Origin of the sequence: Cochleicola gelatinilyticus (genome assembly GCF_001637325.1) — a bacterium.
GTDB lineage: Bacteria > Bacteroidota > Bacteroidia > Flavobacteriales > Flavobacteriaceae > Cochleicola > Cochleicola gelatinilyticus.
This window is the reverse complement of record NZ_LRXL01000052.1, coordinates 1-57,671: the sequence shown is the minus strand read 5'-3', so window position 1 is coordinate 57,671 and position 57,671 is coordinate 1. Positions and strand designations below refer to the sequence as shown.

59 protein-coding genes and 1 pseudogene are annotated in these 57,671 nt (G+C 36.3%); 33 read left to right on the top strand and 27 right to left on the bottom strand.

Going from position 1 to position 57,671, the window contains the following annotated elements; genetic code table 11:
• Positions 1-51: 51 nt before the first annotated feature.
• From ULVI_RS13190 to ULVI_RS13165, 6 genes are all read left to right on the top strand, one after another.
• Positions 52-1,029, top strand: coding sequence for a M23 family metallopeptidase (locus ULVI_RS13190; protein ID WP_068593269.1), 978 nt, complete (start codon positions 52-54; stop codon positions 1,027-1,029).
• A gap of 92 nt (positions 1,030-1,121) precedes the next feature.
• A complete protein-coding gene (locus tag ULVI_RS13185; RefSeq protein ID WP_068593268.1) occupies positions 1,122-1,451 on the top strand; it encodes a MerR family transcriptional regulator in 330 nt (109 codons plus the stop codon).
• Between the two features lie 10 nt (positions 1,452-1,461).
• The gene (locus tag ULVI_RS13180; RefSeq protein WP_068593267.1) at positions 1,462-2,070 is read left to right on the top strand and encodes a LemA family protein; all 609 of its coding nucleotides are present in this window, start codon (positions 1,462-1,464) and stop codon (positions 2,068-2,070) included.
• A 2-nt stretch (positions 2,071-2,072) separates the two neighbouring features.
• Positions 2,073-2,534 (top strand): TPM domain-containing protein, encoded by a 462-nt coding sequence (locus ULVI_RS13175; protein ID WP_068593266.1) that lies wholly within the window; start codon positions 2,073-2,075, stop codon positions 2,532-2,534.
• 32 nt (positions 2,535-2,566) lie between these two features.
• A complete protein-coding gene (fabV, locus tag ULVI_RS13170; RefSeq protein WP_068593265.1) occupies positions 2,567-3,757 on the top strand; it encodes an enoyl-ACP reductase FabV in 1,191 nt (396 codons plus the stop codon).
• 30 nt (positions 3,758-3,787) lie between these two features.
• Positions 3,788-4,603, top strand: coding sequence for a TPM domain-containing protein (locus ULVI_RS13165; protein WP_068593264.1), 816 nt, complete (start codon positions 3,788-3,790; stop codon positions 4,601-4,603).
• Between the two features lie 7 nt (positions 4,604-4,610).
• On the opposite strand, the gene arsB is transcribed toward ULVI_RS13165, so the two are convergent.
• The 9 genes from arsB to era all read right to left on the bottom strand — a co-directional run bounded on the left by arsB (position 4,611) and on the right by era (position 13,612).
• Complete coding sequence (arsB, locus tag ULVI_RS13160; protein WP_068593263.1) at positions 4,611-5,660, bottom strand: ACR3 family arsenite efflux transporter; 1,050 nt, start codon at positions 5,658-5,660, stop codon at positions 4,611-4,613.
• Positions 5,660-6,280 carry an arsenate-mycothiol transferase ArsC gene (locus ULVI_RS13155; RefSeq protein WP_068593262.1) on the bottom strand — a complete coding sequence of 207 codons (621 nt, stop codon included), beginning with the start codon at positions 6,278-6,280 and terminating at the stop codon, positions 5,660-5,662. The genes arsB and ULVI_RS13155 overlap by 1 nt, the downstream gene beginning before the upstream one ends.
• A 16-nt stretch (positions 6,281-6,296) precedes the next feature.
• The gene (locus ULVI_RS13150; protein WP_068593261.1) at positions 6,297-6,764 is read right to left on the bottom strand and encodes a DUF6428 family protein; all 468 of its coding nucleotides are present in this window, start codon (positions 6,762-6,764) and stop codon (positions 6,297-6,299) included.
• A gap of 46 nt (positions 6,765-6,810) precedes the next feature.
• Complete coding sequence (locus tag ULVI_RS13145) at positions 6,811-7,143, bottom strand: ArsR/SmtB family transcription factor (RefSeq protein ID WP_068593260.1); 333 nt, start codon at positions 7,141-7,143, stop codon at positions 6,811-6,813.
• Positions 7,144-7,301: 158 nt separating this feature from the next.
• On the bottom strand, positions 7,302-8,612 hold the full coding sequence (der, locus tag ULVI_RS13140) for a ribosome biogenesis GTPase Der (protein WP_068593259.1): 1,311 nt from the start codon (positions 8,610-8,612) through the stop codon (positions 7,302-7,304).
• Between the two features lie 85 nt (positions 8,613-8,697).
• Complete coding sequence (locus tag ULVI_RS13135; RefSeq protein WP_068593258.1) at positions 8,698-10,644, bottom strand: M1 family metallopeptidase; 1,947 nt, start codon at positions 10,642-10,644, stop codon at positions 8,698-8,700.
• A gap of 276 nt (positions 10,645-10,920) precedes the next feature.
• Positions 10,921-11,679 (bottom strand): DUF6090 family protein, encoded by a 759-nt coding sequence (locus ULVI_RS13130; protein ID WP_082830875.1) that lies wholly within the window; start codon positions 11,677-11,679, stop codon positions 10,921-10,923.
• A 215-nt stretch (positions 11,680-11,894) separates the two neighbouring features.
• Positions 11,895-12,671, bottom strand: coding sequence for a M90 family metallopeptidase (locus ULVI_RS13125; protein WP_068593256.1), 777 nt, complete (start codon positions 12,669-12,671; stop codon positions 11,895-11,897).
• Positions 12,672-12,727: 56 nt separating this feature from the next.
• Positions 12,728-13,612: a GTPase Era gene (gene era / locus ULVI_RS13120; protein WP_068593255.1), complete on the bottom strand. Its 885-nt coding sequence runs from the start codon at positions 13,610-13,612 to the stop codon at positions 12,728-12,730.
• Between the two features lie 299 nt (positions 13,613-13,911).
• Here era and ULVI_RS13115 point away from each other — a divergent pair, with 299 nt between their 5' ends.
• On the top strand, positions 13,912-15,774 hold the full coding sequence (locus ULVI_RS13115; protein ID WP_197463515.1) for a PAS domain-containing protein: 1,863 nt from the start codon (positions 13,912-13,914) through the stop codon (positions 15,772-15,774).
• Positions 15,767-16,159 carry a response regulator gene (locus ULVI_RS13110; RefSeq protein WP_068593253.1) on the top strand — a complete coding sequence of 131 codons (393 nt, stop codon included), beginning with the start codon at positions 15,767-15,769 and terminating at the stop codon, positions 16,157-16,159. Before ULVI_RS13115 ends, ULVI_RS13110 begins: the two co-directional genes overlap by 8 nt.
• On the opposite strand, the gene ULVI_RS13105 is transcribed toward ULVI_RS13110, so the two are convergent.
• The 5 genes from ULVI_RS13105 to ULVI_RS13085 all read right to left on the bottom strand — a co-directional run bounded on the left by ULVI_RS13105 (position 16,150) and on the right by ULVI_RS13085 (position 23,132).
• Positions 16,150-17,397, bottom strand: a complete 1,248-nt coding sequence (locus ULVI_RS13105; protein WP_068593479.1) for a cation:proton antiporter — start codon at positions 17,395-17,397, stop codon at positions 16,150-16,152. The genes ULVI_RS13110 and ULVI_RS13105 overlap by 10 nt on opposite strands.
• Before the next feature lie 263 nt (positions 17,398-17,660).
• The gene (locus tag ULVI_RS13100) at positions 17,661-18,122 is read right to left on the bottom strand and encodes an RNA methyltransferase (protein ID WP_068593252.1); all 462 of its coding nucleotides are present in this window, start codon (positions 18,120-18,122) and stop codon (positions 17,661-17,663) included.
• Positions 18,123-18,209: 87 nt separating this feature from the next.
• A complete protein-coding gene (locus tag ULVI_RS13095) occupies positions 18,210-19,226 on the bottom strand; it encodes an App1 family protein (RefSeq protein ID WP_068593251.1) in 1,017 nt (338 codons plus the stop codon).
• 60 nt (positions 19,227-19,286) lie between these two features.
• Entirely contained in the window at positions 19,287-20,555 is a 1,269-nt protein-coding gene (locus tag ULVI_RS13090; RefSeq protein ID WP_241780995.1) for an MgtC/SapB family protein, read from the bottom strand.
• Between the two features lie 72 nt (positions 20,556-20,627).
• A complete protein-coding gene (locus tag ULVI_RS13085) occupies positions 20,628-23,132 on the bottom strand; it encodes a sodium-translocating pyrophosphatase (RefSeq protein WP_068593250.1) in 2,505 nt (834 codons plus the stop codon).
• 163 nt (positions 23,133-23,295) lie between these two features.
• Between ULVI_RS13085 and ULVI_RS13080 the strand changes: the two genes are divergently transcribed.
• Complete coding sequence (locus tag ULVI_RS13080; RefSeq protein WP_068593249.1) at positions 23,296-23,526, top strand: Kazal-type serine protease inhibitor domain-containing protein; 231 nt, start codon at positions 23,296-23,298, stop codon at positions 23,524-23,526.
• Between the two features lie 179 nt (positions 23,527-23,705).
• Here the strand turns inward: ULVI_RS13080 and ULVI_RS13075 are convergent, their stop codons facing one another.
• From ULVI_RS13075 to ULVI_RS13060, 4 genes are all read right to left on the bottom strand, one after another.
• Positions 23,706-24,233 (bottom strand): inorganic diphosphatase, encoded by a 528-nt coding sequence (locus ULVI_RS13075; RefSeq protein WP_068593248.1) that lies wholly within the window; start codon positions 24,231-24,233, stop codon positions 23,706-23,708.
• 206 nt (positions 24,234-24,439) lie between these two features.
• Entirely contained in the window at positions 24,440-25,249 is an 810-nt protein-coding gene (locus ULVI_RS13070; protein ID WP_068593247.1) for a M23 family metallopeptidase, read from the bottom strand.
• A gap of 114 nt (positions 25,250-25,363) precedes the next feature.
• Entirely contained in the window at positions 25,364-27,829 is a 2,466-nt protein-coding gene (locus ULVI_RS13065; protein ID WP_068593477.1) for a DUF5686 and carboxypeptidase-like regulatory domain-containing protein, read from the bottom strand.
• Between the two features lie 176 nt (positions 27,830-28,005).
• On the bottom strand, positions 28,006-29,004 hold the full coding sequence (locus ULVI_RS13060) for a pyruvate dehydrogenase complex E1 component subunit beta (protein WP_262485584.1): 999 nt from the start codon (positions 29,002-29,004) through the stop codon (positions 28,006-28,008).
• A gap of 181 nt (positions 29,005-29,185) precedes the next feature.
• On the opposite strand from ULVI_RS13060, the gene ULVI_RS13055 reads away from it, so the two are divergent.
• The 4 genes from ULVI_RS13055 (at position 29,186) to ULVI_RS13040 (ending at position 33,618) form a co-directional block, all read left to right on the top strand.
• Positions 29,186-29,926 (top strand): electron transfer flavoprotein subunit beta/FixA family protein, encoded by a 741-nt coding sequence (locus ULVI_RS13055; protein WP_068593245.1) that lies wholly within the window; start codon positions 29,186-29,188, stop codon positions 29,924-29,926.
• Positions 29,927-30,004: 78 nt separating this feature from the next.
• Entirely contained in the window at positions 30,005-30,973 is a 969-nt protein-coding gene (locus ULVI_RS13050) for an electron transfer flavoprotein subunit alpha/FixB family protein (protein WP_068593244.1), read from the top strand.
• A 217-nt stretch (positions 30,974-31,190) separates the two neighbouring features.
• A complete protein-coding gene (locus tag ULVI_RS13045) occupies positions 31,191-31,820 on the top strand; it encodes a bifunctional nuclease family protein (protein ID WP_068593243.1) in 630 nt (209 codons plus the stop codon).
• Between the two features lie 67 nt (positions 31,821-31,887).
• Complete coding sequence (locus ULVI_RS13040; protein ID WP_068593476.1) at positions 31,888-33,618, top strand: nucleoside transporter C-terminal domain-containing protein; 1,731 nt, start codon at positions 31,888-31,890, stop codon at positions 33,616-33,618.
• Here ULVI_RS13040 and ULVI_RS13035 read toward each other — a convergent pair.
• A complete protein-coding gene (locus tag ULVI_RS13035) occupies positions 33,615-33,980 on the bottom strand; it encodes a hypothetical protein (protein ID WP_068593242.1) in 366 nt (121 codons plus the stop codon). The two genes, ULVI_RS13040 and ULVI_RS13035, sit on opposite strands and share 4 nt — an antisense overlap.
• Before the next feature lie 141 nt (positions 33,981-34,121).
• Here ULVI_RS13035 and ULVI_RS13030 point away from each other — a divergent pair, with 141 nt between their 5' ends.
• The 6 genes from ULVI_RS13030 (at position 34,122) to ULVI_RS13005 (ending at position 38,534) form a co-directional block, all read left to right on the top strand.
• The gene (locus ULVI_RS13030; RefSeq protein ID WP_068593241.1) at positions 34,122-34,946 is read left to right on the top strand and encodes a thymidylate synthase; all 825 of its coding nucleotides are present in this window, start codon (positions 34,122-34,124) and stop codon (positions 34,944-34,946) included.
• Positions 34,947-34,970: 24 nt separating this feature from the next.
• A complete protein-coding gene (locus tag ULVI_RS13025) occupies positions 34,971-35,399 on the top strand; it encodes an energy transducer TonB (protein WP_068593240.1) in 429 nt (142 codons plus the stop codon).
• 98 nt (positions 35,400-35,497) lie between these two features.
• Positions 35,498-36,661: an ergothioneine biosynthesis protein EgtB gene (egtB, locus tag ULVI_RS13020; RefSeq protein WP_068593475.1), complete on the top strand. Its 1,164-nt coding sequence runs from the start codon at positions 35,498-35,500 to the stop codon at positions 36,659-36,661.
• A gap of 10 nt (positions 36,662-36,671) precedes the next feature.
• Positions 36,672-37,643 carry an L-histidine N(alpha)-methyltransferase gene (locus ULVI_RS13015; protein WP_068593239.1) on the top strand — a complete coding sequence of 324 codons (972 nt, stop codon included), beginning with the start codon at positions 36,672-36,674 and terminating at the stop codon, positions 37,641-37,643.
• Between the two features lie 28 nt (positions 37,644-37,671).
• Positions 37,672-38,232, top strand: a complete 561-nt coding sequence (locus tag ULVI_RS13010; RefSeq protein WP_068593238.1) for a DUF3124 domain-containing protein — start codon at positions 37,672-37,674, stop codon at positions 38,230-38,232.
• A gap of 20 nt (positions 38,233-38,252) precedes the next feature.
• Positions 38,253-38,534 (top strand): DUF427 domain-containing protein, encoded by a 282-nt coding sequence (locus ULVI_RS13005; RefSeq protein ID WP_068593237.1) that lies wholly within the window; start codon positions 38,253-38,255, stop codon positions 38,532-38,534.
• On the opposite strand, the gene ULVI_RS13000 is transcribed toward ULVI_RS13005, so the two are convergent.
• On the bottom strand, positions 38,535-39,614 hold the full coding sequence (locus tag ULVI_RS13000; protein WP_068593236.1) for an aminotransferase class V-fold PLP-dependent enzyme: 1,080 nt from the start codon (positions 39,612-39,614) through the stop codon (positions 38,535-38,537).
• A gap of 92 nt (positions 39,615-39,706) precedes the next feature.
• Between ULVI_RS13000 and ULVI_RS12995 the strand changes: the two genes are divergently transcribed.
• The 5 genes from ULVI_RS12995 (at position 39,707) to fabD (ending at position 43,092) form a co-directional block, all read left to right on the top strand.
• On the top strand, positions 39,707-40,138 hold the full coding sequence (locus ULVI_RS12995; protein ID WP_068593235.1) for a 2TM domain-containing protein: 432 nt from the start codon (positions 39,707-39,709) through the stop codon (positions 40,136-40,138).
• A complete protein-coding gene (locus ULVI_RS12990) occupies positions 40,135-40,617 on the top strand; it encodes a dihydrofolate reductase (protein WP_068593234.1) in 483 nt (160 codons plus the stop codon). Before ULVI_RS12995 ends, ULVI_RS12990 begins: the two co-directional genes overlap by 4 nt.
• 73 nt (positions 40,618-40,690) lie before the next feature.
• Positions 40,691-41,542 (top strand): fructosamine kinase family protein, encoded by an 852-nt coding sequence (locus tag ULVI_RS12985; RefSeq protein ID WP_068593233.1) that lies wholly within the window; start codon positions 40,691-40,693, stop codon positions 41,540-41,542.
• A 77-nt stretch (positions 41,543-41,619) separates the two neighbouring features.
• Positions 41,620-42,123, top strand: coding sequence for a pyridoxamine 5'-phosphate oxidase family protein (locus ULVI_RS12980; protein ID WP_068593232.1), 504 nt, complete (start codon positions 41,620-41,622; stop codon positions 42,121-42,123).
• 87 nt (positions 42,124-42,210) lie between these two features.
• Positions 42,211-43,092 carry an ACP S-malonyltransferase gene (fabD, locus tag ULVI_RS12975; RefSeq protein ID WP_068593231.1) on the top strand — a complete coding sequence of 294 codons (882 nt, stop codon included), beginning with the start codon at positions 42,211-42,213 and terminating at the stop codon, positions 43,090-43,092.
• A 71-nt stretch (positions 43,093-43,163) separates the two neighbouring features.
• Here the strand turns inward: fabD and ULVI_RS12970 are convergent, their stop codons facing one another.
• The 5 genes from ULVI_RS12970 to ULVI_RS12950 form a co-directional block, all read right to left on the bottom strand.
• Positions 43,164-43,355 (bottom strand): hypothetical protein, encoded by a 192-nt coding sequence (locus ULVI_RS12970; RefSeq protein ID WP_068593230.1) that lies wholly within the window; start codon positions 43,353-43,355, stop codon positions 43,164-43,166.
• A 111-nt stretch (positions 43,356-43,466) separates the two neighbouring features.
• Entirely contained in the window at positions 43,467-44,681 is a 1,215-nt protein-coding gene (locus tag ULVI_RS12965) for an outer membrane beta-barrel protein (RefSeq protein ID WP_068593229.1), read from the bottom strand.
• A gap of 63 nt (positions 44,682-44,744) precedes the next feature.
• The gene (locus ULVI_RS12960; protein ID WP_068593228.1) at positions 44,745-46,022 is read right to left on the bottom strand and encodes a metal-dependent hydrolase family protein; all 1,278 of its coding nucleotides are present in this window, start codon (positions 46,020-46,022) and stop codon (positions 44,745-44,747) included.
• A gap of 43 nt (positions 46,023-46,065) precedes the next feature.
• Entirely contained in the window at positions 46,066-47,085 is a 1,020-nt protein-coding gene (galE, locus tag ULVI_RS12955) for a UDP-glucose 4-epimerase GalE (RefSeq protein WP_068593227.1), read from the bottom strand.
• 77 nt (positions 47,086-47,162) lie between these two features.
• The gene (locus ULVI_RS12950; protein ID WP_068593226.1) at positions 47,163-48,320 is read right to left on the bottom strand and encodes a DegT/DnrJ/EryC1/StrS family aminotransferase; all 1,158 of its coding nucleotides are present in this window, start codon (positions 48,318-48,320) and stop codon (positions 47,163-47,165) included.
• Positions 48,321-48,522: 202 nt separating this feature from the next.
• Here ULVI_RS12950 and ULVI_RS12945 point away from each other — a divergent pair, with 202 nt between their 5' ends.
• Complete coding sequence (locus tag ULVI_RS12945) at positions 48,523-49,773, top strand: 3-deoxy-D-manno-octulosonic acid transferase (RefSeq protein ID WP_068593225.1); 1,251 nt, start codon at positions 48,523-48,525, stop codon at positions 49,771-49,773.
• Between the two features lie 4 nt (positions 49,774-49,777).
• Here ULVI_RS12945 and ULVI_RS12940 read toward each other — a convergent pair whose 3' ends face one another.
• Positions 49,778-50,431, bottom strand: coding sequence for a DUF2461 domain-containing protein (locus tag ULVI_RS12940; RefSeq protein WP_068593224.1), 654 nt, complete (start codon positions 50,429-50,431; stop codon positions 49,778-49,780).
• Positions 50,432-50,550: 119 nt separating this feature from the next.
• Here ULVI_RS12940 and ULVI_RS12935 point away from each other — a divergent pair, with 119 nt between their 5' ends.
• From ULVI_RS12935 to ULVI_RS12925, 3 genes are read left to right on the top strand one after another with little or no spacing between them, the layout of a single operon-like run.
• Positions 50,551-50,778 carry a hypothetical protein gene (locus ULVI_RS12935; RefSeq protein WP_068593223.1) on the top strand — a complete coding sequence of 76 codons (228 nt, stop codon included), beginning with the start codon at positions 50,551-50,553 and terminating at the stop codon, positions 50,776-50,778.
• Positions 50,779-50,810: 32 nt separating this feature from the next.
• Positions 50,811-51,032, top strand: coding sequence for a hypothetical protein (locus tag ULVI_RS12930; protein WP_068593222.1), 222 nt, complete (start codon positions 50,811-50,813; stop codon positions 51,030-51,032).
• Between the two features lie 27 nt (positions 51,033-51,059).
• Positions 51,060-51,296 carry a hypothetical protein gene (locus ULVI_RS12925; RefSeq protein WP_068593221.1) on the top strand — a complete coding sequence of 79 codons (237 nt, stop codon included), beginning with the start codon at positions 51,060-51,062 and terminating at the stop codon, positions 51,294-51,296.
• 51 nt (positions 51,297-51,347) lie between these two features.
• Here ULVI_RS12925 and ULVI_RS12920 read toward each other — a convergent pair whose 3' ends face one another.
• Positions 51,348-52,118, bottom strand: coding sequence for an XRE family transcriptional regulator (locus tag ULVI_RS12920; RefSeq protein WP_068593220.1), 771 nt, complete (start codon positions 52,116-52,118; stop codon positions 51,348-51,350).
• A gap of 107 nt (positions 52,119-52,225) precedes the next feature.
• On the opposite strand from ULVI_RS12920, the gene ULVI_RS12915 reads away from it, so the two are divergent.
• The 5 genes and pseudogenes from ULVI_RS12915 to ULVI_RS12895 form a co-directional block, all read left to right on the top strand.
• Positions 52,226-53,509 (top strand): putative DNA modification/repair radical SAM protein, encoded by a 1,284-nt coding sequence (locus ULVI_RS12915; RefSeq protein ID WP_068593219.1) that lies wholly within the window; start codon positions 52,226-52,228, stop codon positions 53,507-53,509.
• Positions 53,506-54,276 (top strand): TIGR03915 family putative DNA repair protein, encoded by a 771-nt coding sequence (locus tag ULVI_RS12910; RefSeq protein WP_068593218.1) that lies wholly within the window; start codon positions 53,506-53,508, stop codon positions 54,274-54,276. Before ULVI_RS12915 ends, ULVI_RS12910 begins: the two co-directional genes overlap by 4 nt.
• 45 nt (positions 54,277-54,321) lie before the next feature.
• Complete coding sequence (locus ULVI_RS12905) at positions 54,322-54,558, top strand: hypothetical protein (protein WP_068593217.1); 237 nt, start codon at positions 54,322-54,324, stop codon at positions 54,556-54,558.
• Positions 54,559-55,158: 600 nt separating this feature from the next.
• A complete protein-coding gene (locus ULVI_RS12900) occupies positions 55,159-56,856 on the top strand; it encodes a hypothetical protein (protein ID WP_068593216.1) in 1,698 nt (565 codons plus the stop codon).
• Positions 56,857-56,973: 117 nt separating this feature from the next.
• Positions 56,974-57,671, top strand: a pseudogene (locus ULVI_RS12895) (hypothetical protein); the annotation flags it as partial.

Genomic DNA, 57,671 nt, shown 5'->3' with positions numbered 1-57,671 from the left:
TTCTTAGCATAACACGACCCATCAACGAGCAAAAATAAGATTTTTTAACGTATGTCTAAGGTTAAATATTATTACGATAGCGAAACCCTTTCCTATCGAAAAATTGAAAAGAAAAAAGGCCGCAAGCTTAGTATTGCGTTGCTTTCTTTTCTGGGTATTGTATTGAGCGGATTTTTATTTTTCGTAATCTTTATCAATTTACCCTATGTAGAAACTCCTAAAGAGAAAAGTTTGGAGCGTGAATTAGCGAACATGGAGTTTCAATTCGATCTATTAAATAAAAAAATGGAGCAAGCAGAAGAAGTGCTTGCAGAAGTAGCCGATCGTGATAACAATTTATATCGCGTTTATTTTGAAGCGAATCCAATTCCAGAAACGCAACGAAAAGCAGGTTTTGGAGGGATTAACCGGTATAAAGACCTCGAAGGATTTGATAATTCAAGGCTAATTATCTCTTCAAGTAAGCGACTCGATATTCTTACCAAGCAAATTGTTGTACAATCACGTTCTCTCGATGAAGTCGCTAAATTAGCCGAAGAAAAAGAAAAATTATTAGAAGCAATTCCAGCCATACAACCTGTTAAAAATGAAGATCTAACACGAATGGCATCTGGTTACGGATTTAGAACCGATCCTTTTACAAAAGCAAGAAAGATGCACTTCGGAATGGATTTTACGGCACCTCGCGGAACACCTGTATATGCTTCTGGCGATGGGAGAGTTACCCGTGCCGATAATAATTCTTCAGGCTACGGAAACCACATTCGGATCGATCATGGGTTTGGGTATCAAAGTCTATACGCGCACTTGTACAAATACAACGTTCGCCAAGGACAAAAGGTAAAAAGAGGAGACCTTATTGGCTTTGTTGGAAGCACTGGTCGGTCTGAAGCACCTCACCTGCACTATGAAATCTTTAAAGATAACGAACGTATTAATCCGATTAATTTTTACTACGGAAACCTTTCTCCAGAAGAATTTGCAGACATGTTAAAAAGTGCTCAACAGGAAAATCAGTCGTTGGATTAAACACCTAACAGCTATTTTCTTTTTTCAATTCTGAAAGCTGAATTTTATCCGGATTGTCTGTTATCTTTGTTCACATTAATAAATGAAAGGAAATGCACATTGATCTTCCTGAAAAACGATATTATGGAATTGGCGAAGTGGCGAAAGCTTTCGACGTTAATACCTCATTGATTCGTTTCTGGGAAAAAGAATTCGATGTACTGAAGCCAAAGAAAAATGCTAAAGGCAACCGAAAGTTTACGCCCGAAGACATAAAAAACCTCGAACTCATCTATTACCTTGTAAAAGAACGCGGTTTTACCCTAGAGGGTGCTAAAATTCATTTAAAAGAAAACAAACAGAATACCCTCGGCCGATTCGAGATTATTCGTAAATTAGAAACAATAAAGTCTGAATTACTTAAAATTAAAGAACACCTATAACCTTTCCATCATGAAAAAAATACTCATTCCTCTAATTATCATTGTCGGTCTTGTCGTAATTATTGGCGCCTGGTTTGCTTCTGTAAATAACAAATTGGTTCCTCTAGAAGAAAATGTCGCTGGACAATGGGGTAATGTAGAGAGCGCCTACCAACGTCGTGCCGATCTTATTCCTAACATTGTTAATACCGCAAAGGGATATGCCGAGTTTGAGCAAGAAACTTTACTAAAAGTTACCGAGGCACGAAGCAAAGCAACTTCAATTAATATAGATCCTTCTAATATAACTCCGCAACAATTAGCACAATTTCAGCAAGCACAATCGGGTCTTACCTCAGCCCTTTCCAGGTTGCTCGCTGTTTTCGAACGGTATCCAGACCTCAAAGCGAACGAGAATTTCAAAGAATTAATCAACGAATTAGAACGCACAGAGAATCGTATTAACGTAGAAAGAAACCGTTTTAATGAAACAGCAAAACAATTTAATACTGAAATTAGATTGTTTCCTACCAATATGATTGCAGGAATGTTAGGCTTCGAAAAGAAAACCTATTTTGAAGCAGATGCAGGAAGTGAAAATGCACCTGATGTTGAATTCGACTTCGGAAAAGACTCATAAGTATGGCATCTAAAGTAGAAGATTTTTTAACAGCTGAAGATGAATCACAGATTATTGAAGCCATCCGCGTTGCTGAAAAAAATACCAGCGGTGAAATTCGGGTACATCTCGAATCCACTTGCATAAACCCTGAAACAGGAGATGCAATGGATGCGTTCGATCGTGCCGCTATGGTATTCGATTTTCTTCATATGGACAACACCAAGCAAAGTAATGGAGTTCTTATCTATGTTGCCGTAGAAGACCGCACACTAGTGATTCTAGGCGATAGTGGTATTAACGATGTGGTCGCTCCCGATTTCTGGGAAAGTACTAAAGACACCATTATTACTCATTTTAAATCTGGAAATACCAAACAAGGATTGGTCGATGGAATTTTAAAAGCCGGACTTCAATTAAAGAAACATTTTCCGTATCAAAAAGGAGATCAAAACGAATTACCCGATACTATTTCTATTGGTTAATTCGAAGTTAATAACAAATTCAACCTTTCATAATGATTATTGAACCAAGAACCCGCGGATTTATTTGTCTTACTGCGCACCCAAAAGGATGTGAACAAAACGTGATCGATCAAATCGAATATGTGCAATCGAAAGGTAACATCGACGGACCAAAAAAAGTTTTGGTCATTGGTGCTTCTACGGGTTTCGGACTCGCATCGAGAATTACAAGTGCTTTTGGAAGTGACGCTGCTACTATTGGTGTTTTTTTAGAGAAACCACCTTCCGAAGGAAGGCCTGCTTCACCAGGATGGTACAACAGTGCTTATTTTGAAGAACAAGCACATAAGGCTGGATTGTACGCGAAGAGTATTAATGGAGATGCTTTTTCTCACGCCATTAAGGATCAAACTATCAAACTTATAAAAGAAGAATTAAAAGAAATAGACCTGGTTATTTACAGTCTTGCATCTCCTGTAAGAACACATCCAGACTCTGGAGAGCGTTTTAAATCGGTTCTAAAACCCCTCGAAGGAACCTTCAGAAATAATACGGTCGATTTTCACACTGGAAAAATTTCAGAAATTAGTATTGAGCCAGGGAATGAAGAAGATATTAAGAACACGGTGACCGTAATGGGTGGCGAGGACTGGAAAATGTGGATGGATGCTCTTCAAAAAGCAAATGTATTAGCAGAAGGTTGTAAGACGGTGGCATATTCGTATATCGGTTCAGAATTAACCGAAGCTGTATATCGTAAAGGAACTATCGGGAAAGCAAAAGATGATCTGGAAGCCACAGCATTTTCAATCACTGATAGTCTAGAAAAGCTTAATGGAAAAGCATATGTTTCGGTAAATAAAGCATTGGTTACACAAGCGAGTTCTGCAATTCCTGTGATCCCGCTGTATATTTCCTTGCTATATAAAGTAATGAAAGAAAAAAACATTCATGAAGGCTGCATAGAACAAATTCAACGGTTATTTTCTGATCGACTCTACACATCAACAACCGAGATAGATGATGAAGGACGCATTCGTATCGACGACTGGGAAATGCGTGAAGATGTTCAAGCAGAAGTAGCAGAACTTTGGAAAAAAGTAACAACCGAAACGTTGCCCAAATTAGGAGATTTGGAAGGTTATAACAAAGACTTTTTTAATTTGTTCGGTTTTAAAGTAGCGGGCATCGATTATGATAAAGAAGTGAATGAAATGGTGCAGATCCCAGGGCTACAGGAATAAGTAGTACTTAAAAAATTGAAGATTTAAAAAATGACGAAAAAAATTCGGAAATACAGCTTTATTCCTTTACTAATGCTGCTATTGTTTTTTTCTGAAACACTTTCGGCTCAATTTACCATCCCAGAAAAACCTTCTGCTGCCTCGCAACATACAGGGGTATACGATTATATTAACTTACTGTCGGCCGGACAACAACAAGCACTAAAAAGCAAGCTGGAAGGCTATGCCGATTCTACTTCAACACAGATTGTTGTTGCAGTGATCAGCTCCACGAAAGGAGAAGACATCTCTCTATTAGGCGCTAAATGGGGCCAGAAATGGGGCATCGGACAAGCTGACGAAGACAACGGAATTTTAATTTTGTTGGCAAAAGACGATCGCATGGTAGACATCAATACCGGCTACGGAATTGAATACCGCATTACCGATCTCATGGCAGAGCGAATTATTAATCGGATCATGATTCCACAATTTAAATCTGAAAATTACTACGCTGGGCTCGACCAAGGAACCAATGCCATTTTTGAAGCGTTAAAAGGCGAATTTAAAGAAGATCGCACCTTTAAAGATACTGGCAGAGGCATTCCTCCTATTGCAATCATTATTATTTTTATCATCATTGTAATTGCTCTTAGCTCTAAAAAGAATGGAGGCGGAGGAAAAAATGGCGGTAGACGTACTGGAAGCAGCTTGCTCGACATCATTATTTTAAGCAACATGGGCCGCACCGGTGGATTTGGTGGAGGCGGCAGCTTCGGCGGAGGTGGCTTCGGTGGAGGTGGTGGATTTGGCGGTGGCTTCGGGGGCGGAGGATTTGGTGGTGGTGGCGCCAGTGGCGGCTGGTAACTTTTTTTTAGCTACCAGCTCTTTTATAATATTTTCTTCGCAACCAAAATGAAACCCGAACTAATAAGATGAGCGCTGGAACTTCTACTAATGGACCAATAACACCTGCAAAAGCTTGTCCCGAATTTAATCCGAATACTGCGATGGCAACTGCAATAGCTAATTCAAAATTGTTTCCTGCTGCTGTAAAAGCGACAGCAGCGGTTTTATCGTAAGTCGCTCCCATGGCTTTTGTAAAGAAAAAGCCAATAATAAACATGAGTGCAAAATAAATAAGAAGCGGTATTGCGATCACAACCACATCCATCGGAATCTCAACAATTAATTCTCCTTTTAGGGAAAACATCACCACTATTGTAAATAACAGTGCTATTAATGTAATTGGAGAAATAGCCGGAATAAATGTGTGGGTGTACCAATCTTCTCCTTTTAATTTTACTAAAATCCATCGACTTAGAATCCCCAATAGAAACGGAATTCCTAAATATATAGCAACACTTTCAGCAATGGTAGCAATTGAAATATCTACAATCGCCCCTTCAAATCCAAAATAAGGAGGAAGTACGGTGATAAAGAGCCATGCGTAAAAACTATAAGCAAATACTTGAAAAATACTATTTAATGCCACTAATCCAGCTCCATACTCATTACTTCCTTCTGCCAGATCGTTCCATACCAGCACCATTGCAATACATCGTGCTAGTCCTATTAAAATGAGTCCAACCATGTATTCGGGATAATCCCTTAAAAATGTAATCGCCAATACAAACATGAGTACAGGTCCTATAATCCAGTTGAGCAGCAAGGAAATGGAAAGTATTTTCGTATTTCGGAACACTTTGGGTAATAAAGAATACTTCACTTTTGCCAAGGGTGGATACATCATTAAGATCAAACCTATGGCAATAGGAATATTGGTACTGCCACTGCTATACGAATTAACAATTTCAGGAAACGTTGGAAAAAAATAACCAATACTTACCCCTACAGCCATGGCTACAAATATCCAAACTGTTAAGTAGCTATCGAGAAAACTTAATTTTTTTGAAGCCGCCATTAGTTTAATTTAAGTTGTGAAAAAACATACTTCATTTCAGTAGCTATCTGAAGGTTTCGTTCTTCATATTTCTCTGATTCTTGAGGCGTATTATCATATTTCTTTGGATCCTTGTAGGTGATAGGAATGCGCTTTTCGGCACCTGGGACAAAGGGGCATCCTCCGTCCGCTTCAGAACAGGTCATGATCGCTGCAAATGCTGCCTTAGGGTTGAATTCATCATCCAATGTTTTAGAAAATCCGATGACAGGATGTTCATTTTCAGAAAATTTAATACTGTAAATCGGATTGCTTTCTTCTGAAAGTTTATTTATTTGAAATCCCGATTTCTGAAGGGTTTTCACTACCCTTTCGTTGAGAGCTGTACTTTCTGTTCCTCCCGAATAACAGTACACATGCTTCACATTGTGATATGATGCCATGGTTTGTGCCCAAAGCTGAGACAAATGACTTCGACGTGAATTATGGGTGCAAATAAAATTGAGACGAATAGTGTTATTGACATCCATCTTATCCTGAATAAAGGCAATTAAGGGCTGTAAAACCTTTTTGCGTTCTGTACCAATAGAATCGGAATCGAGCGTTTTAATAGTATTTTCTATTTCTTTAAATAAAGACATACCTTACGATTTTTAATTAGCAACAACCACTATTAGGAGCGCATGTGTTCGCCGTATTTAGCTCTGAAAGTTTCACTTTTGGTTTTTCAGCAGGAAGTCCACACTGCTCTTTTGCTAGGCAATCGGTTTGTTTAACGGTTAGCAAAAAATTAGTTCCGTCGAAATCGAGACCAAACTTCCCGATCGTATCGCCTTGATATTCTACTTCGATTTCCAGATCTTCAATTCCCAAGACTTCTTCAGAAAGGGAAATGATATGAAGTAATTTTTCTGGATGAAGTCTGTGATCGTAGTCGTTCGCATTCCAAAGTTGAAAATTAACAACTTCTTCTTTTCGAACTGTTCCACCGCAATCGATGAAGTTCTTTGTTATTTTACCTACTTCAGTAACGTGAAAATGATTAGGTACCAACTCTCCATTTGGAAGTTGAAACGCAATCGTTTCTAATTGTGTTAAATACTGTTTAATTTCAGAAAGTTTCATAATTTTATTTGTTTATTGCGATAATACGATTAATGAATTAAAAAAATTAGCAACAATTTTCCTTTTCAGAAATATCTTGATCTAAAAATTGAATCATCACCTCTTTCATTTTCAACCAATTTTCGCTATCGATACAATAGCAAACACTCGTACCTTCTACATTTCCTTTTATTAGGCCTAAATATTTAAGCTCTTTTAGATGCTGCGATATGGTTGGTTGGGCTAGGCCTATTTCAGAAACCAAGTCACCGCACACACAACGTTCGATTTTAAATAAATGCTGTAATATGGCGACCCTTGCAGGGTGTCCAAATACTTTTGCGAACAGAGAAATTTCGTTTTGCTGATCGGTAAACATTTCGGTTTTGGCTAATCCCATTATTACTTTATTAGTTCATTGCAATATTACGATTAATATTTTATATTTATTGAAAATGACAATTTATTTTAAAAAAAATATTTGCTAGCTATTTAAAAATGAGCAGGTGAATTATAAAACTATTTATTTTTGACGAATAGAAAATAATAAGAGACCGTTTATTTTTTTCGAATATAGACTGTTACCGGCACTCCTTTAAAGTTAAATTTCGCACGCAATTTGTTTTCAAGAAAACGCTTATATGGCTCCTTTACATATTGAGGAAGGTTGGCAAAAAAGGCAAAACTCGGATATGGAGTTGGCAGTTGCGTTACGTATTTTATTTTTACGTATTTCCCTTTGTGTTGTGGTGGTGGATAGGCTTCGATAAGAGGAAGCATCTCTTCATTAAGCTCACTCGTTTTAATACGTTTACTTCTATTTTTGTAAACATCTACAGCGGTTTCTATCGCTTTAAAAATACGTTGTTTGTTTAGTACTGAAATAAAAACAATGGGTACATCAACAAAAGGTTCGCATTCTTTTTTAATATAAGCTTCAAATTCTTTTACTGTGCTGTTATCTTTATCTTCGACAAGATCCCATTTGTTCGCAAGGATTACAATTCCTTTATTATTACGTTGTGCCAGCCAAAAAATATTCTGTACTTGTCCGTCGAATCCTCGTGTTGCATCGAACACAAGAATGATTACATCGCAATGTTCAATGGCACGAACACTACGCATCACCGAATAAAACTCAAGGTCTTCTTTTACTTTACTCTTTTTTCGTATTCCTGCGGTATCTACTAAATTAAATTCAAATCCGAAGCGATTGTATTTGGTGTCGATACTGTCTCTGGTGGTACCCGCAATATCTGTTACAATATATCTATCTTCCCCAATAAGGGCATTTATAAACGAAGATTTCCCTGCATTTGGACGACCTACTACCGCAAAGCGTGGCAGTTCATCTTCTTCAGTTCTTTCTTCTTTTTCAGGAAGTGCTTTCACTAGATCATCTAACAGGTCTCCACTACCGCTTCCGTTAATGCTTGAAATTGTATAGTATTTCTCAACACCTAATGAGTAAAATTCGACGGCATCGTTTTCACGCATTGCACTATCTACTTTATTCACTGCAAGAAAAAAGGGTTTTTTACTTTTCCGAAGTAATTTTGCTACTTCTTCATCCATCCCAGTAACACCACTTTCTACATCGACCATAAAAATGATCACATCAGCTTCATCGATAGCAAGTTCTACCTGTTTATCGATTTCCGCTTCAAAAACATCATCGCTTCCACGTACATATCCGCCCGTATCGATCACTGAGAATTCTTTACCATTCCAGTCGCTCTTTCCGTAATGACGATCGCGTGTTACTCCGCTTACCGCATCTACGATAGCTTCACGGCGTTGAATTAATCGGTTAAAAAAGGTAGACTTTCCAACATTGGGACGTCCTACAATGGCAACAATACTCATAATTATAGAAATTTAATCTTTTGCAAAAGTACTGTTTTTCACGGAAGCATTGTATTTAGAAAATTCTTATTTACTGAAATGAAACCAGTTATTCTTTTGCGGTCATCCATACATCGTTTGTGGCATCGGCATCGGGAATTTTCTTAGACGGATCGATGGTTACTTTTTTTAAGGTTTTACTTGTTTTTAATAAGTATTCATGCGCATTATCTCGTTGCCATATTTCTACTGGCAGCTGTGTTTCTTGCGTACTCCCATCTTCAAACTCTAACTGAAGCATTACTGGCATTGGCATACTTCCTATATTCTCTAACGAAATAATATATCCTTCTTTATTCTTCTGTGGTTTTACACCGGCAATACCTATGTCTATTGTGTTTTCTCCATAGAACCACCCTTTCCAGAACCACGAAAGGTTTTCACCTGTTACGTTTTCCATATGATTAAAAAAGTCGGTAGGTTGAGGGTGCTTATACGCCCAAGTTTTAATATACGATTTAAAAGCAGCATCGAAACGCTCTGGCCCTACTACTACTTCTCGGAGAAGAAAAAGTCCGACCGCTGGTTTGTAATATGCAACAAACCCAAGATTAATCGCATTGCTTACGTCGGGATACGTATCGATACCTTCGGTTTTTTCCCAACTTAAATAGTTGGTGATCATCTTCGGATTGCTAAGCATCGAAGGGTATTCCCCCTTATTAAAAGCAAGGGTACTGTAATGATTTATAAAAGTATTAAACCCTTCATCCATCCATGCATAACGTCGCTCATTAGAACCTACAATCATTGGAAACCAATTATGACCAAATTCGTGATCGGTAACTCCCCAAAGCCCTGCTTCGCGACTGGTATAACTACAAAAACTTACTCCGGGATACTCCATACCGCCTACATTAGATGCAACGTTAATGGCATCGCTATAGGGATATGAAAAATAATTTTTTGAATAGAACTCTATGGAAGCTTTTGTATATTCTGTAGATCGTGACCAACCTTTTTGACCCGCACTTTCTTTAGGATATACCGATTGCGCTAAAGCTGTTTTTCCTTCGGGGAGGTTAATTCGTGCGGCGTCCCACACAAATGCCTTTGAAGTGGCAAATGCTACATCACGCGTGTTTTCCATTTTAAAGTGCCAAGTGAACGTTCCCGTTTGTTTGGGTCTAGCTGATGGCAACCCCACCTCTTCTGCCGTGAGAATCATGACCGTAGCATCACTTTTTTGAGCTTTATTCCATCGTTTAAGTTGGGTGTCGGTTAAGACATCTTTGGCATTTTGTAGCGCGCCCGAACCTACTACAACGTGCGTTGCTGGGACGGTAATTTTATACTCATAATCTCCATATTCACAATAAAATTCTCCAGCTCCCAAATAGGGTTCGGTATTCCAACCAGTGACATCATCGAAAACGGCAACTCTCGGATACCATTGCGCCATGGAGTAAATTATTCCATTTTGGGTTTGTAGTTGTCCCATCCGGTCCATACCACTGGCAGGGATTTTATAAGTAAAATTCATGGTGATTTCTGCCGTTCCGCCATTGGCTTCGATAGGTTCTGCAAACCAAACCTGCATTCGGGTATCGGTAATTATATGTTTTGATGAGGTCTTTCTGCCAGAGGTAGCCTTTAGGTTTGAAAGTTGATAGCCCCCATCGGTATCTCCATCGTATCTCCCTCCAGTGATTGGAGAAGTGAGTGTTCCGCGTGAATCTTCGGTAAACCGATTTTGTTCGAGGTACATCCAAATAAATTCTAGCGTTTCTGGGCTGTTGTTGGTATACGTTAAAGTTAACTTTCCTGAAAGGGTATTCTTGATGTCATCGAGCGTAGCTTCAATTGTATAGTCTGCTTCATTTTGCCAGTATTCTGGACCGGGTTTTCCGGAAGCGGTACGATAGCTATTTCCTTGTCGGTAGGTAAATTCGTTAAACAGATCTTGATTGTCTACAGCATTTTCCTGTGCTGAAATGTTTCCGAAGAAACCCATTAAAAAAACAACTAATAAAGTTGAATACAGATTAAGTCGCATGATGAGGTAGTTATAAATGAGAACGCTAAGATAAAGAAAGAAATTGATGCGAAAATTAATACAAAGTGATTTTCCAGAGCAAAAAAGGTCGTGTACAAATTAACTTGTTCTAAAAGAAATAGAATAGCCAAACAAATAACTTAAAAACGCCTTATTTGTATCTAATTTTTGTGTGTGTCAGCAACTAATTGAGTACACACAAACCGAATAGAAAACCTCGAGGATTTTGGTAAATAAGCTTCCACTAACAATGAAGTATACCCGTTGTGTGCTTTGTTATTTTTCTTTTAATTCAGCATTGATACTCTGAATCATTATTTCGATTTTATCCATAAAAATTTGTTCATCGATCACATTTTCTTTTTTCCAAGCAACTATATTGGCTGTTAAATCTTCCATTTCACGATTATTGAAGAACCATTGATAGTCTGATGAATAGGTGCCTTTTGGAAACTCTTTATACCTCTCAGAAGATGATATGCTATTTAAAGCACTTAATTTACCATCGGTTGAAGGCCATAAACGTTCATTTAAAAGTCTCCTTACAAATCCATCTTCTTGGCTAGCATCTATAACCATCGATTCAAAAGATGAAATGAAAGATTTCAATTCAGCGTTTTGTAAGTAATCAATTTTATTCGATGCAATAAGTGATTTGATATATCCGTCTTTTGCTTCAAATGAAAATCCGCTGAATGCATTTGAAGTCAGCGAATCTAATTTTGATTTAGATATATTTGAAACATTCGTTCCGAAAAGATGCAAAAGATGCATTCCGTCTTCAAATTCTGACGTATGTTGTTTATTGATCTCTTTAAGACCTTCAAGGTTGAATTCCAGCACAGTTTTTAAATTATAAAGAATCTCTACTTCTGCATTTCTAATTTTTCTGGATTCGTTCCAATTATTTATTGATAATGCAATTAGAATACCGATAACCACAAGCACAATTTCACCAATGGCATAAAGAAGATATTTGCTGAATTTGTTTTCAGAAAGCAATCTTTGTCTAATTTTTCTGAAGAATTTTATCACAAGGAGTTCGTTTCTCTAAAGATATGATTTTTATTGAATTAGATCGTTTAAATCATGAAGCACAGCAAGGTAATACAAACACCTGTTTTTAACGGTTACAACGAAATACCAGATTGGGCACCATTATTTACCTAATGTATCTAAATTTTTTTTGATAAGGAAATTACGCTTTTTAAAAAGAAGTTTTCTTCTGAAAGCCTTTTTTTTACGTTGTATTAAGTTGCTCTATCTTGTTGAAAGCAACGTACGAGAAGATCGTACAGTTCTGGGTGTTTCTTTTTAAACAGATCGGGACGTTCAAAGAAGTATTCGGAAGCAACTGCAAAAAATTCTGCTTCATTTGTAGCGCCATAGGGACGTATATCGGAATCGTTATTCTGAATTGCTTCCATCTCTTCATGCATAAGTTTTAACCAAGGCGTAATGTACTGTCGCTGTAAAAGCCGTTCGGGAACACCATCGGTTTCTCCGTCTAGTTTGTCTATAAGATGCACAAATTCGTGGACAGGAGTATTGCTTTTATCGGTATCGTTTTCAAAACCGTGGTACAAGGCTCGTTTAGAAAGAATCATTTGTTTTTCGAAACGGCCCGACCCTACCAGTCCCGAAATAACTTTAGATTCCCCTTCGTGATCAAATTCCAGATCGCCGTTAAAATTATTTGGATATAAAATTATTCCACTAAGGTTTTTGTAATGCCACTCTTTAAATCCGAAAACAGGGATTACAGCACTTGCAGCAATAAGGATGGTGTCGAGTTCTTCTAATTTAATTTCTACGGCTTCAATCGTGACTTCGCTCAAAAAAAGCATCATTCGTTTTTGAAATAATTTCTGATCTGCTTCGGAAAGATCCCGATAAAAATGAACATGCTCTAAAAGAAGAGGATGCCAATTCTTCGGAAATTTCTCAACGGGTTTGTTTTTCAGTTTACTGAAGGCGTAGATTCCGAAGATTAAAAGTGCTACAAATAGAAGTATGGATACCGACATATAAGAGAATAAAAAAGGTTTCAGAAAAAATCCAATAAAGCAATCAAGAGTTATTATTATTTATTCTGATATCCGAAGCGACGCAATTGACGATCATCGTTACGCCAGTTTTTATTCACTTTTACATATAATTCAAGGTGAATTTGTTTTCCGAAGAATTTCTCTAGATCTTTTCGCGCTTCGATCCCAACTCGCTTAATCGCTGAACCTTTGTGGCCAATAATAATTCCTTTTTGGGTTTCTCGCTCAACCATAATTACACTTCGAATTCGAATAATGTTTTCGTCTTCAAAAAACTCCTCTGTGTCTATTTCTACTGCGTATGGGATCTCTTTTTTGTAATGAATCAAGATTTTTTCGCGAATGGCTTCGTTCACAAAAAAACGTTCTGGTTTGTCTGTTAGTTGGTCTTTTGGGTAAAATGCTGGAGATTCTGGTAAGAGTTCGATGATGGTTGAAAATACTTCGGGCACTCCAAATCCTTCTAAGGCTGAGATAGCAAAAATTTTCGCATTAGGAACCTTTTTTTCCCACAATGCAAGGGCTTCAGTAAGCAACGCTTCGTTTCCTTTGTCAATTTTATTAATTAGTAATAGTACAGGAATTTTAGCATTGGTAATTTTATTGAAAAAAGCTTCATCTTTTAATTCTTTTTCCCCTAATTCTACTAAATAGAGTAACACATCGGCATCTTCGAAAGCAGATTTTACAAAATCCATCATGCTTTCTTGTAATTGGTAGGCAGGTTTAATAATTCCGGGAGTATCGCTTAAAAGCACTTGAAAATCCTCTCCATTTACGATCCCCAATATCCGATGCCGTGTGGTCTGGGCTTTTGAGGTAATAATAGAAAGTCGTTCCCCTACAAAGGCATTCATGAGTGTACTTTTCCCTACATTCGGGTTTCCAATTATGTTTACAAATCCAGCCTTATGTGCCATTCTTTCTTTTTTATACAAAGATAGGGAAATAAACAGGTTGAAGGTTTATATGTTTTTATAATGCCATATAAAGTCTTTTTAACCTTTATGATTTATCATATTTTTTAAAAGCACTTACAAAAACATCTATAAAACGCAATAAATATAGATAAAACGCCTGTTTTTTAAAAAAAACATGTATATTGCTCAACGCTCCCTAGTACTATTTTAGCAATACTTTTTTTAAAGTAATTGTGGTCTTAAACCACTTCAATTTTATTCGGTTAATAATGGGGTCACCGTTTACAAAAGCAAATAATATGTCTATATCTGAAGATCTAACTGAAAGGTTACACTCTTTAGTGAAGAAAAACACCTCTGTTTTTGAGTTTTTATACAATTCCGATAGTGATGGGTATTGCTTTTTCAATATTCAGAATTCTTCAAACAAATTCATAAATACTGCCCTATCGAATACCTTAGGGTATACTGATACTACGCGAGATCATCAAGCTTTTAATGTATTTACCGAAAAAGATGATCAAAGAATGATTTCATCTGCTTTAGAAAAAAAGTGTAGCGATTCTTCTAATTTTAAGGGAGACGTTACTCTTAAAAATTTTGAAAAAATTAAAATTCCTTTTACATATTTAGGAGTTAAATTAAAAACAAACGAACATACGTACCTTTTATGTTGTTTTAAAAAGCAGTCTTATCAGCAAGTAAAACGGGACACAAAACTTGCCATCTACCAAAAACTTTTCGAAAACACAAATCTCGCCGCATGGCGATGTGACAATACCACAAGAAAATTTGAATATAATGAAACCTGGGTTAAACTTTTAGGGTATAGCCTTGATGAATTTAACCCAACAAGCATTGAGGAAATAAGAACGGTATTACATCCAGATGAATTAACAAGGGCTAGAGAAAATTTTGTAACCTATCTAGAAGGAAAATCTCCATTTTACGAAACAGAAATCCGGATGAAACATAAAAATGGACACTGGATTTGGATGCGTAGTAAAGCTGTGATTGTCTCCTATACCGAGGACGGAGAGCCAGAATGGATATATGGATATCGAGAAGATATCGACAAGGAAAAAAAGGAAGTGGAAATAAAAAAATCGTTTATTGCCGAGATCCCTTCTGCTACGGCAATGCTTGACAGGAACCTAAATTATTTAGCTGCTTCTAAAAAATGGCTTACTAATTACAACATTGACAGCAAAAATTTCATTGGAAAATCACATTTAGATTTTTTTCCCAATCTTCAACAACGCTGGAAAGATATCTATGCACTATGTCTTCAAGGAGAAACCAAAAGATCTGGTGAAGAATTATTTGTAGATAAAAATGGTAAAGAAATTTGGCTTATTTGGGAAATTAAACCTTGGTATAATTCTGAAAACAAAATAGGGGGAATTTTAATCTATTCTTTAGACATTACTGAAGATAAAACAAAAGCAAAAGAAAAAGAAATAAACGCATTATTAAGAGTAACTAAAGAACAAAATCAAAGATTAAAGAACTTCGCTCAAATTGTATCTCACAACCTACGATCTCACTACGGCAATTCTGAAATGCTTTTAGAAATGTTAGAAGAAGAAAATCCATCTTTAAGAAATACTACCACATTCGATTATATAAGAAAAACAACTGAGCGATTAAATAGTGCTATTTATCACCTTAATGATGTAATATTAATAAACTCGACACCGAGCTGTGATTTTATAAAGGTAGATTTAAATGAAGTACTTAAAACGGCACTAATTAATGCTGAAATGAATGCAGCCAAACATAAGGTTTCCATTACAAATTCAATTAATGAAACAACCCATATCTTGGGCATTAAAACATATTTAGAAAGTATTATTCACAATTTGGTAGATAATGCTATAAAATTTTCTTCTCCTGAACGAACAAGCTTTCTGAAGATAACGTACACAAAAGAAGACCTCTTTGGAATACTTACTTTTGAAGATAATGGCTTAGGAATCGATTTAGAAAAAAATAAAAACAAGCTCTTTGGAATGTATAAAACGTTCCACAAACATATTGAAGCACGTGGGGTTGGACTCTTTATTTGCAAACATCAAGCAGAAGCTATGGGAGGGCACATTGAAATTGAAAGTACGGTAAATGTAGGCACTATCTTTAAAGTCTTTTTACAACATGAATAAAGTAAAATCAGTTTGTATTATCGATGATGATAAAATTTTTATTTACACACTTAAACATCTTTTGGGTAAAATGGATTTTTGCGAAGATTTTATACTCTATCATAATGGTCTGGAAGCGGTAAAAGGTCTAACTGCAAGAATGGAAAATCAAGACCAAGTACCAGATATAATTTTACTCGACTTAAATATGCCTATTATGGATGGCTGGGAGTTTTTAAAGGAAGTCTCAAGCAATTCAGAGCTTAAGAAAATAAAAACCTTTATAGTTACTTCTTCCATAGATCCCGAAGACTTTAAACGCACTAAAGATCACTCCAATGTCGAAGGCTATATTACAAAACCTCTAAACAGTAAAAAATTAAAAGAAGTTTTTAATCATTTATAAATCTCATTTATCTTTTTCACTAATGTACCTACAGTAAGTCCTTGTACTAATATAGAGAAAACAACGACAACATATGTGATGACCAGAAAAAGTTCCCGATGCATTTCGTTTGTTAACCCCAAGGCCAGCGCAATAGAAATTCCTCCACGTAAGCCACCCCATGTCATAATAAGATTTGTTTTAGGAGCAAAGTTAAGTTTCTCTTTAAAGAAATTTATTGGCAGTAATAGCGATGTATATCTGCAAGCAAGTATTAATGGAATTGCGATTAAACCAGCCATAATATAGCTTCCTTCAAAAGAGAGCACCAGCATTTCCATCCCAATAAGCACAAACAAAATAGTATTTAGTAATATGTCTAATAGTTCCCAAAACTTGTCTACATACGATTCTGTAACTTCAGACATGGTAGAAGCACGGACCGTATCGTTGCCAACTATGAGTCCCGCCGTAACCATTGCTAAAGGAGCTGATAAATGAAAATATTGAGCTATAACTGTCCCTAGCATCACTGCCGCCAGAGTAATAATAACCTCGATATCATAATCGTCTATCGATTTTAAAAGTCGATAAGTAACAAATCCAATAAGGAGACCTAGTGCAATACCACCAATAACTTCGGTAGCAAATAATTCTACAATCTGAATAGGGTCTACCACTCCGTTTCCAGAGGAAGCAATTTGAAAAATAGTTATAAATATCACTACTCCCACTCCGTCATTAAATAAAGACTCTCCCACTATTTTTGCTTCAAGATTTTTAGGAGCTCCTGCTTTCTTTAAAATACCCAAAACAGCAATAGGATCGGTTGGAGAGATCAATGCTCCAAAAAGCAAACAATAAATAAAATCTACGTTTAAACCAATAACCTGCAGCACATAATACATTCCAACACCTACCAAAAAAGTTGATACTAATATTCCTAGAGTTGCAAATACCAACACTGGCCAACGTTGTACCTTGAGCTGCTCAAAATTGGTATGTAGGGCTCCTGCAAATAATAGAAAGCTTAACATAATATCAAGCAGCACAGTTCTAAAATCTATTTGGGCTAAAATATACTTCTCAGCATTAAGTAATGTAGGGTCGAAATAACTAAGGCCGAAAATTCCGAGTGTAAAAACTATAGTGATGAGCATCAAGCCAATCGTATTTGGAAGCTTTAAAAACCGCACATTAATATATCCAAAAACAGCAGCCATGACGACAAGCACGGTAATAATAAAGAAGTAATCCATTCTAAAATTTATTTTCTCTCCAAGATACATTTAAAATAAACGACAGTTTGTATAAAAATTTAGCAAACTGAAATCTAATGAGTTACAATTAAATTTATTTCCGTTAAAGAGAATTGTTTTTTGATGTTACTTTTACTTTAGCGGAACTCAGCATGTTTTCTAATTAGAAAATGAGCACTTAAGCAGCTACCGTTATAAATTTTGTTATGAAAAGAACCCATTCCACCGTTGCCGGAATGGGTTTTTTTATTCTGAATTTTATATTATTGTCTGGGTTTATTTCGACTACGATCGTATAAAACAATACTTCCCGCTACCGCTACATTTAAACTATATTCTGAAGGAAACTGAACTAAAAAATGAGCTTTCTCAATCGCTCGATTCGAAAGTCCATGGTCTTCTGCCCCTAAGAGATACACGCACCTTTTTGGGTGTTTAAACTCTTCTAAGTTGTTAGCACTTTCCGTTTTTTCAACTCCTACAATACGCACCCCTTTTGGTAGATGTTCGTAAAAATCGTCGAAAGTTTTGTAATGATAATACGGCAACGATTTTACAGAGTTATGAGTATCACATGCCTGATTTGCATACCGATTGCCAATAGTAAAAATAAAACTCGCTCCCATATTTTGAGCCGTTCGCCATAGCACTCCTAAATTTTTGGGAGTTTTTCCGTTCTGAATTCCGATACCAAAAAATGAAGTAGTAAAATTATTAGGTTGCATATCAACTTACTTTGGTAGATAAAAAGCACTAACTATTTAAAATAAACAAGGTGCAAAAGTATTAAATAAATCCTTTTGGAAGTAACATTACAATTTTGGCGCAGCTATAAACTCTTGCGCTGTAGCATGCTCTATTGCCTCTTCACTACTCTTAACCAAGAGTGTAGGCACCTTATTATAGCTGTCGAAAATTCCTTGAATACGAAGCATTTTCTTTTTATGCTTTACACTACGTAAGTAAATTGCCTTTATACGCTTCGGAAAGGCTTCTGCAATCTCTATATAAATATCAGCGTCGTGCTCTCCACTGTCTCCTATAAGTATAAATTGCATGTTGGGATAAGTGGTAAGTATGTCTATGATTTCTTTTTGTTTCTGAGGTTTTTCGGAAGAATCTTTTTTACTGAATGGCTTCGGAAAGTCTCTTAATAACACCGGACCCTTTGGAAATGTTTGTTCTTTAAGAAATAATGCGAGGTATCGATATAAGTTCCACGGACTATGGCTCACATAGAAAATAGGATTAGCATCTTCTCCTGTTTTCCCTAAATGAAGCAACTGATAAAAAGAAGCAGCTCCCTCTAACGGACTTCGTTTCATTACATTTTTAAAAAATGTATTAAACACCAATTTTAACTTTAAAAATGATGTCACTCCCGTGTGAAGAATGGTATCATCGATATCACTGCAAACCCCAAATTTACTTGTTTCTGAAGGGATAAGCATTTCTCCCGCAAATCGATTGTCATTATTAATAACTCTGCCTGGTTGCGGATCTTCATAAGAAATTTCATATTGCAGCCAACCTTCAGAATTGGTGAGATCATTTAGATTTGGGACCTCCGCTTTCAGTTTAAAGTACCCCTTTTTATCGGTGGTAACGTACAGAAATGTATCGTTAGGAAGTTTTATTTTTAATTTAGTATGTGCTATTTCATCGGTTTCAAAACGTTTCCAGGTATTCCGAAGTAATGAAAAAAAACCTCTTTTAGTTAAATCGATATTTTCATCTTCTAAAGCACGACCCCTAATATATAAATGTGTGGGGGTTCCATAACTTGAAAATGTAATGATCTGTAAAGGATCTTTTTTAAATAATGCCATAAATACTTTGAGATACTAGATTTTTTTTCTTTTAAACAACTACTTTACAAACTCTTACTGCTAAAAGTGCCATCCTTCGGGCCAAAGCCATATAATGAGAAGCCCTGTTGCGATTGAGATGCCGAAAGATAACGAAATCCATTTCAACAATTGTCGTGTTCCGAGGATCGCTGCCATAATTCCTTTGAATAATAAATTAGAAAGAGATGCTAGTAATATAAGCCGCCATCCAGTAGCGGTTTCTAAGCCGCCACCTTTCATTAATTGAGAGAGTGACAAAGTAATGGCATCTACATCGGTGAGACCGCTAATAATGGCAACTATGTACAATGCATTGTTTCCAAATTCTTCTTTAGTAAATGCTACTGCTAATAAAATTAAACCATATAATAATCCAAAGATCAACGCACTTTTAAACTGTGCCGGATTTTCTGGCTCTGGCATCTTGTCGTCATTCTTTTCTTTATTTATTAAATAGAACAATCCTACACAGAGTATCGTCATAATTATAAATTCAAGAAGAATGGGGAGTATAATTTGTGGAAGTTTTTCTGGTATTATGACTCCAACCTCAACCAATACGCGAGCCAATGCAATAGTAGATGCTGCGGTAATTACAAAAGCTGCAAGTTTACTAATGTTCTTTGAATTTGTAGTCTTTCTCGCATAACTTACCGTTGTTGCAGTACTACTTATAAGACCTCCCAAAATACCATTAGAGATGATCCCTACATTTTTGCCTACGAATTTATAAATGAAATACCCTATCACACTTATACCTACAATCAATGTGACCATCATCCAGATATTTCTAGGGTTTAGAACATCGAAAGGGCCGAAGGTTTTATCGGGAAGTATGGGTAAAATCACTAGGGAAATACCGGCAAACGTCATGATTGCCGCGAGATCTTTTTCTTTAAGTTTTTCAATAAAATCGTGAAGATGCTCTTTCACATAGAGTAAAATTGCCATCGTTCCGCCCACTACAGCCCCTATTATTTGGCTCCCTAGTACTAAATATGCTCCTATAGCAAACATTAATAATGCAGCAACCTCGGTGGTCTGCCCCACATCTGCTTCAGTAAATTTTTTCAGTTTAATAATATTAGCGACAATTAATAAAGCAGTTAGACAAAGCCCTAATACAGGCAAAATAAAAGGATTATCGAATTCTCTGGTTAAGAAACCTGAGACAACTCCTAGCACTGCGATTAGTGTAAAAGTACGTACGCCCGCCATTTCTTTATCGGATGTCTGACGCTGTAGACCAACAAGCATCCCCAAACCAAATGCAATTCCTAATGTTATTAAATCTTCGTAATTCATCATATAACTAAAATACTAAAATCCATAAAAAAACCCTGCCGTTTATAGGCAGGGTTTTAACTGAATTAAATAAAATTAGCTTTTATCTTTAATTTTTATTTTTATGTCTTCAACATCCTTTAGTTGATCACGCACTTCATCTTCAGTTCCCGTAAAGGTTTTCTTATCGATTGTGGTCACACCATCTACAGTACGTCGAATCTCAACATTTGCTGTTACTTGATCGTTGTTATCATTCTTAAGCATTTCTACAAAAGTTTCCGTTTTATCTTTCAAACTTTCACCATTTGCATTATCAACTACATTGGTCTTATTCTGAATTTCATTCACTTGTTCTGTAGTTAAAACGGTGCGTGTACCATCTTCAGAAATAAAAACCATTTCATCTGAAGCTACAGTTTCTACAACAACGGTATCTTCGGTAGCATGCCCACCAAGAAGCGGTGCGATCACCAATCCCACAAGACAGGTTAGTTTAATAAGAATGTTCATAGAAGGCCCAGAAGTATCTTTAAATGGATCTCCAACGGTATCTCCAGTAACGGCTGCTTTGTGAGCGTCACTTCCCTTATAAGTCATTTCTCCATTAATCATTACTCCTGCTTCGAACGATTTCTTAGCATTATCCCAGGCACCTCCTGCATTGTTTTGAAAGATCGCCCACATTACACCACTTACACAAACACCTGCCATGTAACCACCTAAAGGTTCAGCTCCAAAGATCAATCCAATAAGAATAGGAGTAATAATAGTTAATAATCCAGGAAGGATCATTTCTTTTAATGCTGCTTTGGTTGAAATATCAACACATTTTGCATATTCGGGTGTAGCAGTACCTTCCATAATTCCAGGAATCTCACGGAACTGTCGACGTACTTCCTGTACCATTTCCATCGCTGCTTTACCCACCGATTTCATTGCCATTGCAGAAAACACTACAGGGATCATTCCACCTACAAATAACATTGCTAATACATCGGCACGGAAAATATTGATTCCGTCGATACCTGTAAATGTTACGTAAGCAGCGAATAGTGCTAAAGCGGTTAGTGCTGCAGAAGCAATTGCAAATCCTTTCCCTACCGCTGCTGTTGTGTTACCTACAGAATCTAAAATATCTGTACGTTCACGAACATGCGGCTCCAATTCACTCATTTCTGCTACACCCCCTGCGTTATCTGCAATAGGTCCAAAAGCATCGATTGCTAATTGCATTGCCGTAGTTGCCATCATCGCTGAAGCTGCCAATGCAACTCCATAAAATCCTGCTAATTCGTAAGAACCGTAGATCGCAGCTGCAAATAAAATAACTGATGCGAAAGTAGAGTACATTCCTACTGCTAATCCTGCGATTATATTCGTAGCGGCTCCAGTCGAAGAATTTCGTACAATATCCATAACTGGCTTTTTCCCTAAGCTCGTATAATATGCGGTTACCATAGAGATCAACGCACCAACGGCAAGACCAATACACGCAGACCAGAATACATTAATGGATGGGATCTCTTTTACTCCTTCTCCAAAAAATTTCATGTTCATTGTTTCTGGCAGCATCCAGTCTATTAAAAACCAACTTGCCACCAAGGTAAGTAAAATAGCGGCCCAGTTACCCATATCTAATGCTCTCTGAACCTGTGGTTCCTTAGCATCGTTATTTTTTATTCCTACTAAAAACGTTCCCAAAATGGATGCTAAAATTCCTACTCCAGCAATTACGATTGGAAGTAGGATAGGCCCCATGTTATTAAATTCGTCTGTGAAAACTCCATTATTAGAAGCTGCGATATCTCTAATCACATAATTTCCTAGTACCATTGCGGCCAGTACAGTTGCCACGTACGATCCAAATAGATCCGCTCCCATTCCGGCTACATCTCCTACATTATCTCCAACATTATCTGCAATTGTTGCAGGGTTTCTAGGGTCGTCTTCTGGGATTCCAGCCTCTACTTTTCCAACAAGATCTGCTCCTACATCGGCAGCTTTCGTATAAATACCTCCCCCAACACGGGCGAATAAAGCGATGGATTCAGCTCCCAATGAAAAACCTGCTAAGGCTTCCAACACCACTGTCATATTATCATAGAAAGTTCCGTCGTTCCCCATGAAATTTCCAACAAAAAACATAAAGAACAAACTCAGTCCTAAAACGGCAAGACCCGCAACACCAAGCCCCATAACGGTTCCACCACCAAAAGAAACTTTTAGCGCCTGTGGCAAACTTGTTTTAGCAGCTTCGGCAGTACGTGCATTAGCTTCAGTTGCAATACGCATCCCAATGTTTCCTGCCAATGCAGAGAATACAGCACCAATGATAAAAGCGGGAACGATCATCCAGCTCGTTGAAGGCACAAGGGTTGAGACCACATAAAGTAATACAGCAGCAATGACCGCAAAAATCACTAATAATCGATATTCAGCATTTAAAAATGCCAATGCACCTTCTTTTATACTTTTAGAAATAAATTGCATCCGATCACTACCGGCAGGTTGCTTTTTTACCCAACTCATTTTTATAAGCATAAAAATCAGTCCTAAAATTGAAAGGGCGATAGGCACATAAATAATGTTCTGTTCCATGAATGTTTAAGGTTATGTTAATTCGGATGCTAAAGTAACAAAATCGAACTAAAGAAAAAAGCAATCCTAATTTTGAGATCAATGATAGATTAACAATTAATTTCAGAAAAATTAAATCATATCTTATTATCTTTAAACTTGAAATGATAATACCCCCAAAAATATGAAATTAACAAAACACCTTCTATCTATCGTTGCGGTGATAGCTGTATATATAACAATTTATTCCTGCGGTACTGTAAAATCTAATTGTATCGATTCTTCACAAATAAGCGAAGGACCTTGTACGATGGAATACGACCCTGTATGTGGCTGTAATGAAACGACCTACAGTAATCCTTGTGCCGCTGATCGGGCAGGAGTAACATCATGGGAAAAAGGTACTTGTAATTAATTTAAAATTGTAATCACTTCAAACAGAATAAATCAAATTTAAGGAGTCTTAAGTCTTATGTAGTTATTAGGCTAGCAAGCTTCAATTAGACTCTAAAACTTTGCATGATAGGAACAGATCGAAAACAAAAAAACTCTGAATTTATCATTCAGAGTTTTTTACATATTTATAAGCTGTAATTATCGAATGGTCACTTCTTTAAAAGGAACATCACTTTCTCTGAAACGATCTATACATTTAGCTACAATTTCTTTTGCTTCTTTTTCATCACCCCATCCACCTACGTCAACTTTCTTTTCTTCAAGATCTTTATATACTTGAAAGAAATGTTCGATCTCTTTAATAAGGTGTGGATTTAATTCTGAAAGATCATTTACAGTGTTGGCGATAGGGTCACTAATAGGTACACAGATCACTTTTTCATCGGGTCCTTTTTCGTCTGCCATATGAAATACACCAATAGGCTTTACTTCGATTACACAACCGGGAAAAGTTGGTTCGGTTACAAGTACTAGCACATCCAACGGATCTCCATCTAATGCTAAGGTTTCGGGAACAAAACCATAATCTGCAGGATACATCATAGATGAAAAGATCATACGGTCGTACCGTATTCTTTTTAATTCAAAATCGTATTCATATTTATTACGGCTTCCTTTCGGAATTTCTATTAGTACGTCGAACGTATTCACCTTATCTGCTGTCATAATGCAAGTATATCTACTGAAAAAAATCAGTCTTTATTAATAATCTTTCTTTTAAATAATATAGAATAGCACCCAATAAACTTTGTGACCACCCCATTTTTAGAGGGCGCAAAAGTACTAAAATTCCCGTAATAACGGAAACGAACTCAATTGGTTTTTTTTAGAAAATAATAGACTGAATTTTCAATAATAAATGAGAAGTGGACTTAGTAGTTTCGAGTATAGGTTGCACCTTCTAGTAAAATACCATAATCACTTCCATTTCCGAGAAGAAAATTTGTTTTTAAAATCTTTCGTTTTGAGACGTCGGCTAAGAAGATTTCGAGATGTAATTTTGGTCTATTTGCACGTCCAGCAACGTCACTTAATCCCACTGGTTGCCCTATTTTAACAGGATCCCCTTTCGCAACTAAAATCCCTTCTTTCTTAAGAGAACTATATTCTGCAAATGTGCCATCTATGTGATACACGAGTATGTAATTTTTCACATCATTACAATCTTCTTCTCGACAACCTTTTTCATTTTCTGCAACGACCTCAATTACAAGTCCTCCTCTAACGGCTGTAATTACGGTACCTAATGGCATTTCAAAATTTATAGCGAATTCTTTTTCTTGACCTGTATTGGTATTAGTAGGTTGTAACAGTTTGTAAGAGCCCCCTTTTTTAAATGGCAATGCATATTCGAAAACCGCATCATATTCCTTTTTATTTGAATCTCCAAAATAAGAAGTAACAATATGAGAAAATTGATGCGCTTGTAACTTACTAATTATTTTTAAAGTGTTAATTTGAAAGTATTCCGCTTTCGCGGGTACAATAATTATTGCATGATCGCCTTTCTCCGATTCCAGATTTTCTAATGTAAGATCTAGTTGAACTGTCACCGGACAACCTTCAGTATTATCAGCAAAAACGTCATAACCATCTGCAGTAGTTTCAAAATATACGGTCACATTGGGAGATGCATATACAGAGGTTACGGCAACCAAAAGGAGCCAAACAAGGAGTTTCATATAATTGATTTAAATGGTTGGTTGTGGGGAGATTACCAAATTTAGGGAACTTTTTTCAGAAAAAGCACATTACAACTCCATGAAATGAAATAAATAAATTCCGAAGAAAATTTTTTAGAAAGAAAATCCGAATACCCCCGTAACACCAAATTTGCGCGCACCTGGGTTGCTTAAATAGTTTCCTCGGAAGTTAAAATCTATTCTAAAGATTTTAAAAATATTACCAATTCCTACACTGTATTCGTAGTAAATTTCTGTAGGCGCCTGATATACAATGTTTGACGCATTTAAAGCAATATTTTCATCTGACACCTCCCCATAAACTGCACGAAAACCAATTACTTCGCGAAGATTAAGTTTTCGAAGTCCAGGAATTCTAGAAAAAAGTCTTCCGCCAAAATTATGCTGTAAATGCAACGATGCGTATGTATCACTTACAAATTCGTAATAATCTAATTGTGTAAAACTATTATACAAACTAAAGTACGTCTGATTACCAGGAACTGGATTTAATAAACTAAGTGGCACTGGGTCGAACACTTTTCCTACTTCTACTGTTGAAAGAAGCCTTCCTATTCCTCCAATATTCCATGGACGTGTATAGAGTCCTTGCAAACGTTTATAATCGAAATCTCCCCCTAATACGTTTTTCAATCCTAATGTATATCCGAGGTAAAAAATTGAATAATCACCATCGTTTATTATGGTTTGTTCCACGCCATATCCTGAAGTTTTACGGCCAGGTGTATAATTTAAGCTAACCTCGATCTCTGGTTGAGAAATTGTACTTTGCACATCTCCGTTCTCATCAAAATAATCGATACTAAAAGTATCGGTAGCAGATTTCAATGTACGATAGGATCCGGTAATTCTGGTGATTAAATTTTTTGACGGCTCTAAAGAGAAACCTGCGGTAGTTAAATTAATTCGTGTTAACCGGTCATTTGCCCCTACTGAAATTAGTGATGACGACGCCAAACTTCTGCCTAACACATCGTTGCTATTTGTTAGAGTAGCCCCTGTTTGCTCTACATCTTTCCGATTTCCCCCAAAGACCGTTAATCTTGATTTGCGATCAAGCAACCATTTTCCCGAAACACCATACTTAAAGCGTTCATCTCTCAATCCATACGCTCCAAATACTTCTAGGCGCCAAGGGTCGTTTTGAGTAAAATAGGTACGACCACCTAAACGGATTCGTAATCCTTCCGCTTCATTAAAGCCAAAGACTGAAAATACAGGACCTACATCAACATTTCCTATTTGATAATATCCTGACACCAATGTTGCACCAATATTATACAGTGCTTTAAATCGAGGAACTGTTTTTAACGTGTCAAGCATTTTATAGACCCCTTTTTCATCATTATTAAGGGCTTCCATTCTTTTTGTTTTCCAATATTCGTCATCCCTATTATAAACTTGAAATTGATAAGGATCTACTTGATTGGAATAAAAGCTTTTATCCTTCGGAATATCGAATACATAATTGTCGTATAATGTAGTTCGCTTTCCGTAAACACCACGAGCCCCTTCCTTTTTTCGAAGGCTAAAATCACTTAAAAAATAATCTCGGGTAATTAAAAAAATAGAATCGTTTAGCACATCGAATTCCTGTTCGATATAGACTTCTCGCACCCAGTTAAGGTTAGCACTTTTTGAAGCCTGCATATTAATTTCTTTAATCGCCCAAGTAGAATCGTTTACCCAGAAATCTCCTTTAAATGTAAGCTCATTCTTACGTCTAGGATAATAGACAATATTATAACACCATTTATTATCGCGATAGGCGCTATCAAGCAATACATAATTGTACACATCGATTCCGGTCTTTGAAAGCGGACTTGTAAATGCTTTATCGAAAAATTTAAGGTAGTTGTCGTAAACGTCGTAATCGCTGTACAGATCTTTTACAAATGCGATAAGAGTTTGATTGTTACTAAAACCAGAGTTTTTGTTTCCATCAAGCACTTCTTTTTCTTCATTTAAAAGATTGTCTCCGTACACTTTTGAAAGTGCCTCATTTATAAAAATAGGCAGGTAGGTATTTCCGGTAATCTTAGACGTATCGGTTTGGTCGAAAATAAATTCCATTCCCTTAAACACCGGACTTTTAATCAGTGCACTGTCGATAGTATTTAGGTCAAATTCTAGTTTTTCGTATTTATCGTACGTATACTGTTTAAACTTTTTTACTCCATTTTCCCTTCTATTTTCCCAGACCTTACGAAGAATATCGATTGCAGGATTGTTTTTTTTAGATTGTTTCCCGCTAAAGATCACCACCTCATCCAACGATGCAGCCTCTTCCTCTAAGATGACTTCCATTTTGTATGTGCTTCGTTCAGTAAGTACGATTTCTTTGGTTTCGTAACCAACAAAAGAAAAAATAACATCGGTATATGTTTCATCACTTTCTAAATAAAAACGTCCGTCTTCATTAGTGATGGTACCTTCATTAGAGTCTTTAAAGATTACATTTGCAAAAGCAACCGACATCCCTGTAGGATCTTTCACCACACCACTTACTTTAGTCTGAGCTAAAGTTGAAATTACAACGAAAAAACATGCAACAACCATCAAACCTTTCCGAAGAAAATTAGGAAATAAGAAAGATGTTGGAAATTCTAAACTTCGGAAAAAATAACTATTTGTGCGCATTCAGGGTTTTTAAGTAACAACTAGAAAAGGTGTGTAGTAATTACGTACTAAAATCAAGCCACGGTTTTTAAGAACCGAATTTAGATAATAATTTTTTAGTCTTTATACAGCACTTTTTTTACCGCCTTTATAACATCATCGCTATTAGGAAGCCATTCTTTAAGTAACACAGGCGAATATGGCGCTGGAGTGTCTGCTGTATTTATCTTTACAATAGGAGCATCTAAATAATCGAATGCCGCACTTTGAACTTGGTAGGTGATTTCTGTAGAAATATTTCCAAAAGGCCATGATTCTTCTAAAATTACAAGACGATTTGTTTTCTTTACAGACTCTATAATTGTATCGTGATCCATTGGACGAATGGTGCGAAGATCAATAATCTCACATTCGATCCCTTCTTCTGAAAGTTGCTCGGCTGCTGTGTATGCTTCTTTAATAATTTTACCAAAAGAAACGATAGTTACATCGGCACCCTTTCGTTTAATTTCTGCTACTCCAATTGGGATTAAATATTCTCCTTCAGGTACTTCTCCCTTATCTCCATACATCTGTTCACTCTCCATAAAGATCACTGGATCGTCATCGCGAATTGCGCTTTTTAATAATCCTTTTGCATCTGCAGGATTACTTGGCACTACTACTTTAAGACCAGGACAATTTGCATACCAGCTTTCGAATGCTTGAGAGTGCGTAGCAGCCAACTGACCTGCAGAAGCGGTAGGTCCACGAAAAACGATAGGACAATTAAACTGTCCTCCCGACATCTGGCGAATTTTTGCGGCGTTGTTAATAATCTGGTCGATTCCAACTAATGAAAAATTAAACGTCATATATTCAACAATAGGACGGTTCCCGTTCATAGCAGAACCAATGGCAACACCTGAAAATCCTAATTCAGAAATAGGAGTATCGATGACACGCTTTTCTCCGAATTCATCCAACATACCTTTACTCGCTTTGTAAGCACCATTATATTCGGCAACTTCTTCGCCCATTAAATATATAGTATCATCACGACGCATTTCTTCGGTCATCGCTTCACAGATCGCTTCTCTGAATTGTAAGGTCTTCATAAGAGTATCAAATTTTATATAATTTATTTCAAATGGTATTGAAAATTGAAATAAGAAAGGCAAAAATACTATTATTTATATGTGCATAGATATAATTGTGAAAGTTTTCAATAAAATTTATTATGCATGCATAGTAAAATACAGAATATATTAGTATCTTCGTAGCCCAAAAATTTACAATTAAAATAATACTTCACATATGAAAATATTAGTGTGTATAAGTCACGTACCCGATACTACCTCTAAAATTAATTTTACCGAAGGAGACACCAAATTCGACACCAACGGTGTGCAGTTTGTGATCAATCCAAACGATGAGTTTGGTCTTACCAGAGCCATGTGGTTTAAAGAAAAGCAAGGCGCTTCAGTAGATGTAATAAACGTAGGTGGACCCGAAACAGAACCTACACTTCGAAAAGCATTAGCCATTGGTGCCGATGCTGCCATTCGAGTAAATACACCTGCAACCGATGGTTACTCTGTTGCAAAACAATTAGCTTCTGTTGTAAAAGATGGTGCATACGATCTAGTTATTGCTGGTCGCGAGTCGATCGATTATAACGGTGGGATGGTCCCAGGTATGCTTGCTAAGTTAACCGATGCTAATTTCGTAAATACTTGCATCAATCTTGAAATTGAAGGAGATAATGTTACTGCAATTCGTGAAATCGATGGTGGTAAAGAAACTGTAAGCACGAAGTTACCTCTAGTAGTAGGCGGTCAAAAAGGACTTGTTGAAGAAAGTGATCTTCGAATCCCGAACATGAGAGGCATCATGCAAGCTAGAAGCAAGCCTTTAACTGTAAAAGAACCAGTGGCGGTTTCTCCAGAAACTACAACAGCTTCTTTTGAAAAACCAGCTCCAAAAGGTGCTGTGAAGTTAGTTGATAATGTAGACGAACTTATTGATCTTTTACACAACGAGGCAAAAGTAATATAAACAAGTTATCAGTTCTTAGTCCAGGGTGGAGCTATTTTGCCACTCATGACTTATAACTTATAACTCATAACTATAAAAATCATGGTACTAGTATATACAGAATCCGAAGAAGGAACATTTAAAAAAATTGCTCACGAAGCAGTTTCTTATGCAAAAGGAATCGCCGATATGATGGGAACAAGCGTTACTGCAGTTTCAGTAAACGGTGGAAACAGTGAAGAGCTCGGAAAATTTGGTGCTTCAAAAGTATTGGAAATTTCCAATGATAAATTAAGTAAATTCAATGCAGACGCATATGCCGATGTAGTTGCTCAAGCAGCTAAAAAGGAGGGTGCTAGTGTAATTGTACTTACATCAAGCGCAAACAGTAAATTTATGGCTCCATTAGTAGCTGTAAACCTAGAAGCAGGATATGTAGCGAATGTTACAGAACTTCCTACGAATACTTCTCCTTTTCAGGTAAAGCACAGTGTTTTTACTAATAAAGCATTCGCCATTACTGAAATTACAACCGATACAAAAGTGATCGGATTAGGTAAAAACGCATACGGTCTTAAAGAAAATGAGACTACAGCTACTACTGAAGCGTTCTCTCCCGAACTAGCTTCAGAAGATTTTTCAGTAAATGTTGTTTCGGTAGATAAAGCAACAGATAAAGTAACGATTGCAGATGCAGAAGTTGTTGTTTCTGGAGGTCGAGGCTTAAAAGGACCTGAAAATTGGGGAATGATCGAAGAATTAGCTGAAACTTTAGGCGCTGCAACAGCATGTTCTAAACCCGTAAGTGATATGGGCTGGAGACCTCATAGCGAACACGTAGGGCAAACAGGTAAGCCAGTAGCTTCTAACTTATACATTGCTATTGGAATTAGTGGTGCCATTCAACATTTAGCTGGTATCAACTCGTCTAAAGTAAAAGTAGTAATTAACAACGATCCAGAAGCTCCTTTTTTCAAGGCTGCAGATTACGGAATTGTTGGAGATGCTTTTGAAGTGGTTCCACAACTCAACGAAAAATTAAAAGCCTTTAAGGCACAAAACGCATAATTTTTAGTATTTTGGACCTTTGTTAGAGGGCTGTTTAAAATAGGAAGCATCCTTATTTAAACAGCCTTTTCTCATGTAGATCAGAGTGTTTTAGCATAATGAGAGAGCCGTGATTTTTTGTGACGTTCTACATTATTCTATTACGGTTTAATGTAATTTTACACGTTTAAAAAGTAGCGCAAAAGGCTACTACATACCGACAACTGAAAACTTATTAATGAGCCTAGTACGACTTAATATTAAAGGAATCTCTTACAGTCAAACACAAAATGGAGCCTACGCGCTAATTTTGAGCGAAGTGGGTGGCGAACGAAAATTACCCATCGTGATTGGCGCTTTTGAAGCACAATCTATTGCAATCGCTTTAGAAAAAGAGATAAAACCTCCACGCCCTTTAACTCACGATTTATTTAAGAACTTCTCAGATCGTTTTTCAATTGTTGTAAAACAAGTAATTGTACATAAGCTTGTCGATGGCGTGTTCTATTCGAGCATTATTTGCGAGCGGGACGCAATCGAAGAAATTATCGATGCCCGTACCAGTGATGCCATTGCACTGGCATTGCGTTTCGACGCACCTATATTTACGTACAAAGCAATACTTGACAAAGCTGGTATATTCTTGAAAACGCCTTCAAAGAATTCCGACAAAAAATCTTCACAGCAAGAGGATGCCGTTATCGAAGAATTAATTTTAGGAGAAGACAAAGAATCTAATCCCTCGAGTGGAAAAAAATATGGAAAATTCACTTTAAAAGAATTAAACACCATGCTGGATCAAGCAGTAGCTAACGAGGATTACGAAACCGCAGCCAATATTCGAGATGAAATTTCAAAAAGGGAATAAGTAGCTCTATGAAATCTTAAATCTCATTATCATGCCCAAACATTTTTTGATGCACAACAATACGTTTATGAAGAATCTTTTAATTATTGCCTTTCTTCTGGCTTGCTTCGGAAGCAGTTTCGGACAAAACATTGAAAAAAAATGGGACCTCTTCTCTCTTGAAAATGAAACTGGAGAATCACTCTTCCCAGTAAATTCTGAAGAAGACTACCTCAAATTAAACGAAGGAAGTTTTGAATATTCATTAAAGGCGAAGAACCTGATAACCTCAGGCGATTATATTCTTCAGAAAAATTTATTGGTCCTTTTCTACGATACCCCAAACGATTCAATTTCAAGATATCGAATTTCTGAACTTACCGACAGCACTTTAGTTTTTTCAGAAAAAAATAGAATTTTTAAATTTAAAGGTCCCACACAAACAGAGATATCAGCAGTAACTCCTTCCGCTATTGAAGGAAAAAGCAACCTTGCACTAAAACCCGATCAAGGAGTAGGATTAAGCATGAATAGTATTTTACGCGGTGTTTTGGGGATGGTCTTTCTTCTCTTTATTTGTTATTTGTTAAGTAGTAATCGTAAAAAGATCGATTGGCGTTTAGTTGCAACAGGACTTGCACTGCAACTCATATTTGCACTTTTAGTTTTAAAAGTACCTTTTGTAGCAACCATTTTCGATTGGATCTCAGACAAGGTGGTAACCTTTCTAAATTTTAGTGAAAAAGGAGCAGAATTTTTATTTGGTGGCCTCGTCACAGACATGAATACGTTTGGATATATTTTTGCTTTTAAAGTATTACCTACTATTGTTTTCTTCTCTGCTTTTACTTCACTTTTATATTACCTTGGAATTTTACAGTTATTCGTAAAAGCGTTTGCATGGGTTATGAGCAAAACCATGCGCCTTTCTGGTGCTGAAAGCCTTGCAGCAGCTGCCAATATTTTTATTGGACAAACAGAAGCTCCTTTAGTGGTTAAACCTTACCTCGACAGAATGACAAAATCTGAAATGCTCTGCCTTATGGTTGGGGGTATGGCGACTATCGCAGGAGGTGTTCTTGCAGCCTTTATTGCATTTCTTGGTGGGGAGAGTGATGCTGAAAAAATTATTTTTGCAAAACATTTACTTACCGCTTCCATCATGTCGGCTCCCGCTGCGATCTTGATAGCAAAAATGCTCTACCCAGAAACCGAAAAAGTTGATAAAAAACTAGACATTTCAAAAGAAAAAATTGGTTCTAACATATTAGACGCAATTTCTAGAGGTACCACCGAAGGACTTAAACTCGCAGTAAATGTGGGTGCTATGTTGTTGGTATTTACTGCTGTGATTGCCGTTTTTAACTGGATCACTGTTGATTGGATAGGTGCTCCTACCGGGCTGAATGAGAAAATTGCTGTACTTACCGATGGCCGCTATAATGAATTTTCTATGCAGTTTATTCTTGGTAATATTTTTGCGCCCGTGGCATGGATTATAGGCGTTCCTGCGGAGGACATTACTGTGGTTGGTCAACTTCTTGGAGAAAAAACTATTTTAAATGAATTCTTTGCCTATGCCTCCCTTAGTGAAATGAAACAGGCTGGAACTATTGTAAATTATCGTTCCATTGTAATTGCAACCTATGCACTTTGCGGTTTTGCAAACTTTGCTTCTATAGGAATACAAATTGGAGGAATTGGAGTTTTAGCACCTTCACAACGAGCCGTTTTAGCTCGCTTCGGAATTAAAGCTCTTATAGGAGGAACTGTAGCTGCGTTACTAACAGCAACTATTGCTGGAATGTTAATTGGTTAAGAACTTCGTATTACAGTAGAAGCCCAATCTACTGCTTCTTCTATGGTTTTAAAAAAACTAAAAGCACCACTAAATAAATCCATTTCTGCAAAGGCAAGTTCTCGTACCTGTTCTTCTTGAGAAACTATCGCCAATCCTACCATGTGTTTAGGATTAATAAATCGGTAAGCATTAGGATCTACTTTAGAAACAAAATCTCTTTTAGAGATAAAAACATAAGGAGCTTCATTGTAATGTAAATTGAGTATATCAAAAATATACTCTCCAAGAGATTCATTCACATCTACGGATCGAAGATGGAAGATGACATGCTTTCGAAAGCATTCTAATATTCCGTAGGGTGTTATATATTTTTTTTCCATTGCAATACAGCATAATATCAAAGCTACATTATTTTTTTCACATAACTTTAACATTCTTAATAACTTCTTCAAAAAACTTATTGCCTCTCTTCTAATTCATGAATGGCTTTTTTTACATTTAACCCAGTCTAAAATTATGCTATGAAACAATATCACGACCTCCTAAAACATGTATTAGAAAACGGAACCGAAAAACACGATCGTACTGGAACTGGAACGAAAAGTGTTTTTGGATATCAAATGCGATTCGATCTTAGTGAAGGGTTTCCTATGGTAACTACAAAAAAATTGCATTTAAAATCCATTATTTATGAATTGCTATGGTTTCTAAAAGGAGACACTAATATCGAATACTTAAAAGAAAATGGTGTACGTATTTGGAATGAGTGGGCAGATGAAAAAGGGGACTTAGGCCCGGTCTACGGACATCAATGGAGAAATTGGAATAGTGAAGAGATTGATCAAATATCAGAAATAATTCGCACCCTTAAAAACAACCCTGATAGCAGACGAATGTTGGTGAGTGCCTGGAACCCGAGTGTAATGCCCGATTCGTCGGTTCCATTTTCTGAAAATGTAGCAAAAGGCAAAGCAGCGCTTCCACCCTGCCATGCTTTCTTTCAATTTTATGTTGCAAATGGCAAACTTTCTTGCCAGTTATATCAGCGTAGCGCCGATATTTTTTTAGGAGTTCCCTTCAATATTGCCTCTTACGCACTTCTTACGATGATGATGGCGCAAGTTTGTGGCTATGAAGCTGGAGACTTTGTACATACTTTTGGAGATGCTCATATCTACAGCAATCACATGGAACAAGTAGCCCTTCAATTATCTAGAGAACCAAGGACCTTACCCAAAATGTTGTTAAATCCAAAAGTAAAAGATATATTTGGCTTCAAATTTGATGACTTTACATTGAAAGACTACAACCCGCATCCTCATATTAAAGGAGCAGTAGCTATTTAAATCATCTTTAAAACCCTACTTACTATGAAAAAATCACTTCTCATTTTAGCTATTCTTTTTAGCGCAACCCTATGTGCACAACAAGAATGGGGAGATATGCAAAAGAATGAACTTACTTTAAAAGAAATTGCCCCCATATGGCCAGGCTGTGATTCTAAAAATGTTGCACAACGAGATGCCTGTTTCGACACAAAACTTTCCCAACATATCCAAAAAAACTTTAAATACCCTGCCGCGGCATGGAAAAACAAAGAACAAGGAAGAGTTGTTGTAGAATTTGTAATCGATGAAAAAGGCATGCCAGTAGTAAAAAGTGCAACTGGTGCAACCAAATCATTACAGGAAGAAGCAAAACGAAATATTATGGCAATCCCAAAAATGACCAAGCCCGGGATGATGGGTGGAAAACCACGTGCTATTAAATACACGGTTCCATTTACATTTAAAATGTAGTATGGTTTAACAACTGTTTAACGGATAGTGAACAACTCTTAACAGAATAAAATTAGTATATTTAAAGTGTCGATACATTAATGTTCGACACTTTTTTTATGATCATTACCGAAAATTTAATAACTTTTTTTTCTGAAACCCGAGAACATACTGAAGCTCTTTGCAAACCTTTGGAAATTGAAGATTATGTTGTACAACCCATTGTAGATGTTTCTCCTCCAAAATGGCATCTAGGACATACGACATGGTTTTTTGAAGAATTTATTTTGAAACATCACAAACCAAACTATCAGCTTTTTAATGAAGATTTTGCTTTTGTTTTTAATAGCTATTATGAAAGTATTGGAAAAAGAGTGGTGCGTAATGATCGTGGAAATCTCTCACGCCCTGGCGTAGCGAAAGTTTACGATTATCGTCACTATGTCACTAACGAACTTAAAGAATTATTAAGTTCTAATGTTTCTAAAGAAGTTGAAATGCTATTGCTCATGGGAATTCATCATGAAAAACAGCATCAGGAATTGTTAATGACCGACATAAAATACATACTCGGAAACAATCCTTTACTTCCAAGGTACAACGATACGTTCGAAGAGGACTACACGCAGTCGTTTCCCTCAAAATGGATCACAATGAACGAAGGGATTTATGAAATAGGCCACGACAACCCCAGTAGCTTTTGTTATGATAATGAATTAGGAAGACATAAAGTTTTTATACACGAATACAACATTTCCAATAAACTAGTAACTAATAAAGAATATTTAGAATTTATTAATTCTGGAGGTTATGAAGACTTCAATTTATGGCATGCTGAAGGTTGGGATTGGTTAAAACAAACCAAGATTTCTCAACCTATGTATTGGCACAATATCGATGGAGATTGGCACCATTATACATTAAAAGGGCTTCAAAAATTAAATTTAGATGCTCCGGTAATGCACATTTCCTATTTTGAAGCATTCGCTTATGCACAATGGAAGGGTTGCAGGCTTCCTACCGAATTCGAATGGGAAGCTGCACAAAAGCTGTTCGAATGGGGCAGTAGGTGGGAATGGACCGAAAGTGCTTACCTACCATACCCAGGATACAAAAAAGCTCCTGGAGCCATTGGTGAGTACAATGGAAAATTCATGGTAAATCAAAAAGTCTTACGAGGCAGTTCGGTTGTAAGTCCGAATCATCACATACGACCAACATATCGAAATTTTTTTCAAACAAATCTTAGGTGGCAATTCACCGGAATTAGACTAGCAAAATAAGACCACTTTAATGAACATAACGACTAAACCTTCTCTCGACACGGCTTTCAAAAAAGAGGTCTTTCAAGGGCTTACCAACAGTCCTAAATATCTTTCTTCTAAATACATTTATGATGCTACAGGAGATAAGCTTTTTCAAGACATTATGGCGTTGCCAGAATATTATTTAACAAACTGTGAATTCGAAATTTTAGACTTACACAAAGAAGCAATTGCTAAACTTTTCGCAACAACTACCGGGACCTTTGATCTTATAGAATTAGGCGCAGGTGACGGAAAAAAAACAAAAGTCTTATTACGCCACTTTTCTGAAAAGAAAATTAATTTTGTTTACAAACCAATAGATATTAGTCAAAATGCAATCGATCAACTTTCAGAAAAACTTTCCGAAGAATTACCTCAAATCACGGTCGATGCGGAAAAAGGAGAGTACTTTGAAGTATTGGACCGTTTAAAAACATACCGATCAAGAAAAAAGGTAATTTTAGTTCTAGGGTCTAATATTGGCAATTTGTTACACCCTCGCGCAATCGATTTTCTATCGAATTTAAAAGATAGTATGGGCGATGACGACCTTTTATTTATGGGGTTTGATCAAAAAAAAGATCCTCAAATTATTTTAAACGCATATAATGATCCAACAGGGGTAACGGCAGCTTTTAACAAAAATCTACTCACTCGTATTAACCGAGAGCTCGGTGGAAATTTCGATGTTTCAAAATTTAAACACTGGGAACGCTACGATCCAGAAACTGGCACAGCTAAAAGTTTTTTGGTCGCTACAGAAGCACAAAAAGTCACTATTTCTGAATTAAATTTAGATTTAACATTCGATCCTTGGGAAACAATTCACACAGAAATTTCTCAAAAATATGACGATAATGTTGTAGAATGGCTTGCTTCCGAATCGGGACTGGTAATAGAAACTTCATTTTCAGATAGCAAAGGATATTACAAAGATTATGTTTTCAGAAAAAAATAAACTATCTTTTACAGTCAACTAGTAAAACATGAAGCCCACCTTATTCTTTCTAATTTTTCTTACTCTATTAGCATGCGACAATCCTGTTAAAGAGATAAACACAACCGTAGACAACCACATTCCACCCGAAAATAATTGGACACAACGAGCAGCAGCTAAAGCTCTTGCTGATAGCGTAAAAGTTACAGGCGCAACATATTTGCCTGTTTATTCTGAAATCTATCAAAGAAATAAAGATTATACCTATAATCTTACTGCCACGGTAAGCATTAGAAATATAAGTTTAACCGATACTATCTATTTACATAAAGCTGATTATTATGATACCCACGGTGAAAAAATTCGTTCTTATTTTAATAAAAAAGTATATGTAAAACCCATGGAAACTATTGAAATTGTGGTAAATGAAGATGACAAAAAAGGAGGTACTGGAGCAAATTTTATTTTTGAATGGTCTAAAGAAAATGGTGCGTTAGATCCGTTTTTTGAAGCCGTAATGATTTCTACTTCTGGGCAACAAGGTATCTCGTTTACGACACAAGGAATAATGAAGTGGCGAGAATTAAAAGGCCGAAAAATTCAAGATTAAAAGTATTAAATATTAGATGTATGAAAGCTATTTGGAATGAAAAAATACTTGCCGAAAGCGATAAAACAGTTGTTATAGAAAACAACCATTATTTTCCACCAGAATCACTAAATAAAGAATATTTTACTGAAACTACAACTCACACACATTGTCCTTGGAAGGGGGAAGCCTCCTACTATACATTAGAAGTTGACGGAAAATCAAATCCAGATGCTGCTTGGTATTATCCAGAAACTTCTCACGCTGCAAAGCCAATTGAGGGATATGTAGCTTTTTGGAAAGGTGTTGAAATTAAAGAATAACTATTTTTTTACAACATTAATTAAATGCTCTAAATCTTCCTGCGTATTGTAAAAGTGATAACTTACTCGAATACCTTTTCCACGTTGAGAACAGATAATTTGTTCTTTTTTTAATTTCTGAAATAGCGCTTCGTCTCCTTGAATTGTTAGTATAGATGAATAATTATCTCTCTCTATAATGCAATCATCAATAAGACCCAATTCTGAAAATTGTTCTCTTGCATACACCGCTAAAGAATGTATCTTTTCTGAAATAGTTTCAATTCCTAGTTGCTTCAGAAACAATATAGACTGTTCTAATGAGCCATAATTTAATGTATCTTGATGTCCTGGTTCAAAACGACGCATAAACGCAACATCATCTCTTTTGCTATAAGCAGCTTCTGCAGAATTAAAACCTATTGTCGATGGGAATAATTTAGTATGTATTGCTTCTTTCACCATAAGAATTCCATTTCCGTATCCAGACAATAACCACTTATAGCAACTTGCTCCCATAACATCTATAGGACTTTCCGAAAAAGAAAAAGCCTCAGTACCTAAGAATTGTGTTCCATCTGCAATTAGAATAAGATCCGAATGGTAGGCTTTTAATTGTTTTAAAAAATTGAGATCGATCTTAATACCACTCAAGTATTGCACCATACTAAAGGCAAACACATCGGGACGATATTTTGCAACAGCTTCTTCAATATTTTTTTCTAAATGTCCATCGATATTTGCATAGCATACATCGAAATCCCGATTTTCAAACGGCCAATTAATAGACGGATAATCGTTTTTTAATAACAGAACTTTTCGTTTTTGTGGCAACCCTTCAATTAAAGTATTTAACCCAAATGAGAAATTCGGTATAAGAGCAATTTCTTTTAATTGAGCGTCAAAAAAACTTGAAACAGTATTTCGGATTCTTGCAACATGATCGCGGTGTAAATCTCTAAAAACACTTCCACCGTCAAGCAGTTTTTTATCATGTGCTGCACGCCACTCAACCAATCTATTTGAAAGTAATCCACAAGAAGCTGTATTTAAATATGTAAACGAATCAAGGGCTGGAAATTCGGTCTTAAAATTTTTCATAAATCTAGGTTTAACGGCTAAAATTCGGTAATTTTACGAGAAGTGTCTTCAAATAAATGACGCTTTAAAACGCAGCTTAAAAGTAACCAAGAATGTTTTCAAAATCTACTAAATCTGAAAGAATCGACCCAGAGCAGCGCGAGCAATACGAATACGCTCGCAAACGCATAAAACAGAAAAAAAATCTAATGCGTCATTTTATTGTCTTTTTGGTTGGCTCTGTGTTTTTAATTATTCTCAACAAAGTGCTACACGTTGGTGATGAGTTCTTTATTAAAGACTGGTTTGTTTGGGCGATTTTAATTTGGGCTTTTTTATTTATAATACATCTTTTTAATGTATTAGTAATGAATAAATTCATGGATAAAGAATGGGAAAATAGACAACTTGAAAAATTAAAAGCAAGACAAACCGATCGCATTGCCGAACTAAAAAAACAGGTAGATGAGGAATTACAACTACCAAGACAATCGGATTTAAAAAAAAACGAGAACCCCAACCTTTTACCACCAGACGTAGAATGATTACAATGATAGCCGCTGCGGGCGAAAACAACGAACTTGGTAAAGACAATGAATTGGTATGGCATTTACCCCACGATTTTAAGCGTTTTAAACAATTAACTACTGGACATCATATCATCATGGGGAGAAAGACTTTTGAGTCGTTCCCAAAGCCGCTTCCCAATCGTACCCATGTAGTAATCACTCGAAATAAGGAGTATAAAAAAGAAGGTGCTGTTGTTGTTCACAGCATGGCAGAAGCAATAAATTTAACCGATGGAGACTCACAACCTTTTATAATTGGAGGTGGTGAAATTTATACGCTCGGACTTCCATTTTCTGATAAGATTGAACTAACCCGTGTTCACGGAACTTTCGACGCTGACGCATTTTTTCCAAAATTCGAAAAAGACCGATGGCAATTAATTACAGAAACTAGACACGAAAAAGATGAACGACATAAGTACGCTTTTACGTTCGAAACATGGGTGAAAAAATAAGACTCTAAAGATGTTTTAAAATCTTATTGAAGCTATTATTTATAAGGTTGATACATTCTCTTATATATCTCTTATGTCTATATCACAGATCTTTCAAAAAATAGCTACAGATAATTTTTTAGAAATTAAGGAAGCAACTTCACTTAGAGGCGGCGACATTAATGAAGTAACACTGCTTTCTTGTACCACTGGATATTTTGCACTTAAAACAAATTGTGTAAATCGATTCCCTAAAATTTTTTCTACCGAAGCTAAAGGGTTGTCATCCTTAGAGAAGTCCAAAAGCTTTTTAACTCCTAAAGTAATAAATGAAGGCAGAATAGAAGAAACATTATACCTCCTTTTAGAGTACATCCCTCCTAGTGCTCCCTCTCAAAATTTTAATGAGAATTTTGCAAAACAGCTTACGCAGCTCCACCGCAATACACAAACTAAATTTGGACTTGATCATTCTAACTATATTGGAAGCCTTCCACAATACAATTCTTTTAAAACTACCGCAGCTTCCTTTTATATTGAACAACGTCTACAACCTCAACTAGAAATGGCGAACAATAGGGGGTTTCTATTTTCTAATGTACCTTCAGTAATTAAGAATATTACAAACGAAATTCCCAATGAACCATCAGGATTAATTCATGGTGATCTTTGGAATGGAAATTACCTAATTTCAGAAAAAGGTCAACCTGTCCTTATCGATCCCGCCGTGGCCTATGCCCCTCGTGAAATGGATCTCGCCATGATGCACCTCTTTGGCGGATTTTCCGATGAAATTTTCAATCTATACAATGAGATTTATCCTTTAGAACAAAATTGGAAAAATCGTATCGATCTTTGGCAACTCTATTATTTACTTGTTCACTTAAATCTCTTCGGAAGCAGCTACTTACATAGTGTCTCACGTATTTTAAAAAAATATTCTTAACAAAACTTTGCAGATAGTTTGGCAAATTGTTGGGGGTACTTCTGAAGGTTTCATGGTATATTTAAAATAAAAAAACTATGAGTACAGAAAACCTTTATAACGACGAAGCAATAAAAAAAATCAAAGACATAGCTACCGATGTTGATTTTGCAATGCTCGCAACCGACCTCTCTTCACCAGCACCACTAAATGCAATTCCGATGAGCACCAAAAAAGTGGATGAACACGGAAACATTTGGTTCTTAAGTAATAAAAATAGTGATCATAATAAGGATCTTGAAAAAGATGCGAGTTGCCAATTGTTGTATAGTGGCGGAAGTGACATGAAATTTTTAAGTGTCTACGGAAATGCCGTTATAACTACAGATCGCACTGTAATCGATGAATTGTACAGTAGTACAGACAGTGCATGGTTCGACGGAAAAGATGATCCAAATATAACCGCAATAAAGTTTCAACCAAGTCAAGCTGCATATTGGGATCGTGGCTCCAGCAAACTTGTTTCTCTTTTTAAGATGGCTAAAGGAGCAATTACTGGTGAAAATCAAAATATTGGAACTTCGGGTAAATTAAATGTTTAAAATTTAATCCCCAAACAGAATCCGCTTTTCGATTATTCGGAAAGCGGATTTTTTATTTCTATTTTTACACATCTAAACCACCACATAATGAAAGCATATATTTTTCCAGGACAAGGGGCCCAATTTACAGGAATGGGTAAAGACCTATATGATTCTTCTTCGGAAGCAAAAAAATTATTTGAACAAGCAAACGATATATTGGGGTTCGACATTACAAAAATAATGTTTGAAGGCTCTTCTGAAGCTTTAAAAGAAACAAAGGTCACTCAACCTGCTATATTTTTACATTCTACCATTCTCGCTACGGTAATGGGCAAAGCATTTCAACCAGATATGGTCGCAGGACATTCACTAGGAGAAATTTCTGCATTAGTTGCGAATAAAACTCTTGCTTTTGAAGATGGGCTACAACTGGTTTACAAACGTGCGTTAGCGATGCAAAAAGCTTGCGAACATGAACCGTCTACAATGGCAGCAGTCTTAGGAATGGAAGACCATTTAGTTGAAGCAATTTGTGCAGATACAGAAGGAATTGTTGTAGCTGCAAATTACAACTGCCCCGGTCAACTGGTAATTTCGGGAGCAATAGATGCCGTAAATAAAGCGTGTGAAAATTTAAAAGAAGCTGGCGCAAAACGAGCCTTACTGTTACCCGTAGGTGGTGCATTTCATAGTCCGTTAATGGAACCTGCCAGGGAGGAATTAGCAGCTGCTATAGAAGCAACCGAATTTCGCAAACCAGCTTGTCCTATCTACCAGAACGTTTCTACATTCGCAGTGACAGATCCGAAGGAAATTCAAAAGAATTTAATCTTTCAACTAACGGCTCCAGTGAAATGGACTCAGAGTGTTCAAAATATGATAAAAGATGGTGCCACAGAATTCATCGAAGTGGGCCCTGGAAATGTTTTACAAGGATTGGTGAAAAAAATCGACAGAAGTATGACCACTTCTAAGGCCACCTTATAAATACAAAATAGCGCTTAAAAAAAATCCGATACATCAATGTACCGGATTTTTTTATTTCTATGTTAAATATTCTAGGCTGTTATTCTGCAATCTTCACAGTCTTTAACCTTTCCGTAATAAGTCTCACGGTATTTATGTATTGTTTTAAAAGGAATATTTAAAAATGTTTTCTTTACATAAATTACATTTGCTGTAAACATTCCCATTGCTTCCGTAAAACGTTTCTCTTTTTTTGTTTTTCGTTTAACCTGTATCAATTTCATGGTATCATCTCTTTGGCACAAAGAAACAAAGGAATATGTAGAATATCAAGGATTTGCCGTTAAACCTTCGTTAATCGAGTGTTAATCTCCCTAGTGTAAGTAGGCTAAATACTAGAACAAAGTATACCCTACAATAATAGAAGATTGTTTATAATTAACAGGAAATTCATTGGTTTCGGCAGCTAGTGATCTGTTCGTAAAGAAGCGAAACTCAGCACTTAATCGTTCTCCATATTTGTACCCAATACCAAATGCAAGATTTGATCCAGAATCTAATTCACGATCGTTAATAGGGCTGAACTCCCAATCTACAATAGAATCGGTAACAAAATCGTATACAAATGCTACATTAAAAAATATTTTTGAGGTGTCATTCAAAAATAAATAATGTCGAATTCCAACAGGAATTTCCAAAGAGGAATATTTTATAGCAACATCCTGAAAATCTTCAACTGTTGATCTAAAAGGAATGGTAACCTCAGATTCTAAAGAGCGATAGGTAGGCTCAAGAAACACACTCCATTTATTATTAAAACCTAACACAAGTTCTGCTTCAACACCAATTCTAAAATTTGTCTGGCTTCCGAAGTCTGCAGCAAAACTAGGTACTACAGCACTCATTAATTCAATAGAGCTAAAATTAACACCTGGCCTAATGGTTAAATTAAATTCACCAGAAGAAGTAGCGGGTTCTATGACTTTGAAATCAACATTTTTACATTGATTGTATTTTTTAAAAAAATTTATTAATTTTTTACGATTATATTGAAGTTTAGAAACTTCAGATCGAGAAATCCCCTCACAACTAAGTGTGTTGAAAAGCTGCTGACGGTATTGATTGTTTTCAGCTATTTGATAATCTGTTTTCATATACCTCTTATAAAACAGTTGTTTAGGAGTTTCTCCGTTAAGACTATAAAAGTATTTTAATCCATTATTTTCAAATTGAAACAAGCTAGCTTCCCCTTCCACTAAAACTTTTAACAGAATAGTTTGTTCAATGTAGTTCGCCTGTGAATTACTATCTAGATCTGCTTTGTTTCCTGGTTCTGACCAAAGATCTATTTGAACCGTGTGTTTCACAAATTTGAATACATTAGGAACAGAAATTTCTTGAACATTAGAAATAGTCTTGGTTTTTACTTCACTATTTTCATTAATCTTATAAATAAACTGTTTTGGTGTGTTTCTCCAGTCTTCATTTTTTATAAGACAATCAGTACGTTCACCAGAGGTGGTAATAAAATAACCATGAAGAAACTCGGTTTGGGCATTAGCGGTTAGACTTACTAATACACAGAGTAGAAATAATAAATGTTTAGACATATATAAGTTTTTTGGGGGGAGCAATAAAACAAAGACGAAAATAAAAATAATTATTACATAGAATTACTTTTTATAGACTTTTCCACTTTTCATAACAAAAACTACATTTTCCATAGTCTTAATATTTTCCGTTGGATCTTCATTTACAGCGATAATATCTGCAAAAGCACCAGTTTCAAGTACACCAATCTTTCCTTCCATATCTAAAAGCATTGCATTGGTAGTAGTGGCCGACAGTATTGCATCCATTGCAGGCATTCCCGCTTCGACCATGTATCCAAATTCTTTTCCATTTTCACCGTGAGGAAAGACTCCGGCATCGGTACCAAAAGCAATTCCTACCCCTTTTTTGTAGGCACGGCCAAACATATTCTGAATTTTTGGACCAATTTCTAAAGCTTTGGGAACAATAATGGCTGGGTAGTAATTTGGAATTTTTGCTTTATCCGACACATATTTTCCAGCTGTTATAGTGGGTACTAAATAAGATTTTTTTTGCTTCATCAGCTCCATAGTAGCATCGCTCATTAAAGTTCCATGTTCTATGGTTTTAACGCCAGCACGTATGGCGCGTTGCATCCCTTCATCCCCATGCGCGTGTGCTGCAACTTTCATGTCGTAATCTTTTGCTGTAGTTACAATTGCAGTAATTTCTTCTTCTGTAAATTGTGGGTTCTTTCCACTTTTAGCAACACTTAATACGCCTCCAGTGGCAGTAATCTTAATCCAGTCGGCCCCGTTTTTATAGCGTTGCCGCACTGCTTTCTTCGCGTCCTCTACGCTATTCACAACACCTTCTTTAGGACCGGGATCTCCCATTAACTCTTTACTTCTTCCATTGGTAGGATCGGCATGACCTCCAGTGGTTGCCAATGATTTTTCGGCAGTAAAAATACGAGGACCCGTAGTAGTTCCTTTATTAATTGCATTACGTAAAGCGACATTCACCCCACTGCCACCCAGATCACGAACGGTTGTAAAACCAGCCATAAGGGTTCGTTCTGCAATTTCTGCTGCTTTAAATGCAACGTCAGCTTCATTTAACGTATAGGCTTCCAAATATCGATTTGGGTTTGTTTCCCCTTCAATATGTACATGCATATCGATCAGTCCGGGTAGTACAGTTTTATTCTTCAGATCAATTACCGTTGCATTTTCTGAATTGGAATTAGTAAATCCGTCTTCAATTCGAAGAATTTTATCTTCAGAAATTACAATTGATTTATTTAAAAGAACTTTTCCACTTTTCGTATCGACAATCTTTCCACAGTAAAGTATTGTCTCTTGTGCGTTGCTTCCGAAGAAAATAAAAATAAATATCAAACCTACTAGCTGTCTCATGCGCTGAACTTTATATACGTATTAAATATCTGAAAAAATACCATTAACTTTTTCGTAATTGCTGCTCCCATTTCCATGCTGACTCTAGTGCTTCTTCCATGGTGCGTTTTGCTTTCCAGCCGAGCACTTCATTGGCTTTAGTGGTATCTGCGAATACTGCAGTTACATCACCCGGTCTTCTGTCTACAATTTTATAATTTAAATTTTCTCCGGTTACTTTTTCGAAGGCATTAATTACTTCTAGGACAGAACTCCCTTTGCCTGTACCTACATTAAATATCTCGAACTTTTTCTGGTTATTATTTTTAAGCAAACGCTGTAACGCTACAACATGCGCATCTGCCAAATCTGATACATGAATATAATCTCGTACACAGCTTCCATCGGTCGTGGGGTAATCATCGCCAAAAACTTGTAGCTGCTCACGAACGCCTGCTGCCGTTTGGGTAATAAAGGGAACTAAATTTTGAGGAACTCCAACGGGAAGCTCCCCTATTCGTGCCGTTTCATGAGCGCCAATTGGATTAAAATAACGCAGCGCAATAGAATTTAATTCTAAAACCGAACATACGTCCCGAATAATTTCTTCACTAATTTGTTTGGTATTCCCATAGGGAGAGGTTGCACTTTTTACAGGAGCATTTTCTGTAATTGGAAGAGAGTCGGGTTCACCATAAACCGTACATGATGAGCTAAAGATGAAATTCTTTATATGATGTGCTTTGCATTCCTGTAATAAATACACCAAAGTATTAAGATTATTCTCATAATATAATAAAGGATTTTCAACACTTTCACCCACAGCTTTACTTGCTGCGAAATGAATGACTCCGCTTATATCTGTATGTTCTTTAAAAAAAGCAACTACATCTTGTTTTATTCTAAGATCCAGTCTATCGAATACTGGTGCTTTTCCAGTAATATTAGTAATACCTTCTAAAACATCTAGTGATGAATTAGAAAGATTATCTACAACAATAACTTTAAATCCTGATTTCTGTAAAGCCACAACGGTATGAGATCCAATATATCCTAATCCTCCAGTTACAAGTATTTTTTTCATATATATTTTCCCGTCAAAGGGGTAAATTTTTAGTTACATACACATCTTATATGCTCGTAGATGGCACTATAGTTTATTTATTTTTTAATGAATTCGATTATTTTATTCGTGATATATTCGATTTGTTCGTCATCTAACTCGGTGTGCATGGGTAATGAAATTACTTCTTTCACTAATTGATTGGTCACTGTAAAATCTTCTTCATTATACCTTGAATCTGCATATGCTTTTTGAAGGTGTAACGGAATTGGGTAATATACACCACACGGTATATCATTAGCATTTAAATGTTTTACCAATCCATCTCTATCTCCATCTACAATACGTAATGTATATTGATGAAATACATGACAATCGCAAGTGTCACAAATAGATATCCCAGCATCACAATATCCTGTTGGGGTAATAATATTTGGAATGTTAGATAAAGCTTTCGAATACTTACGCGCTGCATTTCTTCGAGCTTCATTATACGCATCAAGATTTGGTAATTTCGCACGAAGTACTGCAGCTTGAATAGAGTCAAGACGTGAATTCACCCCAACTACATCGTGGTGATATCGCTCGTACATTCCATGATTTACAATTCCTCGAATAGTATGTGCCAATGCATCATCATTGGTGAAAATAGCACCGCCATCACCATAGCAACCAAGATTTTTAGAAGGAAAAAATGAAGTGGAACCCACATGACCAATCCCTCCCGTTTTAACTTTTTGCATATCACGAGTAGTGTATGTAGCTCCAATCCCTTGAGCATTATCTTCTATTACATAGAGATCGTGCTCTTTAGCAATATCCATAATTGCATCCATATTCGCTGCCAGTCCAAATAAATGCACTGGAACGATCGCCTTTGTTTTAGGCGTAATAGCATTTTTAATTGCTTCTATATCTATATTAAAATTAACGGGGTCTACATCTACCAATACAGGAGTTAACTGTAATAATGCAATTACTTCCACAGTAGCAGCAAATGTAAAATCGGCTGTGATAACTTCATCGCCTGGTTTTAAACCGAGCCCCATCATAGCAACTTGCAACGCATCGGTACCATTAGCACAGGGAATAACGTGTTTTACTCCCAAATAATTTTCTAATTCTTTTTGAAATTCATGGACTTCAGGACCATTTACGAAAGCTGTAGATTCGATTACGTTGAGTACAGAAGTATTCACACGATCTTTTATATGTTGGTATTGGCCTTTAAGATCGACCATTTGGATTTTTTTCATACGCTGATTGTTCTCCCCTTTATTCTAAAATAAGATATTATAGGGTGTATAATATTCAGGATTTTTAACTTTGAATGTTGCGCTCTCTACGCTTCGTAAAATTACAAAATTTGAGCACGGTTAACAATCTAAATTTACTGCTCTTAAAATCCTACAACATCCCTGCTATTTTTTGCTCTTGAATTTGGTACTTTAGCATCCTATGAAATTTGTGTATACAATTGGAATTTATATCGCGACATTCATCCTTTGGATCGCTCAATTTTTCAGTAAAAAAATGAAAAAATTTGTGTCTGGGAGATCGAATGTTTTCGATACACTTCAGAAAAACATACAAGCTTCCGATACGTCAATTTGGTTTCATTGTGCCTCTTTAGGCGAGTTCGAACAAGGACTACCTATTATGGAGGCTTTAAAAAAAGAAGCTCCAAACTATAAAATCATCGTTTCTTTTTTTTCGCCCTCTGGATATGAAATAAGAAAGAATGCAGCTATTGCAGATGTCGTCGTTTATTTGCCAATGGACACGCCAGACAATGCCAAACGTTTTATAAAAATTGCCCACCCCACAATGGCTATATTCATTAAATATGAGTTTTGGCCTAATTATCTTTTTGAACTGCAAAAACAAGGCATAGCATCGTTTCTTATATCGGGACTATTTAGAAAGGAGCAATTATTTTTTAAATCGTATGGGGGCTTTATGCGTAAAGCCTTAAAAACCTTCAATCATATTTTAGTTCAAAATGAAGCTTCAGAAAGATTACTTCATTCTATTGGTCTACCAAATGTAACCGTGAGTGGCGATACAAGGTTCGATCGTGTATCACAGCAGATTGAACAAAATAACGAACTCGACTTTGTTTCAGAATTTAAAAACGACGCATTATGTGTTGTGTGTGGCAGTACCTGGCCTGAAGATGAAGCTGTTTTGCTTCAATACATTAACAATGCTCCAAAAAATGTAAAGTTTATCGTCGCTCCTCACAAGTTAGATTCTTCAAAAATTGAAACTTTCAGAAAAAATATTCAGAAAAAAACAATTCTATATTCAGATAGATTGAAAGCCGACCTTAAAGATTTCGAGGTTTTTATTATAGACACTATTGGTTTACTTACAAAAATTTACGCATATGCAGACATCGCCTATGTGGGTGGAGCAATGGGAAATACAGGTTTACATAACATTTTAGAACCAGCCACCTTTGGAGTCCCTATCGTTATAGGTAAGAATTATAGTTTATTTCCAGAAGCAGTTAGATTACAACACCTTGCCGGATTGTTTACAGTGCGTACTCCTAATGAATGTTCAGAAATTTTTACAAAATTAGCAACAGACACAAATTTTAGAAATAAAACAGGAATGATCGCGGAGCATTTCGTTAATAAAAATACTGGTGCTACAAAAAAAACAATTTCCGTTATAAAGGCACATGCATTATTACCCAGTTAAAAAATTAAACGGTAACTGCTTTATTTAGATACCTTCGAAAAGGCAGCATTTCCCTATAAGTGGCAATTACTTTTGCTTCGAATTCATCTTCCATTACTTCTTCTAAAGTAAAAGGTCTTACGACAGCAAAAGATTTTCTACGCAACAAATCGATATGGCGATGTTCTTGTGAAAACCCTTTCGGAGCAGTTTTTAATGGGTCATCTTTAACGAGACTTCCAAACATTTCTTTAAACGATTTCTTTGAAAGTATGTGCTTTAGCTCTTCCCCATCATAATCTATCGCTTCACGAATACTCCTCAATACTTTTGAAGAGGGATGCCAATATCCTCCTCCTATAAAAGTTTCAAACACTCCAAATTGAAGGTAAAAATCTCCTTGCTTAGAGACTTGATCTAACCCTGCCCCAAAATGATCTTTATAAATGGGCTTATTAGGATGAAACATTAGGTTATTATTAATACGGTTAATAGCGTTTTTACCAGGAGTATTAAAATAATTTTTATCGATTTCAGCTAATTTTAAATTCATTTCTTCCAACCAAGCGATCAAGAAATCGCGATTTTGATGGTAAGTTTCATGATGTGCGTTCATCCACTCCTTATTGTTATTATTTTGAAGATCTCTCAAGAATGTATAGAGGGAATTAAAGCTCATTTTTTCTTTTAAAGCTACAGAATTGGTAAGGTTACCCTTAAAATTTTAATAAAACTTTATCAATTTACAACTGTTAAAATTGTAGTTTTGGATCAACAATTTAACACAATCTAATAATTATGAAAAAAATTGCAATTGCAATTGCATTAGTAGGAGCTACCTTTTTAACTACTTCTTGCAGAGAGACAAAAACAGAAACTAAAGAAGTAATTCGTGAAGTTGAAGTCGAGGTTGAAACCGATGATGCTGCAGATGACGGAATTCTTGAAAGAACTGCTAAAGAGATCGACAAGGAAGTAAATGAAGAGGTAAATGAAGAGATCGATAAAATTGGAAATGACGATTAAATTTTATAACTAATAATTAAACACAAACCATTATGAAAAAAGTATTTTTAAGCCTAGCATTAGTAGCAGCAATAAGTGTTTCGTTCACTTCATGCAGAGAGACAAAAGAAGATAAAGTAGAAATTAATGTTGATGATGCAGATGATGTAGCAGACGACGTTGAAGATGCTATCGACGATGCAGGTGATGCTATCGAAGAAGGTGTTGACGAAATTCAAGAAAACACTGGTACTGGTGGTACAGACGACAACTAAACAACAAACAACCAAAACCAATTTAATATGAAAAAAGTAGCTTTAATAACTCTTTCAGCTTTATTTTTAAGTGTTTCATTCACTTCTTGCAGAGAGCAAAAGACAGAGAGTGAACAGTTAATTGAAGAAATGAAAGAAGACGGAGCCGAAATCGATGTAAGTGATGACGGACAGAAAGTGAAAATGGAAACTGAAAATAAAGAGGTTAAAATTAAAACCGATGATGAGGGTAATACCAAAATCAAAACGGATGATAATAACTAGTATTTAGTTTTTAGATATAAACAGAACGGCTCTTGAAAAAGGGCCGTTTTTTTATGTATTTAAGTCTTGTATTTGTCCTTTTAATTCTTGCATAGATTGTTGGAGTTGGCGAAGTAAAGAACTGTCGTTTGGCTCATCGATGCCAAAGGTAAGCTTACTGTTTACCATCCACAATTCTTGAATATCCTTTACGGAAACATCGATAGGTATATAACTTTCATTTAAAGAAATAAGACGTACTTTGTCGGGAGCATTTAAAACCTTCTGAAGTTTTTTAACTAATACCGAATCTTTTAATACAACGATGTAAATTCTACTGTCACTCGCTTCTGAAACACTTGGCACCGCTTTCCCTAAGACCCACTCATTAGGGCGGATATTTGGCAACATGCTATCTCCCTCAACTTGAAACCCACGATATGTAGCATTTCGATATTCTGGCAACGGAATATTAAATGCTGGAAGTGTTTCATACCATTCTGTATCTTGTATATTATGAGGGTACCCCGCGGCGGCTTTTTGATTAACTAATAATATAGTTTCTTTTTCTTGAGCATCTAGCGTAATTACTTTCGGACTTACATCTCCCCCATTAATATCTATATATTGCGTAAAACTTTTTCCAAACAACCACAACGGATTAATATTAAAACGCTGCAACAACTCCATCACTACCTTTCCAGAAATTTTTGTTTTACCTCGTTCGATATCTGCTGTGGTAGCACCAATTTCGAGCAATTCAGCGAAAGCTTGCTGCGTAAAATGTTGTTCTTCTCGCACCTTTTTAAATCTTCTCGCTTCAATAGATAATTGTGTTTCCATATTCAAATATAGCATTTTATGGAATTAATCCAAATTATTAAAGGAATAAATCCAGTATATAGGAATATTTCCATATTTTTGTCTTATTTCCAAATAAAATTAAGCGTATGAATTTTGAACGCATTAAAGAAAAACTAAACATCTTAGCAGATGCCGCTAAATACGATGTTTCATGCTCATCGAGTGGAAGCAAACGAACCAATAAGAATAAAGGCTTAGGTGATAGTAGTGGCATGGGCATTTGTCATTCCTATACCGAAGACGGAAGATGTGTTTCTTTATTAAAAATTTTACTTACCAATCATTGTATTTTCGACTGTGCATATTGTGTCACACGAAAAAGTAACGACATAAAAAGAGCAGCCTTTAAAGTTCAAGAGGTGGTAGATCTTACCATTAACTTTTACCGAAGAAACTATATTGAAGGACTTTTTTTGAGTAGTGGAATTTTTAAAAATGCCGATTACACAATGGAACGCTTAATTGCTGTAGCTAAAAAATTGAGGGAAGAAGAGAATTTTAATGGGTACATACATTTAAAATCTATTCCCGGCGCTAGTGATGAATTAATGCGCGAAGCAGGTTTATATTCAGATCGATTAAGTGTGAATATTGAAATTCCTTCAGAAAAAGGACTCAAGCTTTTAGCGCCAGAAAAACATCGAAGTGATTTTATAAAACCGATGCAAAAAGTTACCAATGAAATTATACAATATAAAAATGAGAAAAAACTAATAAAAAGCACTCCACTCTACGCGCCTGCAGGACAAAGCACTCAAATGATTGTGGGTGCCAGCGGAGAGACCGATGCTGAAATTATGTACACCTCAGCTTATTTTTATAAAAAGTTTAATTTAAAACGAGTGTATTATTCGGGGTACATTCCAATTAGCTACGACCAACGCCTTCCTTCTATAGGCACCGAAGTCCCCATTTTAAGAGAAAATAGATTGTATCAAACCGATTGGCTACTTCGATTTTACGGTTTCGATATTCGGGAATTATTAAACAAAGATCATCCTAATTTAGACAGTGATATCGACCCAAAATTAAGTTGGGCATTGCGTAATTTAGATCAATTTCCAATAAATATTAATACCGCCGAAAAACGCATGTTGGCAAGAATCCCTGGACTAGGAATGAAATCGGTTGGAAAGATTCTTCAAGCAAGACGATTTAGAAAACTTAATTGGGAGCATTTAAAATTAATTGGCATTGCCATGAACCGTGCTAAGTACTTTATGGTATGCGATTCACGTGTATTCGAAACTAAAGACCGAACTGCTGCACAAATAAAAGGGCTAATTTTACAAGAATCGAACAGTAAATTTAGAAAAACCTTTAACAATCAATTAAATTTATTTGATGCTACTTCAAAACTTTCAGTATGAACACAATTTTAGCATACGATGGTTCTTTCGATGGATTTTTAAGTGGTGTTTATGAAATTTATGACCGTAAATTAATGGGAGTACCCCTTCAGAAGCAAGCAATTACTTCGGAAACATTTTTCGACACGATTGAAACTATCAACACCAATTCTAGAAAAGCAGCTCGCGTATGGAAAGGGATAAAAAAAAACTGTTCAACTCAAGGAAGGCAAAACATATATAAAGTGTTTTTAAGTGAGTCCCCTTTAACAGAAAGTCTTTTATTACATTATTTACATCGTGCCTTTACAGAAAAGGGGAAGATCGATTCAGATTTTTCAGACCCTAAAGTTTTAGAGGTAAGCAAAATTGCTAAGAAAGTAGATCGTGAAAAACATCGTATGGATGCGTTTGTACGCTTTAAACAAACAAAAGATGGGATTTATTTTGCAATAGTAGCACCAGATTTTAACACACTCCCCTTAAATGCATCACATTTTAAAAAACGATATGCCGATCAAAAATGGATTATCTATGATACGAAAAGAGATTATGGCCTTTTTTACAATTTAAATACAGTAGAAACAATTACAATAGATTTACCACCATCCATCTTAAATGCAACTACTTCAAATGCTATTTTTACTTCGGAAGAAATTCAATTTCAAGAGCTTTGGAAGAATTATTTTAAAAGTACAAATATTGTTTCTCGAAAAAATATGAAACTGCACATACAACACGTTCCGAAGCGGTATTGGAAATATTTAAGCGAAAAGCAATCGACCTAAAAAAAAATCCTATTTTTACTTTTTTAAAAATTTAAACCATCAACCATGAAAAAATTATTTGTAACATTCGCTGCATTAAGTTTACTTGTATCGATCACCTCATGTAGAGAAACTACCGAAGAAAAAACTGAAGATGCTCTAGAGGCTGCAGCCGAAGACACCGAAAACAATTTAGAAGCGGCAGGTGATGCTATTGAAGAAGCTGTTGAAGAGACTGGAGATGCTATAGAAAATGCAGCTGAAGAAGTTGAAGATGAGATTGAAGGTAACGACGATCACTAAACCCACAGATTTCTGTACACGTATTAAAATGCCTTGTAAGTTTACAAGGCATTTTTGTATTTAATTAACAATTTAATTTCTTTAAGCATAACAACGAATTCCTACCTTTATACTTAATTCTACATACGTATACTACATCTACAAAGTCACTATAACTATAGCATTTAACTCTTTCTAAAATTAATTAGTAAAAAGTTAAATAGTATCTTCCTACAAAATATGTTACAACAAATAAATTAAATTTAACATTTTTTTAACATTTCTGTTTTATCGATCAATGACCCAATTTATTCCATAGATGACCTAATTGTAATAAAATACACTTTTTAAGTAGGAATTTTCCTAAGTGTTATTACGTAATCTTCAAATAGCACCTTATTACCATTTTAATTATTCGCTTTATTTTCAGACATTTGAGTTGTCATTTTATTGACACCCTCTAATTATTATAACAAACTTATCCCTCATAGTTTTTTCGTTTGTAGTAAAGAACTTTCATTAAAATATTCCCTTTATAATCATAATTCTAATTTGCTTCTTATATAAGGAGTACGCTATAATAACACCAAATAAATCAATTTATTAACTAAATTTTAAATCATGAAAAAAGTTGTATTAAGTGTAATGACACTAATGGTAGGCTCTTTGGCTTTCGCTCAAGTGAGTGGAGATGCCTCAGCACCACAAACAGAAGAGGCAGATTTTGCAGTAGGAGCAGCGGCACCAAGCAATGCCGTACAAACTTTACAGGCGGGTGTAGAAAACTATATGCTTGTTCGCCAAGAAGGAACTTCCTCTTCCGTGTACATCGACCAGTCCGAAGGTGGCGCAGGTATTGGAAATCTTGTTTATGTTCGTCAAAGTGGTGATGTAAACGACAATCAATCTTTAAGTGGTGAAGACAATGATGCAACGGTGCGTCAGGCAGGTTTCGAAAATGAAGGATATGTTCGTCAGGAAGGTGATGGTAACGATGCTGCATTAACACAAACTTCGAGTGTGGATAACAGTATTGGATATATCCGTCAAGGAACCGGTGAAAATGCAGAAGACAACTATGCAGGAATGGTACAAACAAACGGTACTAATAACTCTGGTTGGATTCAGCAAACGTACGATAATAGTGAAGCATTAACGCTACAGAATGGTTCAAACCACCAGGCGTTAACCAATCAGAATGCAAATCCGGATAACTCTGCAGGACACAACGCACGGGTTGAGCAAAACGGAGACGGACAAATGTCTTATGTAGCACAAACAGGAAGCGGGTCTTCTGCCGATGTTTTACAAAATGGAGACGGAAACTATTCTGATGTACAACAAACAGGTGGTGGTGCTTTAGTATCGGCTAACAACACGGCTGATGTAGATCAAAATGGTGTTCAGAACAAATCTTTTGTAAACCAAACCAACAGAGAAAATGCATCTGTCGTTGATCAACTTGGGAATCTTAATAAGTCGGATGTCGCACAATCGGGAGTTGGTGCCAACGAAGCAACGGTGATACAAGAGGGACAAGTAAATTACGCCCATCAAAGACAGACAAATTCTGTTGATGGTAGTGAGGCCAACGTTGCTGTGATCTCCCAAGGAGATTTTGGAAATATTGGATTGACAACAGGTCTTAATCCACAAATTAATAATGTGTTTATTAATCTCGGATTTTCAGCAGGAAACACTCCCGGAAATGAAGCTGATAACAGCGTTGCGTTTCAGGATCAAACCGGTTCTGGTAACATTGCAGAAGCACAACAATTTGGTTCTATAGATGGAGCTGCGGTTCTTTCAAACACGTCTAAGCAAATACAAGTTGGTGATGATAACGTTGCTGCGGTGGTTCAAAATGCTCGTGTCGATGTAGGTGATGGTTCAGATGACGGTGCTAATGATGCTTTACAAATGCAAACCGGAGATGCTTCTACGGCGATACTTTTACAATTTGGGGACAACAATAGCGCATGGAGTATTCAGGATGGTGCAGATAGTATGCTGGCTGCGCAAGGCGGATCCAGAAATGAAATGGTAACCAAGCAATTTGAAGGTGCCAACTTTATGGAAATAGCTCAAAACGGAAGTGATAATGGTGTATATGCTGCTCAACGTGATGGACATAGCTTTACAGGAACTCAGTCGGGAATGAACAACGTAATGGAAGTACTACAAGTAGGACCTGCGGGGAACCTAATGGAAACGATCGATTGCGAAATTCCTGACCCAATGTTACCAATGGATCTTCCAAACATGCAGGATCTTGGAATTCCGAATATTACAGTACCTGAATTATGTGCAGATTGTTAAGATCTCCAATACTATATTCAACTAACTAATTTAAAAACAGGTCACCTCTACCTAGCGGTGACCTGTTTTCTTTTTTTACATACCAAATAAATCAATTAATAACTAAATTTCAATTTTATGAAAAAAGTAGTATTAAGTGCAATGGCACTCATGGTGGGGTCTTTCGTCTTTGCTCAAGCAAGCAGTGATGCATCTGCTCCAGGCGTAACTCAGGCAGCAGACCTAACAGGTGGTGCTGCACAAGCAAATCGTGTTGAAAACACACAATCAGGTACCGAAAACTACATGCTAGTACGACAAGAAGGCACCTCTTCTTCTGTATTTATCGATCAATCTGGCGGGGGTGCTGGAACCGATGAGGGCAACCTTATCTATGTGGCTCAAGCGGGTGATGTAAATGGAAACACAGGATTGAGCGGACAAGCAAATGCTGCGGATGTGCGTCAAAGCGGAACTTCTAATGAAGGATATGTGTATCAAGGTGGAGATCGAAATGCTGCAGGAATGCAACAATCGGGTGACGATCAAATCGCTTACATTCAACAAGGAGTTTTAAATGCTGAAGACAATTATGCAGGTGTTGTTCAAAGTGGTGATACCCACTCATCGTGGATCTTTCAAGGACATGATAATAACGAAGCCTTATCTCTTCAATCGGGTAGCGGACACGCTTCCAAGGTCGACCAAAATTCTGCACCGGACGGTTCTCCGGGACACAATGCTCGTGTAGAACAAGAAGGTACAGGACAGATGTCTTATGTAGAGCAGGATGGAAATAATTCGGATGCAGATGTTTTTCAAACAGGAGCAGGGAA

Excerpts from the sequence above, each read along its gene's own strand:
- ULVI_RS13190 (WP_068593269.1), top strand. The coding sequence starts at position 52 with ATGTCTAAGGTTAAATATTATTACGATAGCGAAACCCTTTCCTATCGA.
- ULVI_RS13185 (WP_068593268.1), top strand. The coding sequence starts at position 1,122 with ATGCACATTGATCTTCCTGAAAAACGATATTATGGAATTGGCGAAGTG.
- ULVI_RS13180 (WP_068593267.1), top strand. The coding sequence starts at position 1,462 with ATGAAAAAAATACTCATTCCTCTAATTATCATTGTCGGTCTTGTCGTA.
- ULVI_RS13175 (WP_068593266.1), top strand. The coding sequence starts at position 2,073 with ATGGCATCTAAAGTAGAAGATTTTTTAACAGCTGAAGATGAATCACAG.
- fabV (WP_068593265.1), top strand. The coding sequence starts at position 2,567 with ATGATTATTGAACCAAGAACCCGCGGATTTATTTGTCTTACTGCGCAC.
- ULVI_RS13165 (WP_068593264.1), top strand. The coding sequence starts at position 3,788 with ATGACGAAAAAAATTCGGAAATACAGCTTTATTCCTTTACTAATGCTG.
- arsB (WP_068593263.1), bottom strand. The coding sequence starts at position 5,660 with ATGGCGGCTTCAAAAAAATTAAGTTTTCTCGATAGCTACTTAACAGTT.
- ULVI_RS13155 (WP_068593262.1), bottom strand. The coding sequence starts at position 6,280 with ATGTCTTTATTTAAAGAAATAGAAAATACTATTAAAACGCTCGATTCC.
- ULVI_RS13150 (WP_068593261.1), bottom strand. The coding sequence starts at position 6,764 with ATGAAACTTTCTGAAATTAAACAGTATTTAACACAATTAGAAACGATT.
- ULVI_RS13145 (WP_068593260.1), bottom strand. The coding sequence starts at position 7,143 with ATGGGATTAGCCAAAACCGAAATGTTTACCGATCAGCAAAACGAAATT.
- ULVI_RS13135 (WP_068593258.1), bottom strand. The coding sequence starts at position 10,644 with ATGCGACTTAATCTGTATTCAACTTTATTAGTTGTTTTTTTAATGGGT.
- ULVI_RS13125 (WP_068593256.1), bottom strand. The coding sequence starts at position 12,671 with ATGTCGGTATCCATACTTCTATTTGTAGCACTTTTAATCTTCGGAATC.
- era (WP_068593255.1), bottom strand. The coding sequence starts at position 13,612 with ATGGCACATAAGGCTGGATTTGTAAACATAATTGGAAACCCGAATGTA.
- ULVI_RS13115 (WP_197463515.1), top strand. The coding sequence starts at position 13,912 with ATGTCTATATCTGAAGATCTAACTGAAAGGTTACACTCTTTAGTGAAG.
- ULVI_RS13110 (WP_068593253.1), top strand. The coding sequence starts at position 15,767 with ATGAATAAAGTAAAATCAGTTTGTATTATCGATGATGATAAAATTTTT.
- ULVI_RS13105 (WP_068593479.1), bottom strand. The coding sequence starts at position 17,397 with ATGGATTACTTCTTTATTATTACCGTGCTTGTCGTCATGGCTGCTGTT.
- ULVI_RS13100 (WP_068593252.1), bottom strand. The coding sequence starts at position 18,122 with ATGCAACCTAATAATTTTACTACTTCATTTTTTGGTATCGGAATTCAG.
- ULVI_RS13095 (WP_068593251.1), bottom strand. The coding sequence starts at position 19,226 with ATGGCATTATTTAAAAAAGATCCTTTACAGATCATTACATTTTCAAGT.
- ULVI_RS13090 (WP_241780995.1), bottom strand. The coding sequence starts at position 20,555 with ATGATGAATTACGAAGATTTAATAACATTAGGAATTGCATTTGGTTTG.
- ULVI_RS13085 (WP_068593250.1), bottom strand. The coding sequence starts at position 23,132 with ATGGAACAGAACATTATTTATGTGCCTATCGCCCTTTCAATTTTAGGA.
- ULVI_RS13080 (WP_068593249.1), top strand. The coding sequence starts at position 23,296 with ATGAAATTAACAAAACACCTTCTATCTATCGTTGCGGTGATAGCTGTA.
- ULVI_RS13075 (WP_068593248.1), bottom strand. The coding sequence starts at position 24,233 with ATGACAGCAGATAAGGTGAATACGTTCGACGTACTAATAGAAATTCCG.
- ULVI_RS13070 (WP_068593247.1), bottom strand. The coding sequence starts at position 25,249 with ATGAAACTCCTTGTTTGGCTCCTTTTGGTTGCCGTAACCTCTGTATAT.
- ULVI_RS13065 (WP_068593477.1), bottom strand. The coding sequence starts at position 27,829 with ATGGTTGTTGCATGTTTTTTCGTTGTAATTTCAACTTTAGCTCAGACT.
- ULVI_RS13055 (WP_068593245.1), top strand. The coding sequence starts at position 29,186 with ATGAAAATATTAGTGTGTATAAGTCACGTACCCGATACTACCTCTAAA.
- ULVI_RS13045 (WP_068593243.1), top strand. The coding sequence starts at position 31,191 with ATGAGCCTAGTACGACTTAATATTAAAGGAATCTCTTACAGTCAAACA.
- ULVI_RS13040 (WP_068593476.1), top strand. The coding sequence starts at position 31,888 with ATGAAGAATCTTTTAATTATTGCCTTTCTTCTGGCTTGCTTCGGAAGC.
- ULVI_RS13035 (WP_068593242.1), bottom strand. The coding sequence starts at position 33,980 with ATGGAAAAAAAATATATAACACCCTACGGAATATTAGAATGCTTTCGA.
- ULVI_RS13030 (WP_068593241.1), top strand. The coding sequence starts at position 34,122 with ATGAAACAATATCACGACCTCCTAAAACATGTATTAGAAAACGGAACC.
- ULVI_RS13025 (WP_068593240.1), top strand. The coding sequence starts at position 34,971 with ATGAAAAAATCACTTCTCATTTTAGCTATTCTTTTTAGCGCAACCCTA.
- egtB (WP_068593475.1), top strand. The coding sequence starts at position 35,498 with ATGATCATTACCGAAAATTTAATAACTTTTTTTTCTGAAACCCGAGAA.
- ULVI_RS13015 (WP_068593239.1), top strand. The coding sequence starts at position 36,672 with ATGAACATAACGACTAAACCTTCTCTCGACACGGCTTTCAAAAAAGAG.
- ULVI_RS13010 (WP_068593238.1), top strand. The coding sequence starts at position 37,672 with ATGAAGCCCACCTTATTCTTTCTAATTTTTCTTACTCTATTAGCATGC.
- ULVI_RS13005 (WP_068593237.1), top strand. The coding sequence starts at position 38,253 with ATGAAAGCTATTTGGAATGAAAAAATACTTGCCGAAAGCGATAAAACA.
- ULVI_RS13000 (WP_068593236.1), bottom strand. The coding sequence starts at position 39,614 with ATGAAAAATTTTAAGACCGAATTTCCAGCCCTTGATTCGTTTACATAT.
- ULVI_RS12995 (WP_068593235.1), top strand. The coding sequence starts at position 39,707 with ATGTTTTCAAAATCTACTAAATCTGAAAGAATCGACCCAGAGCAGCGC.
- ULVI_RS12990 (WP_068593234.1), top strand. The coding sequence starts at position 40,135 with ATGATTACAATGATAGCCGCTGCGGGCGAAAACAACGAACTTGGTAAA.
- ULVI_RS12985 (WP_068593233.1), top strand. The coding sequence starts at position 40,691 with ATGTCTATATCACAGATCTTTCAAAAAATAGCTACAGATAATTTTTTA.
- ULVI_RS12980 (WP_068593232.1), top strand. The coding sequence starts at position 41,620 with ATGAGTACAGAAAACCTTTATAACGACGAAGCAATAAAAAAAATCAAA.
- fabD (WP_068593231.1), top strand. The coding sequence starts at position 42,211 with ATGAAAGCATATATTTTTCCAGGACAAGGGGCCCAATTTACAGGAATG.
- ULVI_RS12970 (WP_068593230.1), bottom strand. The coding sequence starts at position 43,355 with ATGAAATTGATACAGGTTAAACGAAAAACAAAAAAAGAGAAACGTTTT.
- ULVI_RS12965 (WP_068593229.1), bottom strand. The coding sequence starts at position 44,681 with ATGTCTAAACATTTATTATTTCTACTCTGTGTATTAGTAAGTCTAACC.
- ULVI_RS12960 (WP_068593228.1), bottom strand. The coding sequence starts at position 46,022 with ATGAGACAGCTAGTAGGTTTGATATTTATTTTTATTTTCTTCGGAAGC.
- galE (WP_068593227.1), bottom strand. The coding sequence starts at position 47,085 with ATGAAAAAAATACTTGTAACTGGAGGATTAGGATATATTGGATCTCAT.
- ULVI_RS12950 (WP_068593226.1), bottom strand. The coding sequence starts at position 48,320 with ATGAAAAAAATCCAAATGGTCGATCTTAAAGGCCAATACCAACATATA.
- ULVI_RS12945 (WP_068593225.1), top strand. The coding sequence starts at position 48,523 with ATGAAATTTGTGTATACAATTGGAATTTATATCGCGACATTCATCCTT.
- ULVI_RS12940 (WP_068593224.1), bottom strand. The coding sequence starts at position 50,431 with ATGAGCTTTAATTCCCTCTATACATTCTTGAGAGATCTTCAAAATAAT.
- ULVI_RS12935 (WP_068593223.1), top strand. The coding sequence starts at position 50,551 with ATGAAAAAAATTGCAATTGCAATTGCATTAGTAGGAGCTACCTTTTTA.
- ULVI_RS12930 (WP_068593222.1), top strand. The coding sequence starts at position 50,811 with ATGAAAAAAGTATTTTTAAGCCTAGCATTAGTAGCAGCAATAAGTGTT.
- ULVI_RS12925 (WP_068593221.1), top strand. The coding sequence starts at position 51,060 with ATGAAAAAAGTAGCTTTAATAACTCTTTCAGCTTTATTTTTAAGTGTT.
- ULVI_RS12920 (WP_068593220.1), bottom strand. The coding sequence starts at position 52,118 with ATGGAAACACAATTATCTATTGAAGCGAGAAGATTTAAAAAGGTGCGA.
- ULVI_RS12915 (WP_068593219.1), top strand. The coding sequence starts at position 52,226 with ATGAATTTTGAACGCATTAAAGAAAAACTAAACATCTTAGCAGATGCC.
- ULVI_RS12910 (WP_068593218.1), top strand. The coding sequence starts at position 53,506 with ATGAACACAATTTTAGCATACGATGGTTCTTTCGATGGATTTTTAAGT.
- ULVI_RS12905 (WP_068593217.1), top strand. The coding sequence starts at position 54,322 with ATGAAAAAATTATTTGTAACATTCGCTGCATTAAGTTTACTTGTATCG.
- ULVI_RS12900 (WP_068593216.1), top strand. The coding sequence starts at position 55,159 with ATGAAAAAAGTTGTATTAAGTGTAATGACACTAATGGTAGGCTCTTTG.